Here is a 57671-nt window from a genome sequence, read left to right as displayed (position 1 = left end):
CTCCTGGCATTGAGTTCCTCTTTGCGTCCCCTGATGACCCGGAACTGAAAGGAGCAGAAGCAGTTCGTGAGACGGAAGCGGAATGGATTGCGGCTCGGGTACGACAATTACTGGATGATGAAACGCCACGTGTTTGGGCTAAAAATTCACAAACAGGCGAACGGGAGTTAAGACGTGTTGAGCCAGGGGATATTTGCATTCTGTTTCGTGCACTCTCGAATGTAAGTTTGTATGAAAAGGCATTACAGAAACAGGACCTGGATTATTATCTGGTTGGTGGGCGTGCCTTTTATGCACAACAGGAAATCTATGATGTAAGCAATCTTTGCCAATATCTGGATAATCCCGATGACGAATTGAGTTTACTGGGTATTCTGCGTTCACCTTTTTTCAGCCTTTCCGATGATACTATCTATTCGATCGTCCGTAATGCAGAAACCTTAGCGGAAGCAATACGCACACTGCCTCCCGATGAATTACAACCAGAACAGAAACGCCAGGTGCTTTATGCTCAAAGTGTGCTTGCGGAGTTACGCTCAAAAAAAGACAGGCTCTCGCTGGCCGAACTGTTGAATTTGGCATTAGAGAGAACAGGCTATGATGCGGCTCTACTGAATGAATTTCTGGGTGAGCGTAAAATTGCCAATCTGCGAAAGTTAATCGAATTGGCTCGCAATTTTGAATCGACGGGGCTATTTACTCTGAAAGATTTTGTACAGAGAATTCGAGATTCGATTTTGGAAGAAAGTAAAGAAGAACTGGCGGCGACTCTACCGGAAACCAGTGATGTGATTCGGCTCATGACAATACATCAGTCAAAAGGGCTCGAATTTCCAATCGTGATTGTGGCAGACCTTGATCGCAAGTCACACGGGGGGAGTAAAGCTCCTTTTTTACATCCCGAATGGGGAGCGTTGCTCTCTCTTCCTGCGGAACGCGGGGTTGTCCCTGAAAACTATGCATTCAAGATGCACCATGCGTTGGAACAGAGGGCGAATGAAGAGGAAACCGTTCGCCTGCTGTATGTCGCTGTGACACGTGCTGCTGATTATTTAATTCTTTCTGCTGGATTACCCTATGACCGCAAATACCAGTCTCCTTGGATGAAGCTTTTGGCACGGCACTTTGATTTAAGTACAGGCACACCAGCCGTTGATCCTTATCTCGGTAAAATTTCATTAGGGACTACTTCTGCTGACCAAATTCCCCAAATCCATGTGCACCAGGTTAAACCACAACTTACATTCAAGCGTGTACAAAAACGAAAGGAATTAAAGCCCAGTCAGTTTTTACAGGCGCTGGAGCAGGTGACTCCTGAAGCATTGCCTATAACCTATACTCCTTTCCATCCTGATCGAGGAGAGAGAACTCATGTGAGTGTTTCCCATCTGGAAGAGATTGATGCTGAGTTACAGCAATCTCTCATCCATTGGCAGGGGGAAATAGTTACAGAACATTCATTAACTTCAGACGAAGCCACACAGCTGGGGACACTCACGCATGCTGTCATTGAACGTCTGGAGCCGGATCAGCCTGGTCAAGCTACGCAGATTGTGGAATCCATTCTCTTTGATCAGCCATCACAGATTCAGCAGAGGTTGAAACCTCTGATCATGCAGCAGATTTCCGCCTGGTATCAGTCTGATCTCTGTAAGATATTGGAGTCAGCAAGTTCGCATTATCGTGAGCTGGATTTTCTGTTGCGGTGGCCTGAAGCAGGCAGCGAAGCGGATCAAATGGACCAAAAAAGAAGCGTACCCATCACAATTATGGGAACGATTGATGCGCTCTTTAAGACAGCAGCAGGTGAGTGGATGTTGTTGGATTATAAAACCGGGCCGCGTCTCGCACACATGTCTAATGAAGATTTGACCGAAGAGTATGAATTTCAATTGGGAGTGTATACACTGGCCGTTGAACAACTCATCGGAGGCAGGCCAGATGCAATTGGTCTGGCGGTTGTGCATGATACTGTGCGCGTTGTGCAATTCAATTTGAATGAAACACGACTCGATGAAATTTCTCAGAGAATATCACGAGCGATATCTTATCTGAATCAACATACGCCAGCGACAGAAGGTCGTTAACGAATTCCATGTCCAGTGAGTCACATTCCGAGCTTGATTACTTTCAAAGCCTTCATCAATCGCCTGAAATCTTTGACCTGATTCAACAGCATACAGGTTCAGAATTTCATTTGCAGAAGCAGTTAAGAAAAAATTATTCGCAGGACCTTGTACGGGCTGCATTGACTCTCTCTGAATTACGAATACGGGGCCGTGCTAAATTTTTCCACGCGGATCAGATGTGGTTTGACCGAAAAAGCCTTGAACAGTCAACACCCGAACTGGTTTCACAATATAAAGCACAGCGATTTTTGGGGACAGTCTATGATTTTTGTTGTGGTATGGGAGGAGACCTGATTTCCTTAGCGAAGCACAGCACTGTTATCGGTGTTGACCTGGAACCGTTGTTGTGTCAATTCGCACGTTGGAATAGTGAGGTCTATGGCGTTTCCGAATCTGTGACGGTGTTGAATTCTTCCATCGAAGAGGTACAGGATCGGCAGGGGTGGTTGCACATTGATCCTGATCGACGGCCTCATTCTGGTGGCAAAGTGATTCGAATCGAAGATTATTTACCTGATTTAGAGACTTTGCTGGAGTTCATTCCACAGTTCCAGGGAGGTGCGATCAAACTTAGCCCTGCCAGCAATTTTGCCGGGAAGTTTCCTGAAACTGAGACGGAACTGATTAGTTTGAATGGCGAATGTAAAGAAGCAACAATCTGGTTTGGCGAGTTAGCCGGTGATCAGGAATTTCGGGCCACTGCGATTTCGAAAGAGGGTAACGTCGATAGTATTGCCGGTCATCCGCTGGATGCTTTTGTCAGTCTCACAGACGCAGGCGAGTATATTTACGATCCCGATCCTGCTGTCGTACGTTCGGGTTTATTGGATGTGGTCGCTGATCAATTTTCACTCAGTCGCTTGGATCCCGAAGAAGAATATCTGACATCGACAGAAAAAGTGGAATCACCTTTTTTCAGACGTTTCAAAATTCTAGAAACGTTATCGAATAACGAGAAGGAGATCCGCAAGTATTTTCGAACCGCGCCTTTTGGTCAACTGGAAATCAAATGTAGACGAATTCCTGTTTCCATTGAAAATCTGCGTCGTAAATTATCTTTGAAGGGTGATGCAGCAGGAGTTTTGATTATCGCTCGATTACAGGGAAAAGCACGGGCCTTAATTTGTGAACGGGAATAGTGGTCTTGCCCTTTCCTTTTCCCTGAGTATCTACAAAAAACGGGAGTCAGATATGACTCCCGTTTTTCAAATTATTTGGTCGATTAGTTCCCAACGCCTTGAGCCTGGCGGAACTGGAAGCGGTCGATTGGCATTAACTGTTGTGGTGGAACAGGTGCGTTATTAATGATGAACGGAAACGCATAACAGATGACCATACCGGATGACATTTCACCGATATAGATAGCACTATTTGCGATTTGGGCACGTCCCTGGTTTGGTAAACTGACTGTCCCTGAAACAATCACATAATGCGGCTTTGCTGTGGGATCGACATTGAAGTCAGCCGCCAGATTACGGAAATAAGCGTGTGTGAACTTTCCCGATCGTGAATTAATGGCAGCACCACTCAAACGACCGGTTAAAAAGTCAAGTACAAAGACGGCTTCCGCATTGCCAGATTTCGTAGGCGCGGTTGCAATAGCAAATCGATCTCCGTCGCGGTCTGTTGCAACCGCCAGTGCGGGTTCGTGAGGCCAGAAATAGGATAAACACATGCCACAAATCACACCGACTGTTAACCAAAGAAATCGGCGCTCTCCATATTGATTTTTCATCAGAAATGTCTCCCTGTATTTTTACTATTTAAGAGGTGTGTCTGTTGATAGACGTTCTTCAATTTTGATGTGATACACAAATCCCAGCATTCAAAGGGATCTGGATACAATAATTGTACCCAAGAGCTTAAATAACTTCTAGACGTGATTACTGAACTACAAAGAATTGGTCGATCATTTTGAGTGCGAAATCGCCCATTTTTACATCAATTTCTTCTCAGAATTCCCATTGGTTGTAATTCTGATCACGCAAAAGTATGCTGCTTTGTAAGTGATCGTCGTCAAGACTGGTCAGATTCAACATCTCGCAGCTCAACTCTAACTTGTATATTGATACGGGTATAGAACGAATCATTAAGAGGAAGGAATGACACAATGGAAACAATAAACGGTCAACTCAATCGTAAACTGCGAATGGCGCTCGTGGGTGGGGGACAGGGTTCGTTTATCGGTCGGGTTCATTCCATCGCCGCCTGCCTGGATAATCGAGCGGAACTGGTGGCAGGCGCACTTTCATCGAATCCTGAAAAAGCAAAAGCATCTGCGCCGGCTTATGATATCAAGCCAGATCGCGCTTACGGATCCATAGAGGAGCTTGTTGAACAGGAGTCGTCATTACCTGAAGACCAACGTGTTGACTTTATCAGCATTGCGACACCCAACCACACTCATTTTTCTATTGCGAAAACAGCAGTAGAAGCCGGGTTCAATGTGGTCTGCGATAAACCCATGACGTTTGATTTGGCTCAGGCTGAAGAACTAAAAGCTCTGGTCGAAAGTTCTGGCGTTGTGTTTGCTGTCAGTCACAATTACACAGGTTATCCCCTGGTGCGAATGGCGCGGGAAATGATCTTGAACGACGAGCTTGGGGAAATTCAGGCGATTCGTTCCAACTACATTCAGGGGTGGTTGCGATCACGTCTGGAAGAAGAAGATCAGAAACAGGCTGCCTGGCGAACCGATCCTGCAAAATCAGGAGCGGCAGGTGCTTTTGGCGATATTGCCACACATGCCTACAATCTGGGACGCTATATGACGGGGCTGCTTCCCGAAGAAATTTCATGCAACTTAAAAATCTTCGCGCCCGGGCGTCAGCTGGATGATTATGGCCATGCCACCATTCGTTTTCAAAATGGCGCGCTGGGAACAGTGACTGCCAGTCAGATTTCACACGGACGTGAAAATGATCTGTTTATCGAGATCGATGGAACAAAAGGCGCGCTGGCATGGCGACAGGAAGAACCCAATCAGATGGTGATCCGCCGCAATGGTCAACCACATTCAGTTTACACACGGGATCCTAATGCCCCTTATATGAATGAATCAGGAGCGGCTGCCTGCCGTTTACCTTCGGGACACCCGGAAGCGTTTTTCGAAGCATTTGCGAATATTTACCGTTCCGCATTTGATGCTATGGTCCAGCGTATTTCTGGCCAATCTTTTGAAGCAAAAAATACGATCTATCCTAATGTTTACGATGGTGTCGAAGGGATGTTCTTCATTCAGCAATCGGTTGCCAGCAGTCACGAAAATGGTGCCTGGTTGCCTTTTCAATGTGAAAGCGCCAGACGTTAATCTGTTAGAGAGTTAATTTTGTTGACACTCTTAAATGAGTGATTGCTGCGCCAGGATCAACGTTCCCAAAAGAGAAACAGGAAGCTTAGTTGCTCATGAAGAAAATTCCGCTGCATTATCAAATTTTGATTGCTCTGATCGTGGGGACCTTTCTCGGTTTTCTCTTCAATCCAGGTGAGATTACGCTTGCTGATCTTTCATTGACTGCCAGCCGATCAGAGACAGGCTATCAGGTGATTGAAAAGTATGCAGGTGATCAACAGAAAGAATATGAATTCAAAGATCGCAATGAACTTGTTGCAAATTATCCCGAATTGGCCAAATTATTTGCCATGGGAGAACTCGAAAAACCGGTAACTGTGGAAGTGAATCAGCGGTCAATTCATATCGTCGATTCTGTAAAAAAAGTGACGTTGACTTACACGCGGTCTATCGATCAAAAGATGGTTGTAACTTCTTACTCTGCGTCCAGCGGTGAAGAGCTTGTCAAAAAATATCCTCAATGGGAAACTGATTATTTTCTGTTTGGTACCGGTCTTTCACAAAAAGTGATGGTGATTTCCAAATGGCTGGGTGACTTATTTTTGCGGTTGTTAAAGATGGTGACGATCCCTTTAATTGTCACTTCATTAATTACGGGTATTGCAAGTCTGGGAAACGCGACTCGATTTGGAGCCATGTTTTCCAAGACCCTCTTGTATTACCTGTTTACCAGTTTGCTAGCGATCAGTACTGGAATTTTAGTTGTGAACTTGATTCGACCTGGAATTGGTGCTGAACTGCCGGGAGGCAGTGGAGTTCTCTCCTCAGGACGGGAATCAGTAGGCTCCATTTTTCTGGATATGATCGATCGGCTCATTCCGACAAACATTATTCACTCCTTGGGGGCAGGGGAGTTCCTTTCGATTATTTCTTTTAGCATGTTGGCGGGAATATTTATTATTCTGGTCGGTGGTAAGCATGCCAAAGTACTCACAGATTTCTTTCAAGCTGGTTTTGAAGTCATGATGCGAATGACGATGTTTGTGATCAGCCTGGCTCCTATTGGAGTGACGGCATTTATGATCTACGCTGTCTCTTCACAGGGAATTGAAATCTTTAAGACACTCGGCTGGTATATGATTACCGTTTCTCTAGCCTTACTGATTCATGCAGTGGTCATCTTGCCTTGTCTCTTGAAATTTGTCGCAGGTCGTTCTCCATTACAATTTGCGCATGCGATGAGCCCCGCCTTGATGACGGCGTTCTCGACTGCTTCCTCGAATGGAACATTACCTTTGACGATGACCTGTGTAGAAGAAAATGCAAAGGTTTCCAATGAGGTCAGTTCGTTCGTGCTTCCTTTAGGAGCGACAATCAATATGGACGGGACCGCATTGTATGAAGCTGTCGCGGTGTTGTTTATTGCGCAAGCTTACACGGGGGTGGTTATGCCACTGCCAGACCAGATCTTAGTCGCTGTTACGGCTTTACTAGCCAGCATTGGTGCGGCTGGTATCCCACATGCCGGATTGGTGATGATGGCGATTGTGTTACAAGCAGTAGGCCTGCCACTCGAAGCTCAGGGAGTGATTATTGCCGTCGATCGAGTATTGGATATGTGCCGCACATCGGTCAATGTCTGGAGTGATTCCTGTGGATGTGCGATCATTGAACGTTATCGCGGACCAGCTGCTTCTTCAAACAGTACCTGAGAAAAGTTAACTTGAAGCTGCCAGAATTGGGTATTGCTTTGTAATTCTTGTGGCACAACTGTTTCAACCCTCATAACCAGACCTCTGAGTATTTTGCCTGCCCTTGCCTGTCGATAGAAGAAAAGGGAGATTTGCGCTCCCGGATATTGAATTTTCTTCCTTGTCATCTCCTGGATCAGGTGAAATGGAACAGACAATCACCCCACCTCTGGAATGGATTCACACGATCTGTGATCAATTTACAGAAATCACTGGTTGGACGTTACGATTTATGTCTGCCAAACCAGGAGAACAAAAATCACAGGAGGCCGAACTCTCAGAGGTTGAGAAATACTGTTGGTATGAGTCGATAGAAGACGGTAATCGTTGTTTAGGCTATCTTTACCTGACACTACCGGAAGAGGCAGACCAAGATCGTCTGTTTGTAACAACCACCAAATTTGCAGAGCTGATCGCGGGATTAATATCAAAGATTGAAACCTTGAATACGTCTTTGGAGTTGAAGAACAAAGAAGTCTCTACGCTCATGGATGTGGGGCTTTCTTCAAGTAAACAAAGCGGCTTACAGGATGCTCTGCAAAAGTTGTTGGAAGCGGCTTTACAACTGACGGGACTGCGTTCGGCTGGCTTTTTTTTGTTGAACTCTGAATCGAACCAGCTATCACTGCGAGTCCAGTACAATCTGACTCCTTTTGAAATTCCTTTTCATCAAAGAATCCTGTCCGAGTCACCCCCTGATCTGGAAGCGTTCTCGAAAGAAGGGATTGTTATCAGCAGTCAGGAAACCCCACAATTGACTCACTGGTTACCAGAGGGGTGCCTGACCGGGGTTTGTGTTTCGGTTCAGTCAGATTCCGGTCCATTTGGGACACTGTGGGCCTTTGATCGTCGATCACGTCGATTGAATGACCGCGATATTCACGTGTTAAAATCGATTGGTGCGCAGGTGGGGACCATTCTTGAGAGAGCAGTCTTGATCAAAGAAAGCCAGAATCAACTGCGTTTGAAAAAAGAGCTGAAGGTGATCTCGGAATCATTTCCGGCTGAGCTGGTTCGAGATCCTTCACAAAATCGTGAGTTCCAAGCGGCGGTCCACACAATCAGCCACCATGAGGTGGGGGGGGATTTATGCGAATTTATCACACTGTCTCCTCATGTGACCTGTTTTGCTCTTGGTGATGCCTCGGGTGACAGTATACCGGCTGCAGTTGTCATGGCCTCTGTCAGAGGGGCCTTACGAACGTTGACAGAAGGTCCACTTGAAGAGGCAAAAGATACCAGGTTTGTGATTAGCCGCATTAATAATGCTTTGTACCATACATCATTGCCGCATCAGTTTATGAGTATGCTTTACGGTGTGATTGATACGCAAAATCGCACATTTACCTACACCAATGCAGGTCATCCCGCACCGTTCTGGGCACATAAAGGAAAGATTACCAGTCTGACATCACATGGAATGTTATTAGGTGTGACAGACACGAATGATTATGATTATTCCGTTATTCCCATTTGCACGAATGACATCATTGTTGGCTTCAGTGATGGAATCAGCGAAGCGATGAGTAGCGAACGAAAAATGTTTCGCTCAGATGGAATCATGAAAGTCCTGGAAAATCATACCGCAGATACGGCTGAAGAAGTGATGCAGGGGATCTGGTCCAAATTACAGAAACACCTGGAAGGCGGAAATGATGGAGATGACCGCACTTTAATGGTCATTAAATTCGCACGCGATCTGGAATGATTCCGATTCGCATCGCTCATGGAGACATTTTAACCTACAATTCGAAAACCGGGGCGATCTCCTTTGGGGCGTGGATTGTTCTCTGATGACCAGTCTTGCGGTGCATCGCTGGTAATCTCAATTGTGGCATCCTGAGCTGTTTCGTTTTTCACATTCAATGCCGGTTTCCTGGTGGTAGTAGCTTGAGATGACTTTTGTTTTTGCGTCGGTTGAGAGATCCAACGGTTGATACGAAACAATTGCGAACGGGGGACCATGATGGGGAAGTGGGAACAGCGATAACTTTTCCTATCCTCATTTTTCCATATTCCCGCCAGTTCAGTACCAAGTAACGCCAGATTCAGCGAAGGTTCTTGCTCATGTATCGATTCTTGAATCATGCGAGCTATTAAATACGTCACAGACTCGCTGGGAGCATCTTCCTGCCGACCGAGCGCCAAATAGTCTGTTCCTGCTGCATGTTGTAGTCCATAGGCGCAAGCAACCAGAGAGTTTTTAAGAAACAATGCATCAATTCGCGCTCTTCCTGCTCGAACTGCAGGTCCGTGAATCTCTCGTAGGAAAGCCAGTTTTCTTTGATTGGAAAAATGACCACCGGCGATTGTTGTCTGGTTTCCAAAGCGGAAATCCATTTGTTCAAATTCCGCCCAGAGATCCCAGCGTGGATTCCAGCCGGGAGCTGTCGGGTCTTCCATTTGTGAACGGTAGAAGGCAACATGTCCTATTGCAGAAATGGATTGTTCCGCTGATTTAATGCTGTGCTGGGTTTCTGATGATCGACTGGCGAGATAAGAAGTCCAGTTTGTCTCTTGTGTGTTTACTAGTGGAAGCTGTTTCCAGATGGCTTCACTTCCCTGAAATCCAACAGATCTTAAAGCATTGGCAGTACGTTTGTGATCATGGCCATCCTGGTCGATATAGCGCAAGTCGATGAGATCCCAGTCCCGCTTGGAGCCGTGAATATGTCGCATCGCAGTGACCATAGTAGCAGCGGGATTGGAACCAATCTGTCCATAGAATGACCCCCAACCATCCAGCGGATAAGTCAGCACACGCATGGTGCCTAATTTGGTTGTGACTGGTTTTACAACCAGAGGTACAATGCCGATGACCTTGTTGCCTAATGTGATTAGCAATACCCGTAGCTTGAGTCCTTGTCCGAAGTGTTCCCAGTAATGCTCCAGCCATTCCGGCGAATGTGCAAACGTCGCACCTTTTGTCTTTCCCAGCAGGGAGTGCCATGCCAGCCGAAAATTATCTAGCTGATCGATGTCGTTGAGTTCAGCAACTGTGATCATAGAACCTCCGGTTATGACTAAAATGGGAAGAGAATTAAATCAGTAAAACGATTGCCTTAGTAAAAAGAGCCGCAAGAAACATACCACTTCACAGCTAAAGTAAACGAACAGTCTACATTTCTGACTGGAACAGAGCACTTTAGATCAGAACAACGGGATTGTAAGGATATCAGTTCAGAATTCGAGGAAGAAAAACAGAACTCGATTGAATGCAACAATTCTATTTCGGATAACTCTTCCAACCAGGCGCCTGCATTACGTTGCTTTGTTGTTTTTCTGCAACATAAACTGACTGTGGTTGAATAAAATCAACATGGTTCTGCCGGAAAAAAACTAACTACTCAGTTTTTTGAGTGCAGCTTCAGCCGCTTGTTTCACTTGAGGATCCTGATCTTTGCTTGCGGTTTCCAGAGCCGCTTTGATTTTGGGGGTATTGATTCCAAATTCTCCCAGACTGATTGCCGCTTCCAGGCGCGCGTTGGGATCAGGGTGTTCCGTGACGAGTTTTGTCAGAATCGGGGCGGCAGCTTTGGCCCTGGCGGGGCTGGGATCAATTTTTGTTAACGCCCAGAGTGTGACGGCGTTTTCCTCTTCGTCATGCTTTGCGAGTTCTTTTTCCATAATAGGGACTACTGATTTCGCCAATTTACCAAACCGAGCCATCGCATAAGTAGCAACGACTCGTAAAATCGGATCACGAGAGTCAAGGTAAGGAGTGATCAAGGGAATGGCGGAAGCGGCTGGTGGACCAATTTCTGCTAAAGCGGTAATCAATTCAGCGACGACTCGCTGGTCCTGTTCTTTCTTAAGTGCCTGACTCAGACTCGGTGTGGCGGACTCTGCGAGAGGACCACTCAGCGAGATTGCATTGGCTGCTTCTCTACGCACGACAGGGTTCTCATCGGCGAGAACTTTCATCAATCCTGGTAATGCCGCTTTCACTGTTTCAGGATCAGTTGGATTGGCTCTAACCAGTGCCCATGAGCAAACGAGCCGAAATCTTTCATCTTCATCTGAAGCGGCAGCATATTTCTTGAAAAGTGGTAATGCTTTTTTACTTCCAATTTTTGAGAGTGCATAAACGGCCGTGTTTCTGGTTTTGCCAGTTCCAGTTTCCATAATTTTTAGAAGCTGTGGTTCTGCTTTGATCGCAGCCGGACCAATATCTCCGAGACTGATAATCGCTGTTTCACGAAGATTCGCATCTGGTGAGTCAATCAGTTTGAGCAGTGCCGGAATGGCTGATTCGGAGGAGCCTCCAATTTCGCCCAGAACATGAGCGGCCAGAAGTTTCAAAGGAGAATTATCGTCAAGTAGTTTCTTTAAGGTTGGTACAGAGGCTTCACCGATGGCCGCCAATGCAGAGGCACTATTTAGTGTCAGAGCTGTCGGTCCTGTCTGCATCGCTTTGGAAAGTTCTGGGACGGCCGCAGAAGCATCTGGACCGATTTCTCCCAATGCCGCAGCCGCATCAAGTTTGACATTCAGATCAGAGTCGGAAAGCAGTTTGATTAATTCTGGAACAGCCGCTTTCGCTTTTGCTCCAAAATCTCCCAGTGCAAGTGCAGCATGAGCGCGTATCTCTGGTGACGTGTTATTTAACAAAGTGATTAAAGCAGGTACGACTTTTTTGGGTTTCGCATTGATGGCACCTAACGCGTGGGCTGAACGCCAGACGAGATCAGTGTTTTCTGACTTCAAGGCCTTAAGAAGAGTGGGAATCGCTGCTTCACCTTGTACACCCATCTGAGCAATCACATCGCAGATTTGCTCGCACTGATCTGTATGATTGGCTTTGTATTCTGATTTCAATTTATTCAGCAACGGTTTTACAGCGGGGGCACCAATTTCTGACAGAGCTACAGCAGCGTCTGATCGAACTTCGTTAATGGGGATATCCAGACTACTCAAGAGCACTTTGATAACTTGATCCAAATTTGATTTATTATCTGGGTCGATGGACCAAAGTGCCCAGGCAGCGGCGACTTTGATGTAAGAGTTGTTGCTTTCCAGGAGAGTGGCAATTTGTTTCGCTGCAGGTTTTGAAGCGGGACCGATGAGCCTTAAGGCTTGCAATGTATTAAATTTCAGAATAACGGAATGGCCACGTAGGATTTTTGTCAGTTCAGGGACCGCAGCGGCGGCACCAGGACCAATTTTTCCCAATGCGATGATGGCTTCGCTACGAGAAGCCACTGAGCCTCCTTTAACTACACGAATTAAGGCCGGAACTGCTGGTTCGGAAATAGCACCCAGTTCGCCTAACGTATGAGCGGCTAACGCTTGCTTTTCTTCATTCTCGCTATTTAAGTCAGTAATCAGCAATTTGATATCAGGAGTTTGCGCCATAGCAAAGTCAGAAGCGAGCAAACAAATTCCGAAAAGAAGTCCTGCGGTTAGTAACTGACGCATGAGTATCGTTCCTGCTAATCATCGTTGCAAAAGCCAGATTTTCCAAAAGGTGAAGAATTCACATTACCTTCTCAAGAAAGACTGGCGAAATAGAAATGAGAACATTAAACTATAATATAATAGATATCATGATCTGAGTTCAAAAATCAAGTAATTCTGCTCAGTTTCATCAGGAAATCATATAAGCCTGCTCGCTGGGGTTGAAAAATTCCTGGGGGATGAGGTTTTGTTATCAATTTGTGCTTTGAGGTGAGAGATGAGAACAGTGACACGCAAAATGGCCCTCTCCGGATTATGTTTAATAATCCTGTTGTCTTCTGCAGGGCACTCAATGCTACAGGCTGCTGGTCCCTTCTTCCCGCGAAGAACGATTTACAATTATGGGGGATACTACAGCCCTTCCGTGTTTTACGGTAATCGTTGGTATGGTGGCGGCTACTATGGTGGTTACTATGGTCGCGGATATTACGGTGGTTGGAATGATGGGTCTTCTTTGGTTCGCGCGCAAGGACAGGCACTCGTTGATCGATCCAAGGCCATGGTCAATTATGAAGATGCACGTAGTAAATATATCGACAACCAGAAGAAAGTAGCAGAGACTTACGTTGCCCGACAAAAAGCGCAGCGAGAAGCCATTCAGTTGCAATCACAGATCAATGAAGAACGAGCCAAACAACGCCAGGCAGCTTTAGATCGACAGGCTGAGAAAAATCGCAAAATGCGTGAGTCAGGGCTAAGTCCTTATCTGAATGCGAGTGCTTCCCAGGACAAAGCAACTTTGACCGCGAGTCAATTCAATCCTGCGACAGGCAAGATTAACTGGCCTGAATCATTGATGGGTGAGGAATACAAGGCATCTCGTGAAAAAATTCAGGAATTGTTTTCCTTAAGAAACTCAACAGGTGTGACTTCGACCCTGTCTCAGCAAATTAGCGATGAAGCGCAAGTCATGAAGAATATTCTTCGCGGTCAGATTAGGAACATGCTTCCCAATGATTATCTGTCTGCACGAGGTTTCATCGAAGGGTTGGCCAATATGGGAAAAACTACCGCATAGTTGATAAAGAATGTCTCCCGAATGGCTCTTACGCTGACTCTCAAGCAAACACTCGAGGTTCCTCTTGAAGTGAATTCCGTCAATCATGAATCGGTGAGTCAGCAACCGATTGATAAAATACGCACCTTACCCGTGTTACATGGTAATCGAAAACTATCAGTTGACGACTTTTTCGACGTACAACAATCTTCTACGGAAGAAGACCTCATCGTCTGGTCGGGTGATTGTTCTCGAGTAAAGCACATTGGTGCCGGTTTGGCTGCAGGACGAATTCGCGTTGAAGGCAATGCCGGGATGCATCTGGGAGCTGAAATGTCCGGTGGCGAGATCCTGGTGGAAGGCAATGTCTCAGATTGGATCGCAACAGAGATGAAAGGCGGGACGCTGTGCATCAAAGGCAACGCCGGTGATCTGGTAGGGGCTGCTTATCCTGGTAGTAAACGGGGAATGAATGGCGGTAAGATATTGATTCATGGTAACGTGGGGCATGAAGCAGGCCACCGTATGCGCAGAGGGACAATCGTCATTGGTGGTACCTCGGGCGATGCGATTGGTTTCGATATGATTGCCGGCTCTATTTTTTCATTCGGTCAAATAGGCAAACGCATGGGAGCCGGTATGCGTCGAGGTACGATTGCATTATTCGGTGAGTCGAATGAACCGGAATTCTTACCGACCTTTAAATACTCATGTGTGTATCACCCAACCTGGCTCTTCTTTTTCTTACGACAATTGAGATCCTCCGGTTTTCCCGTTCCCGAAGATTGTTTTGATCGTGAATATCGACGATACTGTGGGGATTTTCTCGCACTTGGCAAGGGCGAAATTCTAGTCCGCCAGTGGTAAATGCTACCTCTTTTGACTTTCGGCTTTACTTCGATTCATGTCTGAACAACGCAATATTGCTGAGCGGCTTCATCAGTCAGCTCAAGTTTATCCCTATCAGAAAGCGGTTGTCTTTCCTGCAGGAAAGGATCACCAGGGGCGCTATATCTACAGTAGTTTGACATTTCAACAACTTGATCAGGAGAGTGATCGCCTGGCACGAGGTCTGATTCAACTGGGGGTGAAACCCGGAACTCGAATGGCATTGATGGTACGTCCCAGCCTGGAATTCATCGCGCTGACGTTTGCCTTGTTTAAAGCGGGAGCCGTGATCATTCTCATCGATCCAGGCATGGGGGGAAAAAATATGATTCGTTGTTTGTCGGAAGTAGAACCGGAAGGCTTTGTTGCAATCCCACTGGCCCAAATGATTCGCAAATTCAAAAAACGATCTTTCCCGAAAGCACACTTGAATGTGACTGTGGGAAAACCGGTGTTGACGTCAGGCATTGACTACCGCTGGTTACTCGGTGGTGACTGGAAGCCGTTACCCATGGTTCAGCGAACAATGACTGATCCTGCAGCGATTATTTTTACGAGTGGCAGCACAGGTCCGCCCAAAGGAGTGGCATACGAACACGGTATGTTCTGGTCACAGGTTGATTTGTTACGGGATTATTATCAGATTCAACCTGGTGAGGTCGATTTACCCGGCTTTCCTTTATTTGCACTCTTTAATTCGGCAATGGGAGTGACAACGGTAATTCCCGATATGAATCCAACCAAGCCGGCACTTGTGGATCCGGTCAAGATCATTGCACAAATCAAGGATCAAGGGGTGACACAGGCCTTTGGTTCTCCCGCGATGTGGAATCGGATTGGCCGGTATTGCGAGCAGCATCAAGTGAAACTACCTTCACTCAAACGAATCTTGTCAGCGGGAGCTCCAGTCCCGGTGCATGTCATTGAACGCATGCGGCAGACCTTTTCTCATTCGGAAACTGATATCAATACTCCGTATGGTGCAACCGAATCATTGCCGGTAGCTTCAATTTCTGGACGGGAAGTGATTGAAAAAACCTCAGAGCAGACCCGGTCAGGGGCGGGGACCTGTGTGGGCGCTCCGTTTCCTGGCGTCCAGGTAAAGATTATTGAGATTCACAATGAGCCCATTGAATCCATCGAGCAGGCAACAGAGCTTCCTACAGGTGAAATCGGGGAAATCATTGTGCAAGGTCCGATGGCAACGCGAGAATACTTTCTGCGACCAGAGGCTACACGGCTTGCAAAAATTCCAGATGGAGAACAGTTCTGGCATCGCATGGGTGATGTTGGTTATCGTGATGAAGCAGGAAAACTCTGGTTCTGTGGTCGGAAAGCTCATATCGTTGAAACCACACAAGGAGCCATGTTTACCATTCGTTGTGAAGCAATCTTTAATGAACACCCACGGATTTATCGTAGTGCATTGGTCGGAGTCGGCGCGAAGCCAAATCAGAAACCGGTGATGATTGTTGAGCCAGAGCAGGGAGAATTTCCTGAGAGCCAGCCAGACCGTGAACAACTCACTCAGGAGTTGCTGGCATTGGGGCAGGTTAATTCGTTGACCCAGTCGATTGAAACGGTTTTGTTTCATCGCTCTCTGCCTGTTGATATTCGGCATAACGTAAAAATCTTTCGTGAAAAACTAGTACCCTGGGCAGAGAAACAAATCGGATGAATATACTCGTTACCGGGGGAGGCGGCTTCCTTGGTCTCTACATCGTCGAACAGTTAGTAGAAGCGGGGGAAACAGTCCGCGTGCTTTGTCGCGGAGAGTATACACGTCTTAAAGAATTGAATGTGGAAACGGTGCAGGGAGACATTCGAGATACCGCGACTGTGAAGCAGGCCTGTGAAGGAATCGATTCCGTTTTTCATACGGCAGCCGTTTCCGGTATCTGGGGGCCTTGGGATCATTTTCATAGTATCAACACTCAGGGAACACTAAACATTCTGGATGCTTGCAAAACAGAAGGCGTGACCAGATTAATTTACACCAGTTCGCCCAGTGTAGTTTATGATGGTGTTGCTCATGAGAACGCGAATGAATATCTGCCCTACAGTGATGAGTACCTCTGTCATTATCCGCATACCAAAATGCTGGCTGAAAAAGCAGTGCTGGCTGCGAATGGGGAAAACGGATTGGCGACAGTCGCGTTAAGACCGCACCTAATCTGGGGGCCTCGTGACAATCACTTGATTCCACGATTGATCAAACGAGCGAAATCGGGTCGCTTGCGACAGGTGGGCCAGGGGATGAATCTGATTTCGATGAGCTATGTGGAAAATGCCGCTGCCGCTCATCTGCAGGCCGCGGCGCGATTGTTTCATGATTCACCTGTCGGGGGGCAGGCTTATTTTATTAATGAACCGGAACCTGTTTTATTATGGGAATGGATCAATCAATTATTGCAGGCCGCCGATTTACCGCCGGTTCAAAAACATATTTCCGTCAAAGCCGCCAAACGGATTGGGGGCGTATTGGAGTTTTTGTTTCGGGTGTTACATTTACCAGGTGAACCTCCGATGACCCGGTTTCTGGCTTCCCAATTGAGTAGTTCCCATTATTACGATATCAGCCGTGCCCGCCATGACTTTGGATACCATCCGATCGTAAACTTCGAAGAAGCGATGCGACGCATGGAGCCGGAACTAAAACGGTTGGCGGCACAGTAGTGATATTTTGGTGATTACTATCTGTTGATGCTTTCAGGAAATCGGACTTAAAGGTGTGAATCGCTCTTGGGAAAAAAGCGGAGAGAGATTACACTTGCCGGGATTAGCTTTAATCAGAGGTGTTCCCAAACTCTGATTTATCAAGAATGCTTAAGCGATCAGAAATTAAATAAACTAAATGGAGTGTAGCATGTCGTCGTTTGATCTATCCGAGCATGGAATTAACGTGGAATGGGTCATGCGGAACCCTGATCCCTCGATGTTATATGAAGAAGCCATTCGCTATGAGCCGGGAGCTTCGATTTCGGATACCGGAGCACTGATTGCCTACTCTGGCGATAAAACAGGTCGGTCTCCCAAAGATAAACGGGTCGTTAAGCATAAAAAATCGGAAGCGGATATCTGGTGGGGAGATGTCAATTATCCACTCGATCAGCATGCCTTTTTCTGCAACCGCGAACGGGCAACCGACTATCTGAATATCTGCCCCCATTTATATGTGATTGATGCCTTTGCCGGTTGGGATCCAGAGTATCAAATTAAAGTTCGTGTGATCTGCTCGCGTCCTTATCATGCCCTTTTTATGCATAACATGTTGATTCGACCCACCGACGAACAACTGGAAAACTTCGGCAAGCCTGATTATGTAATCTACAATGCTGGAACGTTTCCCGCGAATCGATTCACAACGGGTATGACTTCTAAGACAAGCGTGGATCTGAGTGTTGAGGATGGCGAGATTGTGATTCTGGGCACAGAATACGCGGGTGAAATGAAGAAGGGGATCTTCACCGTCATGAACTATCTGATGCCCAAGCGCGGAATCTTGTCGATGCATTGTTCGGCAACCGCGGATCGCGAGTCGGGGCGGTCGTCAGTACTGTTTGGTCTTTCTGGAACCGGAAAGACCACGCTTTCAGCCGACCCCAAGCGATATTTGATTGGCGATGATGAGCACTGCTGGACCGATAATGGGATCTTCAATATCGAAGGTGGCTGCTACGCGAAAGCGATCTATCTTTCACGTGAAAATGAACCAGAAATTTTTCAGGCATTGCGTTATGGCGCGGTACTGGAAAACGTGGTGTATGACGAAGCCGATCATCATGTGGACTTTGATGATACGAGCTTCACACAAAATACACGTGGTGCTTACCCGATAGAATACATGCCCAGTGCAAAAATCCCGTGTGTTGCCGATCATCCTAATGATGTCATTTTCCTCACCTGCGATGCATTCGGTGTGCTACCACCTGTCAGCAAATTGACTCCTGAGCAGGCCATGTACCACTTCATCAGCGGCTATACTGCAAAGGTTGCTGGCACTGAAATGGGAGTCACTGAACCTGAGGCGACTTTTTCTCCCTGTTTTGGCGGACCGTTCCTGGTCTGGCACCCCGGAAAATATGCGGATCTGCTGGCGGAGAAGATCAAGAAGTACAATGCGAACGTCTGGTTGGTCAACACCGGTTGGAATGGGGGCGCGTATGGTGTGGGCGAACGCATCAGCCTGAAAGCCACACGGGCGATCATTGATGCCATCCATTCAGGGGTTCTCAATCATGCACCCACAGAGATCGATCCTATTTTTGGAATGGCTACGATTACGCAGTGCCCGGGTGTAGATGACAAGCTTCTGGTGCCTCATAATTCGTGGGTCGATCAAAGTGCTTACAAGGAGACCGCAGTCAAACTGGCAACCGCCTTCAATAATAACTTCATGAAATACGCTTCAGGAGTCTCCGAAGAAGTCATCGCGGCTGCACCTCGGGTGTAAATTGTTCCGAAATGGGTTGATTAGATCTTAAGTTGATTCACTTCTTCGGAAACTCTTTAGTGAGTGACACAAGTGATTGTCTGACGTCCTCCAGAGTACCGACAGCCACAAACATGCTGAAGGAATATTCCCCTGGTTTAATTCCCTGTTGGTCGCGTACTCGGAAGGCACAGTTCCATTTGACGACTTTGGCAGCCTTGAAGCGAAAACGGCCATATCCCGCATGTCTGTAACCCTTTGAGGGTTGATCGGGAGAAAAGATGCCCATCGCGTACTTGCCGTCTTTGGTGCTCATGACGACGGGTAGTTTCTGTTCGCCAGGACCATCGCTGAGTGGTTCCAGTTTGCCCGTTGCAGGTTGAAAGGTCCAGAACTTCTCAAACTCGGCGGGCATGTAGCCGGTGAGTGCTTCGAATTGAGCGTAAGTGTGCTGCTCACCCTTGGGAACCGTGAAAGTCGTCTGATATTCGATCACCTGATCATGATCTTTGTAGCCGATGCGGACGCGCTTGGATACGAGATGATTTGAAAGAATTTTTTGGTTGAGCGCTAGCCGACCAGATGACTTCTGACCGGGCGCCAGCCAATACGCCATGCGTGTCGTGGTTTCCAATTCGTTTCCTGTGGCCCGGAGTGAGAGGAGCTTGCTGGACGAACTCTTTCCCGTCCCGTCGGAACGAGAGCCGGCTTCTGTGGGGTTATAACGTTCTGCCCAGAATGGGTCCGTCGATTGGAGGTCGAAGCTGGCTGCGGATTGTAGTTGTCGGCCATGATCGAAACTGTCAATGAATTCTTTTCCGTTCCAGGTGAGTGAGTCAATCGCGCCGGCTAAACGATTGGTTGTTGTGATCACAATTTCAGAGGGGCCCGCCTTTTGTCGAATGGTTGCATTGCCACTCACGGGAGTATCACCGAATGTGGGATTCGTTATCGAAAGAATCAAGAGGCTGTAAAAGGTTATGTACAGTGAAAAATTACTGAGGCGATAAGACATAGGGCATCATTGGTTTCTAATAAAGTGGTTGAACTTATTTAGTCTATGTTGATATCAATCAACAGGATTTTGGTTTTCCCGTTCTATACCATAGTGTTGGCCTGGACCAGCATACAATGTTTTTTGTGGTATCGAAAGGATCCAGTTATCTTGGCAGCTGGGATTGCCGGGTACATGATCGCAAAATACTTTTAGTGAGTCATTACCGGTCAATTTGAGAAGCAAGCCCCAGGCTGGAGTCTGAATATCCAAGTCGATTACTCTTTTGCCGGTCAAATGTGATAGTCCTTCCAAGACCGTTTCGGTTTCGTCGTCCCAGCTTGTGACGGTCTTCATGCCTCGATCAAGCCTCCAGGCACACCAGACCAGCAGATTGGCGCTCCCTTCATACTCTCGAAATACTTGAGGGTGACTTAAATTCAACAACGGTTGACTTCGTAAGATTTTCTCGCCCAATGCTAATTCAAAAGTGGTTCCTACTGCGCCGCAGCTCACATACCAACATTTTTGATTTAAGAGGCTGTCTCTCACTAATGAAGCAAACTTTGGTTTAGTGCATTTCATTATGAATATTCATTCAAAGCTTTAAACGAGTGCGAGTCAATTCGATGTGTGTGAGAAAAAATTAGACCAAAATTCTGTGGGATACACTGAAAAGTCGCTTTCAGCTCGAAACGGGTTCGCACAAATTATGATACTTAAAACAAAGTCAGGAAACTGTCTGGCATCAGGTTTGTTTTCAATGGCCGACGAGATGAAATCTGTTTGCTTCGTCCTAAGAGTAGAGATAGGTGTTTATTTTATAAACGAAACTAAAGATCAGATTCGAATGTAATCATTAGTGAAAAAATCATTTTGAACCAAACACTTGTAGATTAATTATTAATCATGTGTATATTAATAAACTGATGTATTAATTAAAGGAGTATTTTGTTCCTAATGTAATTTTAGAAACAGTCAAGAATCTGAACAGAGCATCTCTAAGAAATTTTCTTATTAGCCTCTCCTTCATTTCTAAAGAGGCAACAAATTTTGACTCTATTTTAAAAGGAGTACTTTGTGGTGAAGCATTCAGTAAAAGACAGAAAATTCGGATTTACGTTAATCGAATTACTTGTCGTCATTGCCATTATTGCGATTTTAATTGCACTTTTATTACCAGCCGTTCAACAGGCTCGAGAAGCAGCCCGACGATCTACCTGCAAGAATAATTTGAAGCAGTTTGGAGTGGCATTTCACAACTACCACGATGTTCACAAAGTGTTTCCTCCTGGTGTCATTAATCGTCCCGGTGGTGCAGGTTGGTCGACTCGGTGTGTGACGATGTCAAATGGAGCCACTTTTACTGATAACAGTTACCGTGCGTGGGGCTGGGGAACGTTCATACTACCCTACATGGATCAGGCTCCCTTGTATAATTTATTAAACCCGGATGGCTGCCGAATGCCCAATGAAGGTGCCAATTTTGGTGGGACAAGACCTCTAAGAACTCCCTTACCCGCATTCAGGTGTCCGTCGGATACTGGAAGAGATAGAAACCAGATGCACCAGAACTATGCCACATCAAACTATGTTGTGAGTGATCGCATCGGGAGCGGCAATACCAAGATACGTATCCGCGACATCACGGATGGAACCAGTAATACGCTCTTAATGGCGGAACGTCGCTTTAAACGCAATCCAGCAGGAAAACGCTATGGAGGTGCGATTGTCTGGGGACGCAGTGGTGTTACAGACGCTGGCAACAAGTTCCGTGTCAACTGGCCCATCAACACTCCGACCGCAACGACTTCATCTACTAACGCAGCATCAGGCGATGCTGGTTGTACTCGGCATGGAATGAGCAGTAATCATGAAGGGGGAGCCCAATTTTTGATGGCAGATGGCGCTGTGCGTTTCATTAGTGAAAACATCAGTCACAATCCTGCAGCTGGATCGACTACCACGTGTTTGGGGATGAATGTCAACATGGCTGGTCCGGGATTTGTAATCCAGAATTTGTTCTTTATCGATGACGATGAGGTTGTCGGAGAGTTCTAAATTGGACTTTGAAACTTCTTTCAATTCAACCAGCTCAGTCGAGCTGGTTGATATTTTTTTATTCTCAATTTTTAACAGGGCACTTACGGATGAATCAAATGGGCGTGGTTGTTCGAGCATTACTGGTTGTCTTGATTGCAGGTTGTTTGGGATGTGGAAGTCAGTCTGACTATACTGGCGAGAAACGATTTCCAGTCTCGGGAACGGTGACCTTTGGAGGCGAACCAATCCCAAACGGGATGATCTCCCTGATACCCGAAGATGGAAAGTCCAACCCTGCTGGTGGGCCTATTGAAAGCGGAGCGTTTAAAATCCCTGCTGAGAAGGGGCCCAACAAGGCGTCCTACCGTGTTGCCGTTTATTGGCACAAACCAACAGGCAAGAAAAAGATCGACCCTGATACCGATGAACAAATCGAGGAAGTTGAGCAGGTGATCCCTGCAAAGTATAACGACGCGACAGAGCTTTCCGTTGTTGTGACCGGTGATCCCGAATCGGACGTCATGGAATTCAATCTCGATTAGTAATTCTGAACTGCCTCTGTCTCAGCCAGTGTGGCATTGGCGGTGCATGCCTCTTCTCTAGAATGATTGGATATTTTGAGAGGCTCTGTCAGGAGTAGGGTGACTTGAAAGGCCATTACGCCTTCTCATCTTCTGGCTGTTCTTCTTTGTTTTCCATTTCACTGACTAAAGTGGCGACCTGTAACTCCAGTCGTTTTATCTGACATTGAAGGGCGTTCTTCCGACAATCTGCTAAAAAAGAAAACTCAATTAACGCTTCAAAAATGAAGCAGACGGTAAAACCAGTGGCCCAGGCAATCATGGCACGGGTACTCTCAACCCGAAAGAACTGAACTGCAGAAACGATCATTACGGTAACCGTCACCGCCATCAGAGTAAACCAGGTGATGGTGATCCACTTTGAGTGGCCTCGAAACATTTGCAAGATACCTTCATTGTCCAGATTGTATCCATCATTCAATTCGTCCTGCTGAGCCTGGAGTGCCTCCCGAATCTGTTCATCAATTTCTTTCATAATTCGCTCCTTTGTATGACTTGCTTCAGTTGTTCCCGGGCATGATGTAACCGCGATTTGACAGTTCCGACCGGGATCCCTAACGCTTGTGCGATTTCTTGTGTTGACATGTGATCCATATATTTCATGGAAAGAATCTGTTGGCTGCTTGTCGACAATGCTTTGATACCTTGTTGAATTATTGACTGCACATGTGACTTGTTTCCTTGTTGTGCTGTGGAGTCACCCGCACTCTTTTTTTGGTGCGCTATTTCTGTCCAGAGTGTTCTTTGTCGCTGCTGGCGTCGCACCCAATCGGTTGCCTTGTTCCCCACAATGCGGTACGCCCAGTTTCGAAACGACGATGGGTCTTTCAGCCGACGGATGGTACGAATGATATCCAACCAGGCATCCTGAACGATGTCTCCCGCAGCTTCCCAGTCTTGAGTTAAATACCAGGCATGCCGCCGCAACCGGTTGTGCCAACGAGAGACAAGAGTTTTGAAAGCCTCGATGTCACCATCCTGGCATTTCAGCACTAGCAGTTCGTCAAGGATTTGGTTGGGTGATCGTGTCATGGAACTGTGACTATAGTCGTAATCAGTTCCCGTTTGGTTCATTTATTTTCGGAAAAAATCCATTTACCTGAAGATCGTATAAGTATATTCATCGGTTGTGGTCTAGAAGGATTTCTTTAGTGTTTTAAAAGTATCGCTACAAGTGGCGGGGTAATCCGACTGCTCAGCAGATATTCATCTCAGGTGTTGGCGTCATATCGGTTAGAATATGGTCTGTGGTTACATGGCATTGCAGAGAAACTCCTGTAACTGACTTTATCTCGCCAGGTTGCGTGTGTCATTCGTGTTTTGAAGTTGTTTCACATATGTGAAAATGTGGTCTTATCGTGATCGACTCTCTAACATGATCTGGAATGGCGTGGGCCAGTCAAGCCAGAAAGATTTGCGCATTTTTGTCTTGAGTTTGACCGATATGAGCGGTGTTGATGATGCAAATATGGTTGAAAGTAGTCTGAAATGAGGGTGATGATGAAGAGCTTGTTCAGAATGTTTATGATCCAATCATCAAAAACAAGGGACTTTTATAGTGCTGAAATCAACAGGAGCAGAAGTATTCACCGCGAAGAAAAAATTTCCACGCGCGCGCGACGCAGATCACGGAGTTTCGAGAACGGCGCGATGGTGTCAAGAAGAAAAATGGTCACTGTTTTAGGAAGGGAATTCCATTCGGGGGTTCCCGAAATTGTCAATGGGATTTTGGGGGTGACAATATTGAATGTCGTTACTTAATCAAAAAAGCCGGGAGGGATGTCATCTTTTGATTGAAAGCGTTCGCCGTCGGGGTTGTTTTCATTGACGATCCAGGGATCACCATGATTGTGATACCCACCACGTTCCCAATAGCCGGGCGAGTCGTCGGCGACGAACTCGATTTTTGTAATCCATTTGGCACTTTTCCAGGCGTAGAGGAGGGGAATAATTAAACGCAGAGGGCCGCCGTGATCGGGATCAAGAGGCTCATCGTCATGTTTGTCACATAAGAGAACGTCTTCCGATTGGAAATCCTTTAGCGGGAGGTTTGTGGTCCAGCCATCATCGTAACCGGTGGCGATGACATAATGGGCTTCAGGTTGAACGCCAGCGCGTTGCATAATTTCTTTCGCGGAGACACCTTCCCAAAGATTTCCCAAGCGGGACCAGCGGGTCACACAGTGGAAGTCTGCGAAGACTTGTGTGCGCGGTAATTGTTGAAATTCAATCCAGTTAAAAGAAAGGGGATTGTTGACGAGACCACTAATTTCCAGTTTCCAGGTGTCGAGATTGATCTTGGGAACATCGGTTGCGTGCAGGATCGGCCATTTTCGGGTTCGAGTTTGACCAGCGGGAATGCGGTTTTCTCGGTAAGTATCAGGGCTGATGATCATTTCGGAGTTGTCTGCAGGAGGAGCGGGAGGATTACCTACCTGGTATTTTTCTGAATCAGGTCCATTATACATCTGTAATCTCCGTAAGGGTTTAAGTATGAATCAGTTGAAAGGTGGGGTTCTGATCCATCCCATGAAAATATAAGCATTTCGGTTAAAAGATCCAGAGGTAGATATTACAAATGCCCCAGACTTGGCACATTGGTTGCATTTCATTATGAGTGAGCCTCTGAATCTCCCGAAGCGATGGTCAAACAGGAAGCAAATACCGCCATTGACCATACTTTTCAAAATAAATAAACTTCGGAAAGAGAAGAACTTACAGAAATTACATGTATTCTGGTTACAGGGCATCGTTTGGCGATACGCGCTCTGTCAATTCTTGAATGGACCGTTGCTACTGCCAGTATGACAGTCAGCGTGAAATGAACCAGAGGCGATAGATAGACTATTTTCGAGAATTCGAGTTCAGGTTAAAAAATGGAATTCCTTGACAAACTAGGTGAATGGCTGACTGTTGTAACGGCATGGTTCGAACGATTTTTAACGGGTCTGTTCGGTTCATCAAACGAGCGACAAATTCGAAAACTGGGATTCGTCAGAGACAAAGAAGGCAACGATGAAGTTGTACCTGGCTCGATGCTGGCTGAAATCGATAGCTTCGAACCTGAATTACAGAAACTATCTGATGAAGAATTAAAACAGACCGCGTCGAAATTGCGTGCGCGATTGGAAGCCGGTGAAACGCTGGATGATATTCTGACCTATGCATTTGCCGCGGTTAGGGAATCTGCCTGGCGTAATTTGAATATGCGGCATTACTCCGTGCAGATGATTGGAGGCTACTTTCTGCATAAAGGCATGATTGCTGAAATGGTAACAGGAGAAGGGAAGACATTGGTTTCTTCCTTACCCGCGTTTCTGAATGCCTTGTCCGGCAAGGTCCATATTGTAACCGTTAACGATTATCTTGCGCAACGTGATATGGAGTGGATGGGGCCGATTCATATTGCCCTGGGATTGACCGTCGGTGCCATTCAGTCTCGAATGGGACCTGAAGAACGGCAGAAGCATTACGCCTGTGATATTACGTATGGAACGAATAACGAATTCGGTTTTGATTATCTGCGCGATAATATGAAACCTGTGAAAGAGCTGCAGGTGCAGGGGCCTCTTCATTATGCTGTTGTCGATGAAATTGACAATATTCTGATCGATGAAGCCCGAACACCACTCATTATTTCCGGGCCGGCTCAGGATGATCTCACAAAATATTCCAAGGCAAATTCCGTCTCAATGAAACTCAAAGTGGGCGTCGATTTTGAGGTCAAAGAAAAAGAACATACATGTCACTTAACTGATGCAGGTGTCAAACATGCGGAAGAACTGGCTGGAGTGGAAAGTTTTTACACGGCCGGCAATATGGAGTGGCCTCATTTAATCGATAATGCACTCAAAGCCCATCATCTTTATAAACGAGATGTGAACTATGTCGTTCAACAGGGGGAAGTGATTATCGTCGATGATCATACTGGTCGCTTAATGCCAGGACGTCAGTGGGGCGATGGCTTGCATCAGGCTGTGGAGGCCAAAGAGGGCGTTCGGATTAAAGAAGAATCGCAAACTCTAGCAACAATTACCTTGCAAAACTTCTTCAAACTCTATGACAAGCTATCGGGTATGACCGGTACCGCCATGACTGAAGCGGAAGAGTTCTGGAAGATTTATCAACTGGATGTGGTCAGCATTCCTACGAACCGTCCGATGCAGCGGATCAATCATCCCGATGTGATCTATCAAACAGAGAAAGAGAAGTGGACTGCGATTGCTGATGAAGTGCGTGAGGTTCACAATAAGGGATGTCCGATTCTGGTGGGAACGGTATCCATTGAGCAGTCGGAAATCGTCAGCCATAAATTGAGTAAATACGGGATTCAACATAACGTACTCAATGCAAAGCAGCACGAGCGCGAAGCGGAAATTATCGCACAGGCGGGGCGCAGAGGAGCCGTCACGATTGCGACCAATATGGCCGGGCGAGGTACCGATATCATTCTAGGGGGGAGTGCTGAGCATCTTGCCTGGGATGAATTGAGCCAGAAATATGAATCTCGTTTGCAGGTTCCCAAAACAGAGTGGGATCAGCTTGTCAAAGAAATCGAAAAACGGGAAGGCATGGATGTCGAAGCGGAAGAGGTCACCCAACTGGGCGGATTGCATGTGATCGGCTCAGAGCGTCATGACTCCCGCCGCATTGATTTGCAGTTACGTGGTCGGTCTGGTCGTCAGGGAGATCCGGGTTCCAGTCGTTTCTTTCTTTCTCTGGAAGACAAACTGATGCGGGTCTTTGCGGGGGATTGGGTCAAATCGATTTTGTCCCGCATGGGCATGGAAGAAGGCGAAGCGATTGAGAGCCGCATGGTCTCAAACCGGATTGAAGGTGCTCAGAAAAAGGTTGAAGAACGCCATTTTGAACAGCGTAAGCATCTGCTCGAATACGATGAAGTGATGGACGAGCAACGTAAAAACGTCTACGGCTACCGACAACAAATCCTGGATGGCTGTAATTGCCGCGATTTGATTTTAGAAATGATCGAACGACAGGTAGACGAAGAAACCGATCGCTTGCTCGACAGTAATTACCGCTGGGATACGATCGCGGCCTGGTGTGGTCAGGAAGCGCATATTGACGTCGAAGCTGTCAGTGTTCGAGATATGACGTTTGAGCAATTAGTCAGCTACCTGAAAGATGAAGCCAGTCGACAAGCTGATGATTTAATTGCTGAACAGATTGAAGAGAATTTGCCAGAAGAGTATGAAGATGATTGGAACTGGCAGGCACTCGCCAAATGGGCCAACGCGCATTTTAGCCTGAATTTGAATGAACGTGAGTTAAAGAAAAGCGGCAAAGATGGTTTACACCAATTTTTATACGATCACGCACAGAAAGCCATTGGTCGCATTGATTTCTCGCCGTTAGAGACCTTCCTTGATTCAAGCTGGGGTATGCGTTCTCTGGTCGGATATTTGGATTATCAGTTTGGGATTACCGCCGATCCTGAGGATTTTAAAGATCTGAGTATTCCTGAAGCGAAAGAGAAGGTCCTTGAAAAAGTCAAAGAACTATATCGCGAAAAAGAAGTGACGTTTCCTGTCACTGTTGGCATGTATAATTTCCTCGGAAATCAACAGCCCGGTAATGAAGCGAATAGTCGCATTGGACTGGTGAAATGGGCTAATACAAGGTTCCAAACGAATCTGGAATTGGAATCGTTGAAAGGTAAGCCTGTTAATGAAATCCAACAGATTCTTTCCGCTGAAAGTGAGAAAGTTTTTGTCAATGGAGAAGCTTCTTCACAGATCGAACAGTTTCTCACTAAAGCATACTCGGAAGAAGCCACTGTTGCTTCAGGGAATGGAGTTCATGGAGGTTCCCACAATCCGGCGTTAGGAGAACTGGTTGAATGGGCCAATCAGGAACTGGAGACGAATTTAACGACGGAAGAGCTGGAACCTTTATCTGATGATGAGATTCGAACACGGTTGTATCAAGCTTACAATCATCGGTATCGTCCCGAACTGAGTCAGGCGGAACGTTCGCTCATTCTGGAAGTTTTAGATACATCTTGGAAAGACCATTTGTATTACATGGACCATTTACGGGCCGGAATTGGTCTGGTTGGTTATGCCCAAAAAGATCCCAAGGTAGAATATCGTCGCGAAGGGATGAAGGCCTTCGATGCGATGTGGGGGCGGATTGGTCAGCAAGTCACCTCAGCCATCTTCCGATTGGAAAAACAGAGTCCTGATTTTGTTGGTTCTTTATGGCAGGTCACTTCGACGGTACATGAAGAGGTCTCAGATGATTATGGATATGATGAGCCTGGGGAGGAATCAGGAAGTCCTTCAGAGCCATCACAGCAAACAATCGACCCAATTGTGAATCAGCAACCCAAAGTAGGCAGGAACGATCCATGTCCTTGTGGTAGCGGGAAAAAATATAAAAAGTGCTGCGGGAAGAACCTATAGTTTTTAAACGGTAATGTGCCCAGGCAACACCAGAATTTGATAAGGGAATGGAATCCCGTGCGTTTAATTTCTTATCTTTTAAACCTTGTTTATTGCCTGTTGTTGGCAGTTGTTTTTCCGATTATCCTGTATCGGATTTTGGTTCAAAAAAAATATCGATCTGGTTGGAGTCAGAAGTTTCTTGGAAACCTTCAGCGTCGGGATGAAGATCGTCCCTGTTTTTGGTTTCACGCTGTCAGTGTCGGTGAAGTGCTTCAACTGCCACCGTTATTAGATCAAATTCAAGAACAGATTCCAAATGTGGAGTTTGTCATCACGACGACAACTCATACCGGGTTTGCTGTCGCTCAAGAGAAATTTCCCCAATATCGTATTTGTTATTTTCCGCTCGATTTTTCGTGGGCAGTCAAGCGTGCCCTTCAGCGAATTCAACCAACGGCGGTGATTCTGGTGGAGATGGAACTTTGGCCAAATTTTGTACTCGCTGCTGCTGAGTTAAAAATACCAGTCTCTATTATCAATGGCCGCTTGAGCGAAAAGAGTTTTCGTGGATATTGGCGGATTCGCAAATTGATCGGTCCTCTCTTGAATCGGCTCCATTTGATTGCAACGCAGACAGAGACTTATGCTGAGCGGTTTCGAAGTCTCAAAGGTAATTCAGAATGCGTTCATGTTACCGGTTCCATTAAGTTTGATGGTATTGAAATTGAGCGGGACAATCCGTTAACAGCAGAACTCCGAAATACATTTCAGTTAAATACAGCACAGACGGTTTTGGTTGCAGGTAGCACGCAGGCACCGGAAGAACGTATTGCTCTGGATGTTTATCTGGAAGCCAGGAAATATAATCCGGATCTTCGACTCATTCTGGTTCCCCGGCACCAGGAACGCTTTGAAGAAGTCGCTGAATTGGTAAAAAGTTATGGACTTCCCTTAATTTGCCGTAGTGATCAACGGCAAGGTGATGTCAGTACGCTGCTTCCTTTTTCCAATATTGAAACACCGGCCATTGGTTTGCTGGATACACTGGGAGAGTTAAAGGCCTGTTGGGGGTTGGCAGATGTAGCTTTTGTGGGCGGAAGTTTGACCAGGCGGGGAGGGCAAAACATGATTGAACCTGCTGGTTATGGTGCTGCTCTGATGTTCGGGCCCAATACCTGGAATTTTAAAGATGTAGTGGATGCATTGATCCAACATCAGGCAGTCAAGGTGATTCATAACCAGGAGGAACTACTTATCACTCTGTTAGACTGGCTGAAAGATCCTCAAAAAGCAGCAAGTCAGGGAGAGCGGGCCCAGAAATTTGTTTTAGATCAACGTGGTGCAACAAGTCGAACTGTGAACGTGATTCTTCCTCTCCTCATGAACACGAAAGTAACAGGCTGTGAAAGTGCGGCTTAGAATGCAGGAAAATATTCTACTTATCATTAATGAAAATACTGCTGAACTTTTGAGAAACCTTGTTTAAAACGTTAAGCTAGAGGGGAGAATCTCTTGTTGAGTTCATTCAGGGGCTCTACAATCGGGAACAATAACGCTCGCAAAGGTCAGGTTCACAAAAGTGTATTTGGCATGATCTTTCAAGATTGAGTGGATATCAAAGTGACTCCGAAATCGGGCGAAATATATTTTTGACTATCTTTTAATCAATGCAAAAAGGGTGGAGTGACGCATGGCTAATTTCTCGTTCACAAGTGAATCGGTCAGTATGGGACATCCTGATAAAGTATCTGACCAGGTGTCAGATGGGATATTGGATGCACTGCTTGCTGGCGATCCATATTCGCGCGTCGCTTGTGAGACTTTGTGCACAACTGACTTTGTTGTACTCTCAGGAGAAATCACAAGTAATGCAAAGGTGGATTATGAAAAAATTGCTCGTGATGTGATTCGCGATATTGGCTATACCAGCAAAGATATCGGCTTTAATGCTGATACCTGTGAAGTCCTGGTGAAGTTGCATCAACAAAGTGCAGATATTGCCCAAGGTGTTGATGCAGAAGGTGCAGGAGATCAAGGCCTCATGTTTGGTTATGCCTGTAACCAGACTGAAGAATACATGCCGGTTCCGATTGCCCTTTCCCATCGCATTTTGAATAAACTGACTGAAATTCGTCAGAATGGTGAAGTCGATTGGTTATTGCCAGATAGTAAAAGCCAGGTCACTGTTGAATATGAAGATGGTAAGCCTGTTGGTGTTTCAGCAGTGGTCGTTTCAACCCAGCATACTGAAAATGTCAGTCAGGAAGAGATTCGTGACTTCGTCATTGAAAATGTGATCAAGCAAATTATTCCTGCGAACTTTTTGAGTGACAAGACAAAGTATCATATCAATCCTACTGGTCGATTTGTGATTGGGGGGCCTCATGGCGATACTGGTCTGACAGGTCGCAAAATTATTGTCGACACATATGGTGGTTGGGGGCGTCATGGTGGCGGTGCTTTCAGCGGTAAGGATTCCACTAAAGTAGATCGTTCTGCAGCTTATATGGCCCGTTATATCGCGAAGAATATTGTGGCCGCCGGCCTGGCTTCTGAGTGTGAAGTTCAGCTTTCCTATGCGATCGGTGTTGCTGAACCGACCAGCATTTATGTAGATACAAAGGAAACCTCGGTGATTCCGGAAGAAACGATTTCTCAACTGGTCAGAGATATCTTTCCGTTAACGCCACAGGCGATTATTAATCATTTACAGTTGCGTCGTCCCATCTTCAGAAAAACTACCTGGGGTGGGCACTTTGGTCGAAACGATCCCGATTTCACTTGGGAAGCAACAGACAAAGCTGCTGAGTTGAGAGACGCTGCTGGCCTGGGAAACGAAGTACCTGAGCCTCAATTCGCGATGTCATAGTTGAGGTTTCATCTGGTTTATAAAGCAGCTATCGCCGGGCAGAATGGAGGATGCTCGACATGGAAGAAACAAAACGCAGCATCAATCAAATTAAGAATAGAACCATTCAGGGAAAGTCATCTCGTTTGAGATGGCTGTTCCCTTTTTTAATGATTGGTCTTAATTTCATTCTTGCCAGTGCATTACTGTTAATGCGCGTTACTGGCATCTTTCAAGTTCAGCAGAGCTTTTTACCTCTGGTAACATTAGGCGGTCTACTGTCGTGTTTCTCTTTAGCCACTCTGCTTTTGATACGCTCTCAGCGGCTGATGGATCTTTCACAGAGTCAGAAGTATTCACTAACTCTGGTACTGATTCTACCAGTCTTAGGCGGAATGTTCGCAGCGCTTCCAGACGGACAATTGACCTCTGTTGGTGGATGGGGCTTGATTACGGTTTACTTTTTGGCGTTCGCTGGTATACGAGAGCTGATTGAACGCGAGGCGGCAGTGTTGGCAGCTTCTGAGAATTTTCCAACCGAGCTTCAACATGAAGAAGGACAACAATTCTCGCAGCATGATCAGGAAAGACACATCTCAAACCCAATACAGACCTTTGTTGCAGAAGAAACAAGCGCAGAGCCACTGGAATCGATCAATGAGAGTAATGAAGCATTGTTGAAAGGATTGGCGTTACTGTCTACTGATTCTGCACATGAAGTCGTCGAGTTTGACGAAGAGCAGGAAAATCGTTCACAGTGGATGAGTCGTATGACGGAACCCAATGGTTCTGAAGTGATTGAGGGTGGCACCCTGGTTCAGTTCGCGACGAATCAGAAAGTGAGTGTCGTGCATATCGGGCTGTTTCCCCCTTTATCAAGGGATTTAAGCATATCTTGTGATTCTGAAGCAGGAGCGGCAATCAGAACACGAATACTCGAAATCCGTGGGTATGGAATCAGCATCGAGGTGAAAAGGGGAGATAATCTGGAAGAGGAATTCGAAACATATCTTTATTATCGAATTTGTGATGATAAATTGGATGAAGAAGTTGCCTGAAATATGTGTGTTTATGTTCATTTTGAAGGCGGTGTTATTTTACCTATCTTATTCCTTAGCTGGAATTTTCTATATTTCGCTAGTTTCCAATTTTATGAAACGCTATACTCTGCGAACATTACAAGAATGTTAAATAATAATGACCATCAATTATTAGTGAGACTCGATCATTTCTATTCTCACAAAAAATCTTAAGTGTTCTTAGTGAACGGTGCAGAATCGAATTTATGACAGGTTTACTTGGTGAAAGTGGCCTGTTCTATTGGAGTTGTGCTACATCACGATAGGATTCGTGTTGAATGGAGGCTGGGCTCTGACATTGATTCAGGGGTCAGGAAATGCTGAATAAGGATGTCAGAATAATGCACAAAATTTCTTTAAAGTATAAAACCAAAAATCAAGTCAATTCCTCTGATCTTGAATCAGTCTTGGACGCGTCTGGGCTTCTGAATCAACAGGTGAAATTGTCATCTGATAAAAAGAAAATAGAGAGTAAGCGTGGTCGCCAAGTGATTAGTCAACGAACTAATTCATTATTGGGAGTACAAATTGTTTCGAGTGGATCTTACGTACCCAATAATATCGTTACCAATCAAGACCTGCAGGAGCGTTATGGTTTTGATCCGGAATGGATTGAGCAACGTACTGGTATCTTAGAACGCCGTCATGCCCCTCCAGAAATGGCGACCAGTGACTTGTGTTACGAAGCGGCACAAAAAGCCATTCGTGCTGCACGTGTCAGTCCTGAAGACATTGATTTGCTGATTGTCGGGACATTTACACCCGACTATCAATGTCCTTCGGTTTCTTGTCTGGTTCAGGATCGATTAGGTCTTGATGCGCCCGCAATTGATTTACAAGCTGCTTGTGCAGGATTCATGTATTCTCTCGTCACAGCCGCTCAATACGTGGCAACAGGAAACAGTAAATTGGCTTTGGTGATTGGTGGAGATTGCAACAGTCGTATTGTTAATCCTGAAGATCGCCGCGTTGCTCCTCTGTTTGGCGATGGGGCAGGCGCCGTATTGCTGGCGAAAGGGGATCCACATCAGGGTTTAACTTGCTATCAGACTGGTTCGGATGGCAGCGGTTCCTCATTATTAGATCGTCCTGCCGGTGGTACACGTAATCCTGCTACGGTAGAAGACATCAAAGATGGTCGCCATTTTTTAAGTATGGATGGTCGTAGTGTCTTTAAATGGGCTGTCAGAACTGTCGCCGACTCTATTGACCTGATGTTAACCAAAACTGGTATGAGTGTGCATGAGATCGATTTGTTTTTGATGCATCAGGCCAATATTCGAATTATTGATTCGGCTTGTGAACAATTGGGAATTCCTCGTGAAAAGGTATTTAACAACTTGAGCAAGTATGGAAATACCTCTGCGGGATCGATTCCAATTGTACTTGATGAAGCATTTCAGGCTGGTCTGATTAACCGAGGCGATACCGTTCTGCTTAGTGGTTTTGGAGCAGGCCTTGCCTGGGGGACCGGATTATTTCGCTGGTAGAACGGTATTGAAAAGTGCTGACGTCTCTCCGGATCTGATATGAGAGAGATTAATTTTAACTATTAGTTTAGCCTTGATATCTTATTTCTAAGACGTTTCTTCGTCTTCCGGTTTTTCTTCTGATTGCTCTGGATTTACAGGTCGCTCAATCACTGGTTCTCCCGATTTAGCAACGCCCGCTAAGGGGAGATCAGCTGCTTGTTCTTCGTCCGCATCTGCATTGTAGATGTGATCGATTGGAGTCCCATCATCACACTTTCTTAATAGAAAATAGATAACAGTATTTGCCGACCAGAAAAAACTGATGATGAATCCGGAAAATAAAATACTGAGTACCTTTCCCCATCCCAGAGTAATGGTTCTCGCGAGCGAATTCTGATTAGGCATAAATAATTGATTGGTTGTATCATCACTTAGCCCCCAAGTGACTCCCCAGTAAGAGAGGTAGGTGATAAATGTGAGCAGTAATTCCACAAAGAAGAGGCAAACAGCACCATAGCAAAGGGTGACAATCACGAGCCAGAGGAAATACCAGATGCGGCCAAACAGGTAACTGAAGATACGGCTCAACCCGTCAAAACCATCACTGTCTTCGACACTGATCGTGGCCATCATTAAAGGCCAGCCAGCGAGGGTAACCAGCAGAATCAAACTCATTACAAATGCAAACAGGTAGGCAAGACCCCAGAACAAACTAACAATGACTTCCCCGGCTCCTGGAATATAACCGAGCAAGCCTATGAGTAGGCACAATACCCAGAAAAATCCCATACCGGCGAAAGGGAGCAAGGGAGCACTCACTAATGAAAGAATGCGTTTCGATGAGAAACGTAACGCGGCTCTGAGTCCAATGTGTTCATCTTGAGCAAATTGAATGGCAGCAATTCTAGTAATGGCTCCGCCAAACAGGGACCATACGATAACGGCCCAGAGTAGTTGCGTCGTGGCGTAAGCGAGGGAACTCCAATTGGTTCCAACATTAAAAAGTGTAAAGACGGGCCTTGTAAAAGATGACATTGGTTCCAGCAATGTTCTTTCATTCAATTCATGAAAGATTGTGTAGTTGCTATTCTCTCCTAGTATCTTGATGCTATTTAGCCGCTGTTGCAGAAAACGATCCGAAGTTTGTGGATAGAACTGGATGTTTTGTGGAAGTAATTGTTCTGCATCTCTTACTTGTTGAGGAGGGGCAAATGGAAGAGTGTTAAACAGTTGATTTCCCAGGAGTAAAAGTAAAAATGCTGCCGAAGCTAGCATTATTTTCTGAAAATCGACGGCCAGTCGAAAGATGCGAAATAGATGCAACCAGGGAAAAATTGTTTTGTAAGGAATCGGTTCGGAAATGAGAGAAGGTTTTTGATTCATCATAAATCGGAATGACTGTCCAAGGGCCCACAGATGAAATAGATGCTAATCTGATTGTAGTATGCAACACAAGAACTGAAGCGGAAATGTCTGCTCATCCTTTAGTGGCGTATTATAGACATTCTGACTGATTTGATGCTATCGTAGGACGGGGGTTGCCGTCATATTCAGGTAGATTTTATTGCCTGACCGAGGGGGGGATTTTCAGAGCGTACTTGATGCTTTTCTTTTACTTTTTTTGTAACAGGCCCTGTGCATGTCTGATAAATCAAAGGAATGGCGAGTAACGTAATAATCGTACCAGCACACAGCCCGCCTACGACAACACGAGCCATTGGTGCCTGTAATTCCCCGCCTTCTCCCCAGCCCAGTGCAATGGGGATCATTGCCAGAACTGTGGTCAAAGTGGTCATCAGAATGGGGCGAAATCGCCGAGTGGCTGCCTGGATGATCAGTTGGGTAAGCGGTTTGTCGGGAAAGCGTCTACGGAGCTGATTGATGTAATCCACAAGCACGATTGCATTGTTCACAACGATACCGGAAAGAACGACGATGCCAATGAAGGATTGAACATTTAATGTCGTTTCAGTAAACACAAAGACCCAGATCACACCAATCATTCCAAGTGGAACAGAGAACAGGATGTAAAATGGATCTCTCAGCGATTCATACTGTGAAGCCATGACCATATACATCAATATGATGGCTAGGACAAATCCTTGCTTTAATGCATCAAAACTTTTCTGTTGTGATTCCCAGTCACCGGCGACTCGAATTGAAAATCCTGCAGGAATTTGGATGGAGTTCAAATGCTGTTCTAACTCGGGAACGATACTTCCCAGATCTCTGCCTTCCACATCGGCAAAGATTCTTAAGACACGTTGCTGGTCCTGGCGTTCGATCACAACAGGTGCTTCATCAGTTTTAAATTGCAGCAGATTTTTAAGTGGAATCGTACGACCTGTTTCTGTTGTGACACCCACTTGTTGTACATCTGAAAGACGATCGCGGTCTGTTTCACGAAGCCGAACGACTACCGAGAATTCATCGCCATCTTCGCGGTAGAGAGTCGCTTCAGTTCCCTGAATCGTAGTTTCAAGGGTCTGTGCAATATCCTGCACACTAATTTTGAGAAGCCCAGCTTTATCTCGGTCAATAGAAGCGGTCATTTCAGGACGTTGGTCTGAGATTTCCGCTTCCACGTTGATTAGACCGGGGATTTGTTTCATGACCTCAACGACTTGTTCTACGATTTTTTGTGATAGCTGTAGATTGTGCCCTGCAACCTGGACTACCAGATCACCACCTCCTCTGCGGCTGATCATTCTCATCAGCATCATTTCCGTTTGCGCTTTCACCTGGAATTTCATGCCGGGAACGGGACCAATAGCATCATCGAGGGCTTTTCGAATCTCTTCGATACCTCGTTTTCGTTCACTCCGAGGTGAGAGTTGAATTCGCAACGTAGTTCGATTCCAGCGGTCTGCATCATCCGCACTATCACCGATGAATGAGGCGATGGCGACTGCTTCTGGAACTGATTTGATTGTTGCCTGTTCAAGTATACGTGTTTGCTGGTCCAACTTTTTGAGTTGGATACCGGCTGCCATTCTCGAAAATACATTGACGGTTGCTTCATCTGTCTTCGGTAAAAACTCAGTTTTGATACGTGGAGATAAGCCTAGAGTCGCGGTGAAACATACTAATAAAGTGAAACCGGTCATCGTTGAGTGTTTTAAGCTGAAACGTAGAATTCGCTCATAAATTCGTTCCAGAAACAGTAGAATCTTATGATTTGTATTATGGAAGGTTTCGATGGTGGCAAACCAGGGTTTGGACCATTTGGAGCGAACTTTTTTTGTCTCGGCCGGAATCCAGTAAGCGCTCATCACAGGAGTCAGTGTCAGACTAGCAAATAAAGAGCAGATTAACGAGAACGAAACAACCCACGCCAGTTGATGTAATAGAATTCCTGTCGCGCCCTGAATAAATACCAACGGCAGGAAGATAATGAGTGTCGTCAATGTGCTGGCAACAATGGCAGCAGAAACTTCAGCTGTTCCTTCAATGGCAGCTGCAATAGGATCAAGTCCTTCTTCCCGTTTGCGGAAAATACTTTCCAGAACCACAATCGAATTGTCCACCAGGAGACCGACACCAAGAGCGAGGCCGCCAAAGGAGATGATATTCAGAGTGAAACCTTGAAAGTAAATCAGAATAAATGTTGCCAATACAGAGAGTGGCATACATACACCGATCACCAGCATGCTACGGAAGCTTCGTAGAAAGAGAATGAGTACTAGAAACGCAAGGCCCATTCCATAAAGCGCCGCTTCTTGAATATTGGCAATCGATTGTCGAATAAATTCAGCTTTATCAACACGAATACTGAGATTTACGTCCGAAGACGATTTATTAACGCGCTCAATTTGCTTTCGAACAAGGTCGCTCACACTGATCGTATTGGCGCCAGACTGTTTATAAACGTAGAGTAGAATACCGGGCTGCCCGTTCATACGAGTTAACTCGGTACGTTCTTTTTCTCCGTCGACAACATCGGCAACATCACGCACGCGAACGGTCGCGCCTGCTTTTTCACGTACTACAGTATTCTCAATTTGTTCCAGGCTGGTGAATTCTCCCTGGCTGCGAATATGTAAATTGAGATGTCCTTCTTCAAAATTTCCTGCGGGTTGATTGATATTATCTTGCTGTAAAGCGTTGATGACTTCATTGACGCCCATGTTCAGAGATTCAAGTTTACTCCGATCCAGATTGATCTGAATCTCTCGTTCAATCCCTCCTCGCATGCGCACTCGGGCCACACCATCCAACTGCTCAAACTGGGGAATAATTTGATTTTCTGTGACGCGGGTCAGGGTGATCGGGTCGAGTTCGCTATTAAGACCGAAATAGATGATTGGGCTATCAGCAACATCAAAATGGCGAATGTAAGGGTCCTCAGCACCCTCAGGTAGGGAATTTCTTAACTTGTTCAGCGAATCACGGACTTCATTGATCGCCAGATTCAGATCTGTTCCCCATTGGAATTGCAGGCGAACGGTGCTGCTTCCCTCGACGCTGCTGCTGAGAATGTTTTCCACGCCGGCGACTGAACTGAGAGTTTGTTCGATGGGGCGTGTAATGAGCGTTTCTGCTTCACTGGGGCCGGCACCTTTGTAAATCGTGATCACACTCACGCTTGGATTTTGAATATCCGGCATCAGGTCCACTGCCAGTTGTGACAACGAAACACAACCCAGCATGACCAATACCAGAGAGGCCATCAGTGTCGTGATCGGTCGGTGAACTGCCAGTCTTGTCAGGGACATATATTAATCTTCAATCATTGATCATCAATTTAAAAGAAGACGATCCAAATCACAAATTCGTTTTCTGCGGCAAAGGCAGTGGTGATTGAAGAACCTCGTCCATGGGGACTTCAACGGGAGTGACTGTTTGGCCTTCATCGACAAGTCGATTTCCAAGCGTAATCACAAGATCTCCCGAATTAATTCCGGAAAGAATCTCGACCAGCTCACCATCATTGATGCCGACTTCAATGTTACGTATTTCAGTAACCGGCGGGTTTCCATCAATGATATAAACTGCCGATCCAGGCCCATCTTTGCGGCGCGTCAGGGAAGCGACTGGTAGTACTTTGGCTTTGTGGCGTTGTTCAAACACAATTTGAACGCGCGCATGCATGCCCGGTTTCAATGAGAAATCTTTGTTGGGGATTTCGATGTGTACCGCAGCAGTCCGCGTCTGTGGATCCAACACAGGTGCTTTGCGTAAAACATGGCCGGAAAATGTTCTATCGGGGAAGGTGTCTACGGAAATGACAGCTTTCTGGCCGAGTTTGACGTCTTCATAATCTTTTTCGATGATATGCACGATCGTGCGGACCGTATCCAGATTGACAATCTTCATCAAAGCGACGTCGGGTTTGGCCAAATCACCCACGTCAACCAGACGTTCTGCCACAAAGCCGTTTGTGGGAGCCAGGATTTGGTTTTCCTGCAGACGCAGGCGGCTTTGCTCAAGCCCCGATTCTGCCTGTTCAACTCTTGCTTGTTCGAGTTCCGTCTGCGCTTTCGCGATGGCCATATTCGCGACCGCTTCTTCCATTTGCTGTACCGTGCTGACTCCTGTTTTTTTAAGCAGTGATAATCTCTCATGTTCTTTTTGAGTCAGTTCTTGAGCGGTGATTTGTGCCTTCAACTGTGCTTTCGCAACTGTGAGTGCGGCTTTTGATTTAATGACCAGTTCCTGGTTTTCAGAGTCATCTAACTCCAGAATGATATCCCCTGCCTTAATTTGATCTCCTACATTAAATGGCATCGATTTAATGTACCCGCTGTGCTTGGTCCGAATCTCAACTTGTGATCCGGCTTCAAGATTACCTACGAGGTTAATGCGCTTTTCAAGAGATTTTTCGGTGGAACGGGTCACCTGCACGGCAATGGGTTGGGTGATGATGGTTTTAGGAGCCGTCTGAGTCTCTTGTAGAGACTGTTCATAAACTAACCAGCCAATAATCATAGCCAGAGCTGTACAGGCTGGGGCAATCAGTACTTTCATCGTTTTTATTTCTCCGGTTGGATGAACCGCAGCAAGGGAGTTTATTCAATAGAATATCCATCGGACTATATAGGGATTGCTTTCAATTCCAAAAAAGTCAGTCTGGACATTTATCAATAAAAGCCCCTTGTTTATGACAACAGAGAGGACTCTATTGTTCAATCAGGCAGGTTGATAATTATCGTAAAGATAAAATATTCGGGTTGTAAGGAAGGTCATTTTCAGGCAGGATTGATTGCCTGGGAGAACAATCAATTCAGCAAATCTATTAGAACTATTTCGATGAGAGAATTCAAGATGTTTATCGCTCTTAAAGTGTTGGTTTAATTATTCTTTTGTTTATGAAATCATAGCCTTCTGTTTCCTGTTTTCATTTTCTGTCTATGCTAAAATCCACGCCTGAAACCGAATTTTGAAATAATCGTTAGAAATTAGGGGTTTTTGACGTTTTCCAGAGTTTGAAAAAATTGTGAGTTTGGATTGAGAAGGGAACAGTTATGGATTTAATGAGTACGATTGCCGGTTCCATGATGGAAGGTTATTTTCCAGCTGGCTGGGATCTGGCAAAAATTGATCAATGCATGAACGCGGATCCGGCGTCCATTACAGATCGCCAGTCTTGGTGGCACAAAGACTTCGAACCAGTAATGTGTGGAAGTGTAACCGACTTCGATACAATTATGGGCCATGAAATTGCATTAACGATTAAGCAGTCACGCGATGCAGGAGAGAAACTGGCGTTGATTCTGCCTGTGGGACCAATGGGTATGTATCGTTGGGCTGTTTTCTTCCTGAAAGAGTGGGGCGTTTCCTGTGATCATGTTTACGGATTTAACATGGATGAATGGAGTGATGCGGATGGAAACACATTGCCTCCTACCAATCCGGGAGCATTTCAGTTCGCAATGAAGGATGCCTTTTATGGCCCCCTGGGTGATTTGACTGTTCCTGAGAGCCAAAGGCACTTTGCTACCGCAGATGTACTACCAACCTATGCCGATAAAATTGGTGAGTTGCGATCAGCGGGTGCAAAACTGGGCGTGATTTTTGGAATTGGTCGAGTCTGCCATATTGCGTTCTGGGAACCTCAATTTGCAGGTGAATTCGATTCTGAAGAGGAGTGGCAGGCTCAAACTCACCGGATTGGTGCAAAACTGCATCCGCTCACCATCGAACAGAATGCAGTGACAAGCTTCAAAAGTCGCACGACTCTCGTGCCCGCATATGCTAACACGATTGGCCCTGGCTGTTTCCTGAACGCCGATAAGATTATTGGTGGCTGTGATGGTATCTTCTCACGGGGGATGCAGTGGCAGGGAATGAGCGTCTGGATGACATTACGACACGAACCGACGAGTTGGATTCCTTCCACATACATGACAAAGCAACCCGGTCGTCTGATTATTTTAGATGAATTGGCTGGACCATTGGTCGCGGATTGCAACTAGTAGATACTGAAAATCAATACAAGGCTCTTCCGAAGACTATAATCGGAAGAGCCTTTTTTATCGTAGTGTTTTTTTATGAATTCCTTTAGTGGTTTACTTGGAAGTCTGCTCCAGCACGGATTCATGGACGAAGATCGGAACAGGTGGATCGTAATGAATCGATAAGGCAATCGCATCGCTGGGACGACTGTCAATTTCTACCAATTCTCCATTCTGATCGACTCGTAACATTGCATAGTAAGTGTGGTCTTCCAGATGTGTGATCACAATATCTGTGAGCCTCCCACCCAGTGATTCAATCGTATTTTTTAACAAGTCATGTGTTAAGGGACGCTGAGGTGAGAATTCCTGATTCACGCGACGGTCAATGGTAGTTGCTTCAAAAATACCAATCAGGATCGGAAAGATACGTTCCCCATTCACTTCGCGCAGATAAATCACCTGCTGGTCACCAATCTCGCTGATAATAATGCGAGATAACTCCATTTCAACAAGCAAGAGAGCCTCCTGTGGTCGGGCAGAGAAAATAACACAGCCAACCAGAATGAGTTAAATATTCCTGAATCAGAACGTCTTTATTTTAGTATGATTATTATACACCGCCCAATGGCAGCACAACAGGATTCTAATGAAATGATAGCCGGAAACTTTCACTATTTTTCTTTTAATTGTGCGATTGTCTCGAGGATACTTTGATGTTTTTTTTGTAATCCAGCTAGGGTCTCTTTGACACCCTCAACGACTTCAGCCGGCGCTCGATCAACAAAGTTCTTGTTGGCCAGTTTTTTCTCAGTTCCTTCGATGTGTTTCTTTTGTTTTTCTGCTTCTACTTCCAGGCGTTTCAGTTCTGCTTCTAGATCAATCACACCTTCCAGTGAAATAAAGCCATCGACATCATTTAGAGAAAACGTGGCTGACCCACTGGGACGTTGTACGTCAGCCCCGGCCGACTCCAATAGTGTTTTTGCTAAATTATCAAATTGGCTGGCAACATTTTGCATGTCATCAGCCACCTCAGATTCACAGCGTAGGAATAATTTTAGTGGTACTGAAGGTGAGATTTTGTAAACGGCACGAATATTACGAACCGCGACGATCATTTCCTGCAGACGTTCGAAGCGTTTTTCCAACTGGGAATCTTGCCAGCCTTTTGGTGGTTCTGGCCAGGCAGCGATCGTCACACTTTCCACAGCTGGTTCCGGATTGAATAATCCGCGTTCGGGGGCAATTTCATTCAAGCGTTGCCAAAGCTCTTCAGTAATGAATGGTACAAAAGGCTGGAGCAGCCGCAGTAGTGAATCGAGTACGCCTACTAATACTCGCTGAGCAGCCGGTTTTTGATCTTTATCCCAGAGACGGGGTTTAATCATTTCGAGATACCAGTCACAAAATTCGTTCCAGGTAAAGTCGCGAATGGCGCGAGTTGCGACGTCAAATTGATAACGATTTAAAACGGTTGTCATTTCTTCCGCAACACTGGAGAGACGGCTCAAGATCCAGCGGTCTTCCATTGTTAAATCAGCTTCATTTAGTGGAGCAGGGGTGTACCCTTCAAGATTGAGCATTGCAAAGCGGCTCGCGTTCCAGAGTTTATTGCAGAAGTTTCTACCATACTCAAAACGTTCACTCACGATACGAGCCACTTTTTCACCTGGATCGGGGTCAAACCAGGGGCTGGTGTACTGATACGTTTTTCCGCTCTTAGGGAATTTGATGCGTGGTTTCTCACCACCCGCGGGAATGGTTTTCTGATGTTTTAGAGTCTGAGGTACAACTTCACCAGTTTCCGGATCTTCGTATCCGACGGGCAGTCTGACATCCTGGGTTTCTCCAGCAAATGAGGCGATCGTAAACCGCACGGCATCGACGCCGTATTTATCGATGAGGTCCATCGGGTCTACGCCGTTTCCTTTTGATTTGGACATTGTCTGACCAAAACCATCGAGAATTTTAGGATGGATACAGACATGTTTGAAAGGAATATCGTCCATATTATAGAGACCGGTCAACACCATTCGGGCAACCCAGAGTGTGATAATATCCCGACTGGTGACGAGAACACTTCCCGGATAAAAGTAATCCAGGTCCGGATTTTTATCAGGCCAGCCAAGTGTGGCATGTGGCCATAAGGCGCTGCTGAACCAGGTATCCAGCACATCTTCATCCTGCGTTAATTGATGGTCGGCTCCCAGCTCATCGCCCGTCAGATCAGTTTCACTACAGATGAGCCAACAGGTATCTTCATCATCACGCCGGTAGCTTACATCATAGCGGTCATCAAATGCCTGTTTGAGATCTTCCTCAGAACAGGTTTCACAATACCAGATTGGGATACGGTGTCCCCACCAGAGTTGACGGCTGATGCACCAGTCTCGTTTTTCCTTGAGCCAGTCAAGATAAGTTTTGGAATAACGACTGGGGAAGAATCGCACACGACCATCTTCAACAGCATCGATGGCCGACTGAGCCAAGGTGTCCATTTTGACAAACCATTGATCCGACAAATAAGGTTCGATCGGAGTTTTCGAACGGTCGCTATGTTTGACCGGAATCAGACGGTCTTCCACTTCAATGAAGAAGCCCAATTGATCCATATCAGCGACGATTTTTTTGCGTGCTTCATAACGATCTAGCCCTGCATAGTCTTCACCGGCTTCGTTGATGGTTCCGTCAGGATTGAGAATGTTGATCAATTCCAGATCATTTCGCAATCCACAAGCATAGTCATTCGGATCATGGGCGGGAGTGACTTTGACGGCTCCGGTTCCCAGATCTTTATCTGCCAGTAAAGCGTCTGCGATAATCGGGATTTCACGTCCGTTTAATGGAATGCGTACGTTTTTTCCAATTAAATGAGTATACCGCTCATCTGAAGGATGCACACAGACCGCTGTGTCACCGAGCATTGTTTCAGGGCGTGTGGTAGAAAAGGAAATCCGTTCATCACTATCGACTACCGGATATTGGAACGTCCAGAACTGTCCATCGACATCTTCTGAAAACACCTCATCATCGGCAACGGCGGTTTGCAAGAATGGATCCCAGTTTACCAGGCGTTTACCACGAAAAATCAGACCATCGGAAAAGAGTTTCAGAAATGTGCGTCTCACTGCTTTGGAGCACATCTCATCCAGTGTGAAACGCGTACGCTGCCAATCGCAACTGGCTCCCAGTTTACGTAATTGATTTAGAATTCGTTTTTCATACTGGTCTTTCCATTCCCAGATACGCTCTACTAATGCATCACGTCCGATATCGTGGCGAGTCAGATTTTCTTCTTCTTTCATGCGGCGTTCAACAACCGCCTGTGTCGCGATGCCAGCATGATCGGTTCCCGGCATCCAGAGCGCTTCATATCCTTCCATCCGACGCCAGCGGGTAATCAGATCCTGCAGAGTTCCATTCAACGCGTGACCCATATGCAGGGCACCTGTAACGTTGGGAAGCGGAATCATAATCGTGTGTTGTTGTTTTTCCGGGTTCGGTTCGGCGTGGAAATAGCCTTTCTCTTCCCAGAATTGATACCATTTCTCTTGTGCACTCTCAGGATGATATTGTTTATCAAGCGATTCGGTCATGAGTTACTATTGAGTCTTGTTTGAGGTTTGAGGGACCTGGTTGATGTATGAGTATCATTCGTCAATGAATAGAGCCTGTCGGAGCAGCTAAACATGACTGATCAGACTCAGATATAGCAAAAATAGTTGTTGCGGGCATTATTGAAGGTCGCGGTTTCTGCATTCTAGTCGGAAAAAGTTCCTTTATCCTTATAGAGCTTGTATTCGACGCTATCTACGAGTGCCAGCCAGCTCGCTTCGATGATATTTTCACTGACTCCGATACTGCTCCAGACATCGTGTTCATCTCTACTCTCAATGACTACTCGTACGCGGGCGGCAGTGCCCTCTGCAGAGTTGATGACACGTACTTTGTAATCAACCAGATGCATCTTTTCGAGTGCTGGGTAAGCAGGGCAGAGGGCTTTGCGGAGTGCCGTGTCTAATGCGTTGACAGGACCATCGCCTTCGCCGACAACATGTTCCTGATGACTGTTGACGTTTAGTTTAATGGTCGCTTCTGTAAGCGGTTCATGAGTGTGATCTGATTCAACATTGACTCGATAATGAATTTTCTCGAAGTGAGGTGTGAATGTTCCTGCGACTTTTTTGACGAGCAGATCGAACGAGGCTTCCGCCGCTTCAAACTGATAGCCGATGTTTTCCAGATCCTGAACCTTTTCCAAGATTTTGGTAAGAAGCTCTGGATCATGATCGAGTTTATATTTTGTCGTTTTTGCGACAATGTTGGAACGGCCGGACAGCTCACTGACAAGTACTTTCCGCTCATTACCAACCACTTCCGGTTCGATGTGTTCGTAACTTCTGGCGATACGATTGACGGCGTGAACGTGCATGCCGCCTTTGTGTGCAAAGGCACTACTACCAACAAACGGTTGGCTCGATCGAAAATTCATATTTGCCAGTTCGTAAACATAGCGCGATAGTTCGGTCAGATTATGTAAATTGTTGTCAAGTAGAACCGAATGGCCTTCCTGTTTTGTGACTAGATTGGCGATCACACTAATCAGATCAGCATTTCCACAACGCTCGCCGATTCCATTGACCGTACCCTGAACTTGTACGGCTCCATGCTCTACCGCAGTTAATGAGTTAGCTATTGCGACATCACAATCGTTGTGACAGTGAATGCCCAGAGGGGTTTTCAACTCACTTCGAACGAGGTCGAGATATTTGGCAATGACTTCAGGCAGGCTTCCGCCATTCGTATCGCAGGGGATAATGATATCTGCGCCACCTTCGGCAGCTGCCTTAATCGTTTTTAAAGCGTAATCCGGATTCGCTCGAAATCCATCAAAGAAGTGCTCCGCGTCATAGATCACTTCACGTCCGCACGATTTAATGAAGGAGACTGAATCTGTAATCATGGCCAGATTCTCTTCGAGACTCACTCGTAGAACTTCTGTGACATGCAAATCCCAAGTCTTACCGACGATAGTAACAACGGGTGCCTGGGAGTCGCGGAGTGCCTGCATGCCAACATCATCTTTTGCGGCAATATCTTTACGACGTGTCATTCCAAAGGCAGTGACTTTAGCGTGTTTCAGATCCATTTCTGCGACGCGCTGGAAATATTCTGTGTCTTTGGGATTTGAAAGCGGATAGCCACCTTCAATATAGTCGAAGCCCATTTCATCAAGCTTTACGGTAATTTGCAGCTTATCTTCCAATGAGAAGTTGATGCCTTCTCCCTGGCTGCCATCCCGCAAAGTTGTGTCATACATCTGAATTCGGGCCATCTTAGGGGCTTTCTTTTTCTGTTATTCTTTGAAAATTCAAGAGTCGCTGGTTGATTTAGACTGTATCCTGTTCGAGTCACACTAAAAATAAACCTTTTGCACTATGAAATGATCTCCTGTTATTTTCTTTCAGGTTATCTTGTCACAGTCCTTGATGAGTCTTGGTCAATGCAATAAAAAAACCTCAGGTTGTGACCTGAGGTTCTGAAAATCTGTTAAATTGATAATGATCCTCAAGTCATAGTGAGCCTGTAATTTCGCAAATAATAATAATGCTGCTGACGCAGACGATATTTGAAACAGGCATCATTGACGAAAAGACCTTCTAATCCTAGTGAAAATGGCTAATTATACGCTTTGTAATGGAAAGATCATAAGCAGAGCGGCTGTGGTAGTCAAACAGAATTCACGACTTCAGACATCTTTTAAGGCAATAAGTAAAGAATAATAGGGCGAAATGCCGCGTTATACGAACTCTTCTTCGTATTCTTCTTCTTCATAATCGTCTTGGAAGTCGTTTTGCTTTGCGGCTTCCCATTCATCGATTGTATACAAGACTTCACGTGCCTGTGAGCCGTTGTACTCACCGACAATACCATCTTCTGCCATGTAATCGATCAAACGGGCACCACGACCATAGCCTACTCCAAGTGCTCGTTGTAATAGAGAAACAGAGCCGCGGCCTTCGCGAATAACCACTTCAACTGCCTCATTATACAGGCTGTCCTCTTTACGTTCAGACTCACCACCATTATTCTTCTTTGAGTTTGCGGCTGTGATTTGAGCCAGTTCTGGACTGTATTCTGGTTCCATATCGCCAAAGAAGTCGATTACATTTTCGATTTCTTCATCACTCACGTAGGCTCCTTGAGCACGAGTCAGTTTACTGGTTCCGGGAGCCAGGTAGAGCATATCACCATTGCCGAGCAGAGCATCAGCACCATTTTCATCCAATACCACACGGCTATCACCACGGCTGGCAACCTGAAACGAAATTCGGGCAGGGAGGTTAGATTTAATCAGCCCTGTAATGACATCGACGGTTGGTTTTTGAGTTGCGAGTACCAGGTGAATGCCCACAGCCCGCGATTTCTGAGCCAGACGGATAATGTGTGCTTCCACATCTTTACCTGATGTCATCATCATATCTGCAATTTCATCTGCAACGATCACGATGGAAGGCATTTTTTCTGGCATTTGCTGTGCTTCTTCTGAATCAGGATCAATGTCAGCCAGCTCTAAGATTTTTTGTTTTCCGAGTTTGTTGAAGCTTTCAATGTTCCGAGCACCACAGCGAGCGAGAAGGTCATAGCGTTCTTCCATTTTGTCGACAGCCCACGCCAAAACTGCTTCCGCTTTTTTCATATCGGTAATTACAGGGTGCATCAAATGGGGAATTCGCTTGTAACCACTTAACTCCACCATTTTTGGGTCGATCATCAACATCTTGACTTCGTTGGGAGTCCGCGTCATCAGTAACGAAAGAATGAGTGTATTGAGACAGACACTTTTACCTGTTCCAGTACGTCCTGCAATCAATAGATGAGGCAGTTTAGACAGGTCAGCTGTCAGAGGGCGGCCACTCACGTCTTTACCCATGAATAGTGGAATTCGATTGCGATCTGCTTCTTGAGAACAGGCCTCAATCAGTTCTTTCAAACGTACCATGACTTGCTTTTCGTTAGGAACTTCGACACCCACCGTATTTTTTCCGGGGATAGAAGGCACAACTCGCACTGATGGCACTCGTAAGGCGACCGCGAGGTCATGAGCCAGTGCTGTCACTTTGGCAACACGTAATCCAGGTTTCAAATTGAGTTCGAATAGAGTTAAAACGGGACCGGTATCGATTTCAGAAACTTGAATATCCAAGCCAAAATCGGCGAATGTATTTTCCAAAACTTCGGCTGCTTCTTCCGCTTTTTTCGCTAATAACTCAAATGGAAAGTTTTCCGCTTCTTCCAGAAGTTCTAGCCCGGGCAGCTTATACGAGCTGTTTTTTTTTTGCTCGATGGGTCGAGGCTCGCGCGACAGGCGAAGGCCCGCTGGCGGATTCACTTTGATCGGTTTTCGAACTTTCGCTTTTTTCAGTTTTGGAGCGGCAACGACTTCTTCTTCATACTCTTCTTCTTCATCTTCAGCGACGACATCTTCGTCTTCGTCCTCTTCGTATTCTTCTTCAGCTTCTTCCTCCAATTCTGAAGGGTCACGGCTTAAAATTCGAAACGGAAATGAGAGACAGGAAAAAAGAAACCGGACAGGCATCGTATCAGCTGTTAATAAGAGCCCTGCAAAAAACATGGAAGCTAACAGAATTAAGGAACCAGCAACAGAAAATTTTGCTTCCAAAAATGAGAATCCAAGTGCACCAATATAACCACCACTGCCAATCAGAGGTGTCGTGCTGTTATTGCCTAACATCATTTGACTGACAATACAGACCGAGGCTAAAATCAGCGCAAGTCCAAAGAGTTCTACCATCGCGCCAACTGCCTGTTGACGTGAAAACATACGCATATCAATCACGATCAACGCCAGAAAGATTCCCCAGGCACCTACACCAAAGCCGGTTCGCAAAAGATGAGCGACATGGGCTCCTGTAGTTCCACACAGATTTTGAGCGGCTTCACGGACAGGGTAGACCAGTTGCGCAGGAGGATCAGCGGGGTCATAGCTGAAGAGACTCAGTCCGAGAAAGACTGTGACTGCCAGCAACCCAAGCGCAATTAAATCTGTTTTGAACCGTTGAATGTCGATCATGACGACCAACCTGCAAATCTATACAAAAAATGGAGGCCAATTTATTTAAAAAATGAAATCAACGGCGCGCAAAGCGAACGCAAAAAAGTGCTTACTTTTTTCAGAAGGCATTAGATTTTTGCATGGAAAGAAAATTGTTCCCGTTTGCGAGTAAACCCAAGAACATCAACAAACGGGAACATTTTCACGACTATTGTCTCAATCAGGGGGAATTGAGACGTACCAAACAAAAGTATGTTTTCTGCTAGATGTTGATTTCCTTAACTATTCAAACCTAGCACACGAACGACGGGCATGTCGGAAAAACTCAACAAACTATGTTGCGTTTCTGCCTCATACGAGCGGGTTGATCGGGTTAGTAAAGACAGTTGAAGTTGAAAGGACTGGTTGTGCGAATAGAACAGATTGTAACGTTTGTCATTTCTGATACCGGGGCTTCTGAGTTCAGGTCCGTTTACTGTCCCCTGTTTCTACCACTAGATTGGTAGCATCGGCTTTCGCATTATTTTCCAGCGATGTGTGCTTGTACCCAGGAGATGAGTGATTCTGCTACTTGAGATTTCTCACCAGAATAAGTGGCGACGGTTTCCTGGCTTTGATCGATGACTTCCACATAATTTTCAGTGGAACCGATGGCATTCACGCCGTTGAGGACAATCGCATCGCATTTTTTGCTGTAGAGTTTGCGGACTGCATTGAAGCGAGCATCCTGTGACTCCAGAGCAAAGCCAATCACCCAGCGGTGGCCTTTCTGTGTCCCCAGTTCGGCTAGTACATCAATCGTTTCTACCAGTTCCAAAGTGATCGCTTCGCCGGTTTTGGCGATTTTACCTGGTTTACGGGTTTTAATCCGATAATCACAGACCGCCGCTGTTCCGATAACCCCATCACATTCAGGGAAGAGGGTTTCGCATTGGGCATACATCTCATCCGTCGTTTCAACATGATAGATTTCACATCCTTCAGGTGGAGGCAACCTGACCGGTCCGGATACAAGAGCTACTTCGTGTCCGGCCTGAATCGCAGAATGTGCCAAAGCATATCCCATCTGGCCACTGCTGGCATTGGAAAGATAACGTACGTCATCAAGATATTCACGGGTGGGCCCAGCAGTGATAAGAATTCTCATAAGTTTCGTTTACTTCAAGCGAATTGAAAGTGATCGGCAATGTCTTGAATCAATTTAGTAATTCTTCAATTCGTGTTAAAATCTCTGCAGGCTCTGCCATGCGGCCTTTTCCAATGACCCCACAACTGAGCCAGCCTTCTCCCGGTTCTACGATGTGAATTCCATCCTCTTTGATCTGACGCAGATTACGCTGTACTGCAGGCTTGGCCCACATATCCGCATTCATCGCCGGGGCAATCAGGATGGGGGCAGTACAGGTTAATGTAAGTGTTGAAAGGAGATCCTCAGCCAGGCCATGAGCAAGTTGAGCAATGACATTCGCTGTTGCCGGTGCGATGACAAAAAGTTCTGCTCGGCGGGCCAGGCCAATATGCTCTCCCTGGAAATGTTCTCTAGGGGAAAAACTACCTTGGTATACCGGGCGACCAGTTAATGCTTCGAACGTAGTTGCTCCAATAAACTTTTCGGCCGCCTTGGTCATTACTACACTGACAGCCGCCCCTTTCTGGACCAGTTTACTGGTAAGGTCAGCTGTCTTATAAGCGGCAATCCCGCCTGAAACACCTAATAAAATTTCACGCCCCTGCATGGGTAAATTTCCGGAGCAAATGGATCTGATGAATCAATTAAATCAGATCTTCGAGTGTAGGACCTGCATCATCAAATTCGACTGCATCTAAAGGACTTCCATCATCATTGATCGCAACTTCGCCTGATTGATCCAGATAGATCTTATCTTCCATGATCTCTTTGACGACCACTTCAATATGGTTTTTAGTTTGCATCTCAACCAGTGGCCGCGCCCCTCGGTTGAGAGCGACGATTCGTTTCTGAATAAGTGAAGACAATTTAAATCGACCGCCAACTTTGTTAACGATCTCTTCTTCTTTAAATTCTTCCAGCATTGATTTCTTGCTCCCGTTGTTTCAGGATGGTGCCAATTTCATTGACAGCCCGATCCAGTTCGTCATTAATAATGACATGATTATAATACTCGGCCAACTCCAACTCCTTACGGATCGTTGCGAGCCGTTTTTCGATAATTTCTTCTGATTCCGTCCCTCGATCCCGAATTCGCTTTTCATATTCTTCATCAGAACTCGTTCTGACAAACAGCGTCATGGTCTGTGGAAACTGTTCTTTAAGCTTCAATGTACCTTGAACATCTATTTCGAGAAAGGGCCAGCCACCTTCTTTGGCTGCGCGATCTACTTCCGATTTTAGCGTACCGTACCAGTATCCCAACCCATGTACCTGTTCGCACTCAAGTAATTCGTTATTTTTCCGTCGTTCCTCAAATTCTTCTGGCGTCAGGAAATAGTAGTCCTGGCCATCAATTTCTCCGTTACGTATCGGACGAGTCGTGGCTGAGATGGCTTTGATCAATTTGACAGGAGACTCTTGCAATAGCCGTTTTACGATCGTGGTTTTACCGCTGGCAGTCGGTCCAGAGAGTACGACGATTGGTATTTCTGCTTGAGGATTTGACACGTTACAAAACTCCAGAGCGATCCCTGTGTCGTCTCGATGTTGAATATTTATGGACAAGTTTATATGTTATTCTACGTTTTGGACGTTTTCTCGAATCTTCTCGACAGCAAGCTTCATCTCGATCACAGCATGCGAGATTTCAACATCATTGGCTTTAGATCCGATGGTATTGATTTCTCGAAACATTTCCTGAACCAGAAACTCCAGCTTTTTACCCTGGGATGTTGAGCCGTTCAATATTGTATCAAATTGTTCCAGGTGGCAATCCAGACGGCTGAGTTCTTCATTGATGTCAGAGCGATCTGCAAACAGGCTGACTTCCCGAATCAGGCTGTCTGAATCAAGGTCGACTTCCTGGTCTTCGAGCAAATCGCTTAGTCTCTGATGTAATCGATCTCGATAGTTGGTAACGACACGTGGCGCAATTTCTTTTACGATCTTTAGTTGTTCACAGATTATCTGATTACTGGCAAGAAGATCGGCTTGTGCTGACTCACCTTCCTTTTTACGGAATTCTGTTAAATCTTCCAATGCTTCCCGAAGTGCTTGTTCGATCAATGGCCAATCCGATTCAGGTGTGTGTGATTTTGAGTCGTTGTCAAGAACAGCCCCAGGCAAGGAAAGCAGACTATTAAGATCATCCGGAAGTGGAAGGTGACAGGCCTGAGTGATATTTTTCAGCTGTTCCCAATACTGTTTGACAACCTCTTCATCCAGTAAATAATCACTCGTTCGATCAAGATGATTGATTTTCAGTGTGAGATTAACCGTTCCGCGCGTAATCGAACTCCGCAATTGCTTTTCAATCTGACTGCCAAGCTTTGCGTAAAAATCCGGGTAACGGGTCGATATTTTTAAATAACGGTTGTTGACGGTTCGAATTTCAGCTTGGACCGATAATCGGTCATCTTCTGCTGTCGAACTTCCAAAACCAGTCATGCCTAGCAGCACAACACACTCTTTTCTGAAAACAGGAATCGATGGAAGTTAAGAGAACAGTCTCTCATTAAATTGATTTCATTTATGCCGCGAAGACTAGTTCGATTTTGGTTCAGACTTAGGCTTCTCAGTTTCTGCAGGGGTATCCTGTTTTTTCTCTGCAGGTGTAGTGGCATCTTTGGGTTTGGCTGTATCCGTTTTTTCTTCTGATTTCGTTGTGGATGATTTTTCGTCATCTTTTGGAGCTGGTTCTGTCTTTGACTCTGAAGGAGCCTCAGCTTCTTTTTTGTCTTTGAGGTCTGTATTGAATTTTGGATCTTCTGGTGCTTCAGTAATTAGTGGATCCTGAGCATTCTCTTCACCTGGCTTCATTTCTGTTTTATCAGAAGTCACAGCCGCAGAGCCTCCTGTAAACCTGCCAGAATTATTTCTGGCCACGATTCCGGATACACCAGCTAAGATGACCCAGATGACTGCCATGATGACTGTGATTTTGGTAAACACATCACCGGCTTTGGTTCCTAAAGCACTCTGTCCACCAGAGCCACCAAAGGCGCCCGCCAATCCACCACCGCGTCCTTTTTGAAGCAAGATAATGATGATCAAAAGAATCCCTAAGAACATCAACAGGGTCATCATCAAGTATGAAAGCAGCATTGTGTTATCCTATTGTGGCGATCACGAATGATATTTATTTAAATAGTGCGGACGATTTTCTGAGAAGAAACGATAATTTCAGCGTATCATACCGTAGTAAGCTACGATCTGTAAATCGATTCTGTAACTCGAGTAGAGACGAATCGAGAGAAATTGCCAGCTTAAATTAACTCTCTGCTAATTCAACGGCTGCCTGAATAATAGGGATAAAAAGCTCAGCTTTCAAGCTGGCTCCCCCAACCAGGGCGCCATCCACATTTTCCTGAGAGAGTAATTCTTTCGCGTTATCAGGTTTGACGCTGCCCCCATAGAGAATTCGCGTTGAATCAGCAATCTCTGCAGAGTAGTGATCTTTGAGCCAGTTTCTGAGATATTGATGAGCCGCTTCTGCCTGATCGGGAGTGGCAGTCAAGCCAGTTCCGATTGCCCAGACTGGTTCATAAGCGATCACAATTTTGTCAAAGGCAGCTGAGTTAACACCTTCCAGACCACCTGTCATCTGGGTGTCGAGGACAGCCTCGGTCTGTTCAGATTCACGTTCACTTTGCAGCTCTCCGACGCACAAAACAACCTGAAGTCCAGCATCGAGGGCTTTTTTTACTTTTAAATTAATATCAGCGTCGGTTTCTTTGAGGATATGTCGTCGTTCACTATGTCCAAGTATGACTGAGCGACAACCCACATCAGAGAGCATTTCAGTTGAAATTTCGCCCGTGAATGCGCCAGGCGATTCATGATAACAATTTTGGGCACCAAAACCGACTCCCGATCCGTTTACGATATCACCGATTGTGCTCAGGTAAGGAAAGGGGGGGCAAACCAGCACTTCAACCGCTGTCTTTTCTTTTGGAACTTCAGCTGCCAAAGCTTGGGCCAATTGTGATCCAGTGTCTTTGGTGGTATTCATTTTCCAGTTGCCAGCTACAATAAAGCGACGCATGATTCATCCTGCTAATTAAATGAAGTAAATGTGCTGAAGGTTCTCTGTCTTTTATTTAGTTCTTGACTTCTCTTTCGCTTTCAATATGAAAGAGAAGTGAGAAATTATCCGTATTGTAAAGCATCGGCATACGGAATTTTGACTTCAGAGAGGACATTTTGTGCTGGATAAGTTATTGAGTCAGAAGCAGTGATTCAAGGATACCAGCTGAAAAACCTGAAATGTAACCCTTATTGTCTGGATTTCACGAATTATGAGGGCAAATCAAGGAGACTGCTGATAAAAAGGTGGTTATTCCAAAATGCCACTGCGTGGATAAGAACCCATTGTTTCCAGACGTACCACTCGTTTTTCGAGTTCACTGATGGTTCTTTTAATATGGGCTTCCTGAATATGCCCTTCGAAATCAATAAAGAAGAGATACCCTGGTTCTTCACCTCGTAAGGGAAAGGATTCGATCCAGGTAAGATTGACTTTGTTCTTTTTGAATATTTGCAGCGTATCGGCTAGCGAACCCGCTTTATGAGCAATATGCACTAGAATGGCAGTTCGATCTTTGCCCGTTGGTTCACAGACTTCTTCGCCGATGACAGCAAAACGGGTTACATTGTTGGTGTTATCTTCTATTCCTTCGACGATAATTTGAAGATCATATTCGACTGATGCTTGATGGCTGGCAACGGCAGCTGCACCTGGTTTCGTCGCAGCTAGTTGGGCTGCAGTTGAAGTGCTGGTCACTTCATGTAAGTGTGCTTGTGGCATATTTCTCGAAAGCCATTCACGACACTGGGATAGTGCTTGCGGTTTACTGTAGATTTCCGTGATTTCACTGCGTTCACAACGTGCCAGCAGGTTGTGATGAACAGCGATCAGAACTTCTCCACAAATTCTGAGAGGAAGTCTGGTAAACATATCGAGTGTGTCGACGACGCGTCCATCGGTACTGTTTTCTATGGGTACGACACCAAATTCGGTGTTACCCCGATTTACTTCTTCAAAGACTGCGCCAATTGTATTCACGGGAACCATGTCAGCTTCTTCCCCAAAACGCTCCAGTGCTGCCAAATGGGTATAGCTATACGCTGGTCCAAGATAGGCAACTCGCTGTGGGTGGATTTGTCTGCGAGCAGAACTTAAAATTTGCCGGAAGATTCCTCGAACCGCATTATTGGTAAGTGGTCCAGATGAATTCAGCTTTTCAATGAATTCGCGGAGTTCTTCGTCTGACTTGGGGTCAAACATGGCAGCCCGTGGATCAGGATCTGACTTGATCTGTTTTATCGTCATTGAGCAGCGTTTATTGACCAATTTTACAATTTCACGGTCAATTTTCTTTAACTCGGACTGTATTGAGGCCGGGTTTCTTTTACTGCTACTGCTTTTTCGGGCTGGTTGCTTTTGGGCTGGTTGTTTTTTTACTGCCGCCTTCGATTTGCTTGTTGAGGTGGCTTTTTTAACCGCTTTTTTCTTGGCCATCGGAATCTTTCAGGATGTGAGTCTCGTTTCTGTCTCTCAGAAAATTAACCGCAGCCAGATCACATGCCCTCCCTGGTCGTGCCTTGATGCTTACTGCCAGTTTCACAATTGGATTACAATCCCTTCAGAGCTTCTCAGTTTGGGATTTCTCCCGATCAACAATCTTATTTAAAAATTGTAAGACATTACCTAACAAGCATTTAGGTTGTCAGACGAAAACTGAAAACTTTATATACTGTTTGAATTGATTTTCAAAAAAAATCAACTTAGTCTTCAATTGTTCTAGTTTGTACCGCCGTAATTAAGGGCTGTCAAGCGGTTGAGCCTTACCTCTGAAGTGTTTAGCGTTTATTCTAAGAGCTTGTTTATATAAACTGCCAATATGTCATTCTGACGTGCAGGCAGGCTTGGTTATTGAGGGTGCCAATATGGCATTCTTAATGGTTTGGATTTTCAGTTCGCGAAAACTATTTGGTTTGTAAGTGCTTATTATTAAGTTGTTTAGAGTTTTGTGTTAGATGTTAGAATCGTCTTGGCACATACATTGCTAAGTAAGTAATCAGCTGGTTTCCGGCTAGCTTACTGATTGAAATCATAAGAAGCATACGATTGATGTACATGACAGTGGATTTCGTTTTGCGACAGTGTCTAGTACAGATCTGAATTAGGAATAAAGAAAGAGGGGAAACTCGAATGTCGTCTCAAGGTGAAAAGATCATTGGAATTGATTTAGGAACCACAAACTCAGTGGTTTCCATTATGGAAGGTGGGGAAGCCAAAGTGATTCCTAACTTAGAAGGGAATCGGATTACCCCTAGTGTTGTCGCATTTACCGATAAAGGGGAGACGCTCGTGGGAGAGCCGGCAAAACGTCAGGCTGTGACTAATCCCAAGAATACCGTTTATTCCGTAAAGCGATTTATGGGACGTCGGCACAACGAAGTGCAGAGCGAAGAAAAAATTGTCCCCTATAAAATTATTGGTGGACCTGAAGACTATGTCAAAATAGAGGCAGGTAGTAAAACCTACACCCCGCCAGAAATTTCAGCTTCGATTCTACGGAAATTGAAAGAAGCCGCAGAAAGCTATCTGGGACATAAAGTCAACAAAGCGGTCGTTACTGTTCCCGCTTATTTCAATGATGCTCAACGACAAGCGACCAAAGACGCGGGACAGA

General features: G+C 45.7%; 42 protein-coding genes (2 of these 42 only partly in view). 19 read left to right on the top strand and 23 right to left on the bottom strand.

The features are described from left to right. Both V202x_RS14325 and V202x_RS14320 read left to right on the top strand, forming a co-directional pair. Positions 1 to 2087 carry the 3' portion of a UvrD-helicase domain-containing protein gene (locus V202x_RS14325; RefSeq protein ID WP_145176060.1) on the top strand. The gene continues 1453 nt to the left of window position 1, outside the view, so the window shows 2087 of its 3540 coding nt (coding positions 1454-3540); the start codon falls outside the window, past its left edge; it ends in the stop codon at positions 2085 to 2087. Positions 2088 to 2095: 8 nt separating this feature from the next. Next, positions 2096 to 3268, top strand: a complete 1173-nt coding sequence (locus V202x_RS14320) for a class I SAM-dependent methyltransferase (RefSeq protein ID WP_145176057.1) — start codon at positions 2096 to 2098, stop codon at positions 3266 to 3268. A gap of 83 nt (positions 3269 to 3351) precedes the next feature. On the opposite strand, the gene V202x_RS14315 is transcribed toward V202x_RS14320, so the two are convergent. Further along, entirely contained in the window at positions 3352 to 3864 is a 513-nt protein-coding gene (locus V202x_RS14315; RefSeq protein WP_145176053.1) for a hypothetical protein, read from the bottom strand. Positions 3865 to 4239: 375 nt separating this feature from the next. On the opposite strand from V202x_RS14315, the gene V202x_RS14310 reads away from it, so the two are divergent. From V202x_RS14310 to V202x_RS14300, 3 genes are all read left to right on the top strand, one after another. Continuing rightward, on the top strand, positions 4240 to 5439 hold the full coding sequence (locus V202x_RS14310; RefSeq protein ID WP_197992872.1) for a Gfo/Idh/MocA family protein: 1200 nt from the start codon (positions 4240 to 4242) through the stop codon (positions 5437 to 5439). Between the two features lie 95 nt (positions 5440 to 5534). After that, entirely contained in the window at positions 5535 to 7133 is a 1599-nt protein-coding gene (locus tag V202x_RS14305) for a dicarboxylate/amino acid:cation symporter (protein WP_145176050.1), read from the top strand. Positions 7134 to 7317: 184 nt separating this feature from the next. Next, entirely contained in the window at positions 7318 to 8880 is a 1563-nt protein-coding gene (locus V202x_RS14300; RefSeq protein WP_145176047.1) for a GAF domain-containing SpoIIE family protein phosphatase, read from the top strand. A gap of 29 nt (positions 8881 to 8909) precedes the next feature. Here the strand turns inward: V202x_RS14300 and V202x_RS14295 are convergent, their stop codons facing one another. Both V202x_RS14295 and V202x_RS14290 read right to left on the bottom strand, forming a co-directional pair. Next, a complete protein-coding gene (locus V202x_RS14295; protein WP_145176044.1) occupies positions 8910 to 10178 on the bottom strand; it encodes a GNAT family N-acetyltransferase in 1269 nt (422 codons plus the stop codon). A gap of 333 nt (positions 10179 to 10511) precedes the next feature. After that, entirely contained in the window at positions 10512 to 12590 is a 2079-nt protein-coding gene (locus V202x_RS14290) for a HEAT repeat domain-containing protein (RefSeq protein WP_145176041.1), read from the bottom strand. A 256-nt stretch (positions 12591 to 12846) separates the two neighbouring features. Here V202x_RS14290 and V202x_RS27480 point away from each other — a divergent pair, with 256 nt between their 5' ends. From V202x_RS27480 to pckA, 5 genes are all read left to right on the top strand, one after another. After that, a complete protein-coding gene (locus tag V202x_RS27480; RefSeq protein ID WP_197992871.1) occupies positions 12847 to 13647 on the top strand; it encodes a hypothetical protein in 801 nt (266 codons plus the stop codon). A 21-nt stretch (positions 13648 to 13668) separates the two neighbouring features. Continuing rightward, entirely contained in the window at positions 13669 to 14493 is an 825-nt protein-coding gene (locus V202x_RS14280) for a formylmethanofuran dehydrogenase subunit C (RefSeq protein ID WP_145176038.1), read from the top strand. Between the two features lie 37 nt (positions 14494 to 14530). Then, entirely contained in the window at positions 14531 to 16192 is a 1662-nt protein-coding gene (locus tag V202x_RS14275) for a fatty acid CoA ligase family protein (protein WP_145176035.1), read from the top strand. Next, the gene (locus V202x_RS14270) at positions 16189 to 17190 is read left to right on the top strand and encodes an NAD-dependent epimerase/dehydratase family protein (protein ID WP_145176032.1); all 1002 of its coding nucleotides are present in this window, start codon (positions 16189 to 16191) and stop codon (positions 17188 to 17190) included. Before V202x_RS14275 ends, V202x_RS14270 begins: the two co-directional genes overlap by 4 nt. Positions 17191 to 17380: 190 nt before the next feature. Next, the gene (gene pckA, locus V202x_RS14265; protein ID WP_197992870.1) at positions 17381 to 18967 is read left to right on the top strand and encodes a phosphoenolpyruvate carboxykinase (ATP); all 1587 of its coding nucleotides are present in this window, start codon (positions 17381 to 17383) and stop codon (positions 18965 to 18967) included. A gap of 37 nt (positions 18968 to 19004) precedes the next feature. Here the strand turns inward: pckA and V202x_RS14260 are convergent, their stop codons facing one another. Next, positions 19005 to 19961 carry a hypothetical protein gene (locus tag V202x_RS14260; RefSeq protein ID WP_232098515.1) on the bottom strand — a complete coding sequence of 319 codons (957 nt, stop codon included), beginning with the start codon at positions 19959 to 19961 and terminating at the stop codon, positions 19005 to 19007. 54 nt (positions 19962 to 20015) lie between these two features. Further along, positions 20016 to 20525 carry a hypothetical protein gene (locus V202x_RS14255; protein ID WP_145176026.1) on the bottom strand — a complete coding sequence of 170 codons (510 nt, stop codon included), beginning with the start codon at positions 20523 to 20525 and terminating at the stop codon, positions 20016 to 20018. A gap of 498 nt (positions 20526 to 21023) precedes the next feature. On the opposite strand from V202x_RS14255, the gene V202x_RS14250 reads away from it, so the two are divergent. Both V202x_RS14250 and V202x_RS14245 read left to right on the top strand, forming a co-directional pair. Next, complete coding sequence (locus tag V202x_RS14250; protein WP_197992868.1) at positions 21024 to 22001, top strand: DUF1559 domain-containing protein; 978 nt, start codon at positions 21024 to 21026, stop codon at positions 21999 to 22001. A gap of 89 nt (positions 22002 to 22090) precedes the next feature. Then, complete coding sequence (locus tag V202x_RS14245) at positions 22091 to 22525, top strand: hypothetical protein (protein ID WP_145176020.1); 435 nt, start codon at positions 22091 to 22093, stop codon at positions 22523 to 22525. 115 nt (positions 22526 to 22640) lie between these two features. Here the strand turns inward: V202x_RS14245 and V202x_RS14240 are convergent, their stop codons facing one another. The 3 genes from V202x_RS14240 to V202x_RS14230 all read right to left on the bottom strand — a co-directional run bounded on the left by V202x_RS14240 (position 22641) and on the right by V202x_RS14230 (position 25032). Beyond that, a complete protein-coding gene (locus V202x_RS14240) occupies positions 22641 to 23039 on the bottom strand; it encodes a DUF6768 family protein (RefSeq protein WP_145176017.1) in 399 nt (132 codons plus the stop codon). Further along, a complete protein-coding gene (locus V202x_RS14235) occupies positions 23036 to 23596 on the bottom strand; it encodes an RNA polymerase sigma factor (protein WP_197992867.1) in 561 nt (186 codons plus the stop codon). Before V202x_RS14235 ends, V202x_RS14240 begins: the two co-directional genes overlap by 4 nt. 725 nt (positions 23597 to 24321) lie before the next feature. After that, entirely contained in the window at positions 24322 to 25032 is a 711-nt protein-coding gene (locus V202x_RS14230) for a sulfite oxidase-like oxidoreductase (RefSeq protein ID WP_145176011.1), read from the bottom strand. A gap of 408 nt (positions 25033 to 25440) precedes the next feature. Here V202x_RS14230 and secA point away from each other — a divergent pair, with 408 nt between their 5' ends. The 5 genes from secA (at position 25441) to V202x_RS14205 (ending at position 34388) form a co-directional block, all read left to right on the top strand. Next, positions 25441 to 28989 (top strand): preprotein translocase subunit SecA, encoded by a 3549-nt coding sequence (gene secA / locus V202x_RS14225; RefSeq protein ID WP_145176008.1) that lies wholly within the window; start codon positions 25441 to 25443, stop codon positions 28987 to 28989. 57 nt (positions 28990 to 29046) lie between these two features. Further along, positions 29047 to 30390: a 3-deoxy-D-manno-octulosonic acid transferase gene (locus V202x_RS14220; RefSeq protein ID WP_145176005.1), complete on the top strand. Its 1344-nt coding sequence runs from the start codon at positions 29047 to 29049 to the stop codon at positions 30388 to 30390. A gap of 271 nt (positions 30391 to 30661) precedes the next feature. Next, positions 30662 to 31840, top strand: coding sequence for a methionine adenosyltransferase (gene metK / locus V202x_RS14215; protein WP_145176002.1), 1179 nt, complete (start codon positions 30662 to 30664; stop codon positions 31838 to 31840). Positions 31841 to 31899: 59 nt separating this feature from the next. Then, positions 31900 to 32877: a hypothetical protein gene (locus tag V202x_RS14210; protein ID WP_145175999.1), complete on the top strand. Its 978-nt coding sequence runs from the start codon at positions 31900 to 31902 to the stop codon at positions 32875 to 32877. 362 nt (positions 32878 to 33239) lie between these two features. Beyond that, positions 33240 to 34388 carry a 3-oxoacyl-ACP synthase III family protein gene (locus tag V202x_RS14205; protein WP_232098514.1) on the top strand — a complete coding sequence of 383 codons (1149 nt, stop codon included), beginning with the start codon at positions 33240 to 33242 and terminating at the stop codon, positions 34386 to 34388. Between the two features lie 87 nt (positions 34389 to 34475). Here the strand turns inward: V202x_RS14205 and V202x_RS14200 are convergent, their stop codons facing one another. The 3 genes from V202x_RS14200 to V202x_RS14190 form a co-directional block, all read right to left on the bottom strand. Continuing rightward, on the bottom strand, positions 34476 to 35756 hold the full coding sequence (locus V202x_RS14200) for a hypothetical protein (protein WP_145175995.1): 1281 nt from the start codon (positions 35754 to 35756) through the stop codon (positions 34476 to 34478). Positions 35757 to 35920: 164 nt separating this feature from the next. Beyond that, positions 35921 to 39085 (bottom strand): efflux RND transporter permease subunit, encoded by a 3165-nt coding sequence (locus tag V202x_RS14195; RefSeq protein ID WP_145175992.1) that lies wholly within the window; start codon positions 39083 to 39085, stop codon positions 35921 to 35923. A 49-nt stretch (positions 39086 to 39134) separates the two neighbouring features. Next, the gene (locus tag V202x_RS14190; protein WP_145175989.1) at positions 39135 to 40337 is read right to left on the bottom strand and encodes an efflux RND transporter periplasmic adaptor subunit; all 1203 of its coding nucleotides are present in this window, start codon (positions 40335 to 40337) and stop codon (positions 39135 to 39137) included. Between the two features lie 497 nt (positions 40338 to 40834). On the opposite strand from V202x_RS14190, the gene V202x_RS14185 reads away from it, so the two are divergent. Then, positions 40835 to 41785, top strand: a complete 951-nt coding sequence (locus V202x_RS14185; RefSeq protein ID WP_145175986.1) for a glucosamine-6-phosphate isomerase — start codon at positions 40835 to 40837, stop codon at positions 41783 to 41785. A 93-nt stretch (positions 41786 to 41878) separates the two neighbouring features. On the opposite strand, the gene V202x_RS14180 is transcribed toward V202x_RS14185, so the two are convergent. The 12 genes from V202x_RS14180 to pheA all read right to left on the bottom strand — a co-directional run bounded on the left by V202x_RS14180 (position 41879) and on the right by pheA (position 56494). Then, the gene (locus tag V202x_RS14180) at positions 41879 to 42283 is read right to left on the bottom strand and encodes a bifunctional nuclease family protein (RefSeq protein WP_145175983.1); all 405 of its coding nucleotides are present in this window, start codon (positions 42281 to 42283) and stop codon (positions 41879 to 41881) included. Between the two features lie 155 nt (positions 42284 to 42438). Next, entirely contained in the window at positions 42439 to 45363 is a 2925-nt protein-coding gene (locus V202x_RS14175; protein WP_145175979.1) for a valine--tRNA ligase, read from the bottom strand. A gap of 164 nt (positions 45364 to 45527) precedes the next feature. Beyond that, the gene (gene cimA / locus V202x_RS14170) at positions 45528 to 47102 is read right to left on the bottom strand and encodes a citramalate synthase (RefSeq protein ID WP_145175976.1); all 1575 of its coding nucleotides are present in this window, start codon (positions 47100 to 47102) and stop codon (positions 45528 to 45530) included. Positions 47103 to 47567: 465 nt separating this feature from the next. Then, the gene (locus V202x_RS14165) at positions 47568 to 49862 is read right to left on the bottom strand and encodes a DNA translocase FtsK (RefSeq protein ID WP_145175973.1); all 2295 of its coding nucleotides are present in this window, start codon (positions 49860 to 49862) and stop codon (positions 47568 to 47570) included. A gap of 502 nt (positions 49863 to 50364) precedes the next feature. Continuing rightward, on the bottom strand, positions 50365 to 50991 hold the full coding sequence (locus tag V202x_RS14160; RefSeq protein WP_145175969.1) for a phosphopantothenoylcysteine decarboxylase: 627 nt from the start codon (positions 50989 to 50991) through the stop codon (positions 50365 to 50367). A gap of 49 nt (positions 50992 to 51040) precedes the next feature. Beyond that, entirely contained in the window at positions 51041 to 51580 is a 540-nt protein-coding gene (coaBC, locus tag V202x_RS14155) for a bifunctional phosphopantothenoylcysteine decarboxylase/phosphopantothenate--cysteine ligase CoaBC (RefSeq protein WP_145175966.1), read from the bottom strand. A gap of 37 nt (positions 51581 to 51617) precedes the next feature. Beyond that, positions 51618 to 51896 (bottom strand): DNA-directed RNA polymerase subunit omega, encoded by a 279-nt coding sequence (locus V202x_RS14150; protein ID WP_144986948.1) that lies wholly within the window; start codon positions 51894 to 51896, stop codon positions 51618 to 51620. Beyond that, on the bottom strand, positions 51880 to 52482 hold the full coding sequence (gene gmk, locus V202x_RS14145; protein WP_145175963.1) for a guanylate kinase: 603 nt from the start codon (positions 52480 to 52482) through the stop codon (positions 51880 to 51882). The genes V202x_RS14150 and gmk overlap by 17 nt, the downstream gene beginning before the upstream one ends. 66 nt (positions 52483 to 52548) lie before the next feature. After that, positions 52549 to 53433 (bottom strand): YicC/YloC family endoribonuclease, encoded by an 885-nt coding sequence (locus V202x_RS14140; RefSeq protein ID WP_145175960.1) that lies wholly within the window; start codon positions 53431 to 53433, stop codon positions 52549 to 52551. Between the two features lie 84 nt (positions 53434 to 53517). Next, on the bottom strand, positions 53518 to 54078 hold the full coding sequence (gene secG / locus V202x_RS14135; RefSeq protein WP_145175957.1) for a preprotein translocase subunit SecG: 561 nt from the start codon (positions 54076 to 54078) through the stop codon (positions 53518 to 53520). Between the two features lie 166 nt (positions 54079 to 54244). Beyond that, entirely contained in the window at positions 54245 to 55018 is a 774-nt protein-coding gene (gene tpiA, locus V202x_RS14130) for a triose-phosphate isomerase (RefSeq protein WP_197992866.1), read from the bottom strand. 291 nt (positions 55019 to 55309) lie between these two features. Further along, complete coding sequence (gene pheA, locus V202x_RS14125; protein ID WP_145175951.1) at positions 55310 to 56494, bottom strand: prephenate dehydratase; 1185 nt, start codon at positions 56492 to 56494, stop codon at positions 55310 to 55312. A gap of 693 nt (positions 56495 to 57187) precedes the next feature. Here pheA and dnaK point away from each other — a divergent pair. After that, a protein-coding gene (gene dnaK / locus V202x_RS14120; protein WP_145175947.1) for a molecular chaperone DnaK crosses the window boundary here: on the top strand, positions 57188 to 57671 show its beginning. 1427 nt of this gene lie beyond the right edge of the window; only the first 484 of its 1911 coding nucleotides appear in the window; it begins with the start codon at positions 57188 to 57190; its stop codon lies off the right edge, out of view.

Source organism: Gimesia aquarii, from assembly GCF_007748175.1.
Lineage (GTDB): Bacteria > Planctomycetota > Planctomycetia > Planctomycetales > Planctomycetaceae > Gimesia > Gimesia aquarii_A.
The sequence above is the reverse complement of the archived record's forward strand: the minus strand, read 5'-3'. Positions and strand labels throughout refer to the sequence as shown.

Excerpts from the sequence above, each read along its gene's own strand:
- V202x_RS14320 (WP_145176057.1), top strand. The coding sequence starts at position 2,096 with ATGTCCAGTGAGTCACATTCCGAGCTTGATTACTTTCAAAGCCTTCAT.
- V202x_RS14315 (WP_145176053.1), bottom strand. The coding sequence starts at position 3,864 with ATGAAAAATCAATATGGAGAGCGCCGATTTCTTTGGTTAACAGTCGGT.
- V202x_RS14310 (WP_197992872.1), top strand. The coding sequence starts at position 4,240 with ATGGAAACAATAAACGGTCAACTCAATCGTAAACTGCGAATGGCGCTC.
- V202x_RS14305 (WP_145176050.1), top strand. The coding sequence starts at position 5,535 with ATGAAGAAAATTCCGCTGCATTATCAAATTTTGATTGCTCTGATCGTG.
- V202x_RS14300 (WP_145176047.1), top strand. The coding sequence starts at position 7,318 with ATGGAACAGACAATCACCCCACCTCTGGAATGGATTCACACGATCTGT.
- V202x_RS14295 (WP_145176044.1), bottom strand. The coding sequence starts at position 10,178 with ATGATCACAGTTGCTGAACTCAACGACATCGATCAGCTAGATAATTTT.
- V202x_RS14290 (WP_145176041.1), bottom strand. The coding sequence starts at position 12,590 with ATGCGTCAGTTACTAACCGCAGGACTTCTTTTCGGAATTTGTTTGCTC.
- V202x_RS27480 (WP_197992871.1), top strand. The coding sequence starts at position 12,847 with ATGAGAACAGTGACACGCAAAATGGCCCTCTCCGGATTATGTTTAATA.
- V202x_RS14280 (WP_145176038.1), top strand. The coding sequence starts at position 13,669 with ATGGCTCTTACGCTGACTCTCAAGCAAACACTCGAGGTTCCTCTTGAA.
- V202x_RS14275 (WP_145176035.1), top strand. The coding sequence starts at position 14,531 with ATGTCTGAACAACGCAATATTGCTGAGCGGCTTCATCAGTCAGCTCAA.
- V202x_RS14270 (WP_145176032.1), top strand. The coding sequence starts at position 16,189 with ATGAATATACTCGTTACCGGGGGAGGCGGCTTCCTTGGTCTCTACATC.
- pckA (WP_197992870.1), top strand. The coding sequence starts at position 17,381 with ATGTCGTCGTTTGATCTATCCGAGCATGGAATTAACGTGGAATGGGTC.
- V202x_RS14260 (WP_232098515.1), bottom strand. The coding sequence starts at position 19,961 with ATGTCTTATCGCCTCAGTAATTTTTCACTGTACATAACCTTTTACAGC.
- V202x_RS14255 (WP_145176026.1), bottom strand. The coding sequence starts at position 20,525 with ATGAAATGCACTAAACCAAAGTTTGCTTCATTAGTGAGAGACAGCCTC.
- V202x_RS14245 (WP_145176020.1), top strand. The coding sequence starts at position 22,091 with ATGAATCAAATGGGCGTGGTTGTTCGAGCATTACTGGTTGTCTTGATT.
- V202x_RS14240 (WP_145176017.1), bottom strand. The coding sequence starts at position 23,039 with ATGAAAGAAATTGATGAACAGATTCGGGAGGCACTCCAGGCTCAGCAG.
- V202x_RS14235 (WP_197992867.1), bottom strand. The coding sequence starts at position 23,596 with ATGACACGATCACCCAACCAAATCCTTGACGAACTGCTAGTGCTGAAA.
- V202x_RS14230 (WP_145176011.1), bottom strand. The coding sequence starts at position 25,032 with ATGTATAATGGACCTGATTCAGAAAAATACCAGGTAGGTAATCCTCCC.
- secA (WP_145176008.1), top strand. The coding sequence starts at position 25,441 with ATGGAATTCCTTGACAAACTAGGTGAATGGCTGACTGTTGTAACGGCA.
- metK (WP_145176002.1), top strand. The coding sequence starts at position 30,662 with ATGGCTAATTTCTCGTTCACAAGTGAATCGGTCAGTATGGGACATCCT.
- V202x_RS14210 (WP_145175999.1), top strand. The coding sequence starts at position 31,900 with ATGGAAGAAACAAAACGCAGCATCAATCAAATTAAGAATAGAACCATT.
- V202x_RS14205 (WP_232098514.1), top strand. The coding sequence starts at position 33,240 with ATGCACAAAATTTCTTTAAAGTATAAAACCAAAAATCAAGTCAATTCC.
- V202x_RS14200 (WP_145175995.1), bottom strand. The coding sequence starts at position 35,756 with ATGATGAATCAAAAACCTTCTCTCATTTCCGAACCGATTCCTTACAAA.
- V202x_RS14195 (WP_145175992.1), bottom strand. The coding sequence starts at position 39,085 with ATGTCCCTGACAAGACTGGCAGTTCACCGACCGATCACGACACTGATG.
- V202x_RS14190 (WP_145175989.1), bottom strand. The coding sequence starts at position 40,337 with ATGAAAGTACTGATTGCCCCAGCCTGTACAGCTCTGGCTATGATTATT.
- V202x_RS14185 (WP_145175986.1), top strand. The coding sequence starts at position 40,835 with ATGGATTTAATGAGTACGATTGCCGGTTCCATGATGGAAGGTTATTTT.
- V202x_RS14175 (WP_145175979.1), bottom strand. The coding sequence starts at position 45,363 with ATGACCGAATCGCTTGATAAACAATATCATCCTGAGAGTGCACAAGAG.
- cimA (WP_145175976.1), bottom strand. The coding sequence starts at position 47,102 with ATGGCCCGAATTCAGATGTATGACACAACTTTGCGGGATGGCAGCCAG.
- V202x_RS14165 (WP_145175973.1), bottom strand. The coding sequence starts at position 49,862 with ATGATCGACATTCAACGGTTCAAAACAGATTTAATTGCGCTTGGGTTG.
- V202x_RS14160 (WP_145175969.1), bottom strand. The coding sequence starts at position 50,991 with ATGAGAATTCTTATCACTGCTGGGCCCACCCGTGAATATCTTGATGAC.
- coaBC (WP_145175966.1), bottom strand. The coding sequence starts at position 51,580 with ATGCAGGGGCGTGAAATTTTATTAGGTGTTTCAGGCGGGATTGCCGCT.
- V202x_RS14150 (WP_144986948.1), bottom strand. The coding sequence starts at position 51,896 with ATGCTGGAAGAATTTAAAGAAGAAGAGATCGTTAACAAAGTTGGCGGT.
- secG (WP_145175957.1), bottom strand. The coding sequence starts at position 54,078 with ATGCTGCTTTCATACTTGATGATGACCCTGTTGATGTTCTTAGGGATT.
- tpiA (WP_197992866.1), bottom strand. The coding sequence starts at position 55,018 with ATGCGTCGCTTTATTGTAGCTGGCAACTGGAAAATGAATACCACCAAA.
- pheA (WP_145175951.1), bottom strand. The coding sequence starts at position 56,494 with ATGGCCAAGAAAAAAGCGGTTAAAAAAGCCACCTCAACAAGCAAATCG.